Annotated in this window: 74 protein-coding genes (1 of these 74 running past the window's edge); 42 read left to right on the forward strand and 32 right to left on the reverse strand. The window is 66.0% G+C overall.

Annotated elements, in window-relative coordinates; genetic code table 11:
- Positions 1-28: 28 nt before the first annotated feature.
- The 9 genes from DYI42_RS10050 to DYI42_RS10090 form a co-directional block, all read right to left on the reverse strand.
- Complete coding sequence (locus DYI42_RS10050; RefSeq protein WP_213545804.1) at positions 29-697, reverse strand: DUF2459 domain-containing protein; 669 nt, start codon at positions 695-697, stop codon at positions 29-31.
- A 2-nt stretch (positions 698-699) separates the two neighbouring features.
- A complete protein-coding gene (locus tag DYI42_RS10055) occupies positions 700-1023 on the reverse strand; it encodes a DUF2004 domain-containing protein (protein WP_213545805.1) in 324 nt (107 codons plus the stop codon).
- 105 nt (positions 1024-1128) lie between these two features.
- Positions 1129-1803, reverse strand: a complete 675-nt coding sequence (trhA, locus tag DYI42_RS10060) for a PAQR family membrane homeostasis protein TrhA (protein ID WP_213545806.1) — start codon at positions 1801-1803, stop codon at positions 1129-1131.
- Between the two features lie 78 nt (positions 1804-1881).
- Positions 1882-2727 carry a DUF305 domain-containing protein gene (locus DYI42_RS10065; protein ID WP_213545807.1) on the reverse strand — a complete coding sequence of 282 codons (846 nt, stop codon included), beginning with the start codon at positions 2725-2727 and terminating at the stop codon, positions 1882-1884.
- A 116-nt stretch (positions 2728-2843) separates the two neighbouring features.
- On the reverse strand, positions 2844-3410 hold the full coding sequence (locus DYI42_RS10070) for a F0F1 ATP synthase subunit B (protein WP_244867806.1): 567 nt from the start codon (positions 3408-3410) through the stop codon (positions 2844-2846).
- Entirely contained in the window at positions 3410-3991 is a 582-nt protein-coding gene (locus DYI42_RS10075; protein WP_213545808.1) for a F0F1 ATP synthase subunit B', read from the reverse strand. The genes DYI42_RS10070 and DYI42_RS10075 overlap by 1 nt, the downstream gene beginning before the upstream one ends.
- Positions 3992-4071: 80 nt before the next feature.
- Entirely contained in the window at positions 4072-4308 is a 237-nt protein-coding gene (locus DYI42_RS10080) for a F0F1 ATP synthase subunit C (protein ID WP_140015448.1), read from the reverse strand.
- 55 nt (positions 4309-4363) lie between these two features.
- Positions 4364-5140: a F0F1 ATP synthase subunit A gene (locus DYI42_RS10085; protein WP_213545809.1), complete on the reverse strand. Its 777-nt coding sequence runs from the start codon at positions 5138-5140 to the stop codon at positions 4364-4366.
- Between the two features lies 1 nt (position 5141).
- Positions 5142-5468 carry an AtpZ/AtpI family protein gene (locus DYI42_RS10090; RefSeq protein ID WP_213545810.1) on the reverse strand — a complete coding sequence of 109 codons (327 nt, stop codon included), beginning with the start codon at positions 5466-5468 and terminating at the stop codon, positions 5142-5144.
- 206 nt (positions 5469-5674) lie between these two features.
- Between DYI42_RS10090 and DYI42_RS10095 the strand changes: the two genes are divergently transcribed.
- On the forward strand, positions 5675-6022 hold the full coding sequence (locus tag DYI42_RS10095) for an ArsR/SmtB family transcription factor (RefSeq protein WP_213545811.1): 348 nt from the start codon (positions 5675-5677) through the stop codon (positions 6020-6022).
- Positions 6023-6103: 81 nt separating this feature from the next.
- Here the strand turns inward: DYI42_RS10095 and DYI42_RS10100 are convergent, their stop codons facing one another.
- A complete protein-coding gene (locus DYI42_RS10100) occupies positions 6104-6988 on the reverse strand; it encodes a LysR family transcriptional regulator (protein ID WP_213545812.1) in 885 nt (294 codons plus the stop codon).
- A gap of 326 nt (positions 6989-7314) precedes the next feature.
- Between DYI42_RS10100 and DYI42_RS10105 the strand changes: the two genes are divergently transcribed.
- The 24 genes from DYI42_RS10105 (at position 7315) to rpmE (ending at position 21769) form a co-directional block, all read left to right on the forward strand.
- On the forward strand, positions 7315-8319 hold the full coding sequence (locus DYI42_RS10105) for an amidoligase family protein (protein WP_244867808.1): 1005 nt from the start codon (positions 7315-7317) through the stop codon (positions 8317-8319).
- A complete protein-coding gene (locus tag DYI42_RS10110) occupies positions 8316-9029 on the forward strand; it encodes a gamma-glutamyl-gamma-aminobutyrate hydrolase family protein (RefSeq protein WP_213545813.1) in 714 nt (237 codons plus the stop codon). Before DYI42_RS10105 ends, DYI42_RS10110 begins: the two co-directional genes overlap by 4 nt.
- Before the next feature lie 71 nt (positions 9030-9100).
- The gene (locus DYI42_RS10115; RefSeq protein ID WP_213545814.1) at positions 9101-9592 is read left to right on the forward strand and encodes a hypothetical protein; all 492 of its coding nucleotides are present in this window, start codon (positions 9101-9103) and stop codon (positions 9590-9592) included.
- Complete coding sequence (locus tag DYI42_RS10120; protein WP_213545815.1) at positions 9589-10062, forward strand: hypothetical protein; 474 nt, start codon at positions 9589-9591, stop codon at positions 10060-10062. The genes DYI42_RS10115 and DYI42_RS10120 overlap by 4 nt, the downstream gene beginning before the upstream one ends.
- A complete protein-coding gene (locus DYI42_RS10125) occupies positions 10059-10625 on the forward strand; it encodes a hypothetical protein (protein ID WP_213545816.1) in 567 nt (188 codons plus the stop codon). The genes DYI42_RS10120 and DYI42_RS10125 overlap by 4 nt, the downstream gene beginning before the upstream one ends.
- A 186-nt stretch (positions 10626-10811) precedes the next feature.
- Positions 10812-12317 carry a signal recognition particle protein gene (ffh, locus tag DYI42_RS10130; protein ID WP_213545817.1) on the forward strand — a complete coding sequence of 502 codons (1506 nt, stop codon included), beginning with the start codon at positions 10812-10814 and terminating at the stop codon, positions 12315-12317.
- A 4-nt stretch (positions 12318-12321) separates the two neighbouring features.
- The gene (locus DYI42_RS10135; RefSeq protein WP_213545818.1) at positions 12322-12843 is read left to right on the forward strand and encodes a GNAT family N-acetyltransferase; all 522 of its coding nucleotides are present in this window, start codon (positions 12322-12324) and stop codon (positions 12841-12843) included.
- A gap of 1 nt (position 12844) precedes the next feature.
- Positions 12845-13414 carry a GNAT family N-acetyltransferase gene (locus tag DYI42_RS10140; protein ID WP_213545819.1) on the forward strand — a complete coding sequence of 190 codons (570 nt, stop codon included), beginning with the start codon at positions 12845-12847 and terminating at the stop codon, positions 13412-13414.
- Entirely contained in the window at positions 13411-13947 is a 537-nt protein-coding gene (locus DYI42_RS10145; RefSeq protein ID WP_213545820.1) for a GNAT family N-acetyltransferase, read from the forward strand. Before DYI42_RS10140 ends, DYI42_RS10145 begins: the two co-directional genes overlap by 4 nt.
- Positions 13944-14477 (forward strand): GNAT family N-acetyltransferase, encoded by a 534-nt coding sequence (locus DYI42_RS10150; protein WP_244867810.1) that lies wholly within the window; start codon positions 13944-13946, stop codon positions 14475-14477. The genes DYI42_RS10145 and DYI42_RS10150 overlap by 4 nt, the downstream gene beginning before the upstream one ends.
- The gene (locus DYI42_RS10155) at positions 14474-15142 is read left to right on the forward strand and encodes a GNAT family N-acetyltransferase (RefSeq protein ID WP_213545821.1); all 669 of its coding nucleotides are present in this window, start codon (positions 14474-14476) and stop codon (positions 15140-15142) included. Before DYI42_RS10150 ends, DYI42_RS10155 begins: the two co-directional genes overlap by 4 nt.
- Positions 15135-15434: a chorismate mutase gene (locus tag DYI42_RS10160; protein WP_213545822.1), complete on the forward strand. Its 300-nt coding sequence runs from the start codon at positions 15135-15137 to the stop codon at positions 15432-15434. Before DYI42_RS10155 ends, DYI42_RS10160 begins: the two co-directional genes overlap by 8 nt.
- A 46-nt stretch (positions 15435-15480) precedes the next feature.
- A complete protein-coding gene (rpsP, locus tag DYI42_RS10165) occupies positions 15481-15891 on the forward strand; it encodes a 30S ribosomal protein S16 (protein WP_213545823.1) in 411 nt (136 codons plus the stop codon).
- A gap of 51 nt (positions 15892-15942) precedes the next feature.
- A complete protein-coding gene (locus DYI42_RS10170) occupies positions 15943-16698 on the forward strand; it encodes a hypothetical protein (RefSeq protein ID WP_213545824.1) in 756 nt (251 codons plus the stop codon).
- A 125-nt stretch (positions 16699-16823) separates the two neighbouring features.
- Positions 16824-16967 carry a hypothetical protein gene (locus tag DYI42_RS10175; RefSeq protein ID WP_213545825.1) on the forward strand — a complete coding sequence of 48 codons (144 nt, stop codon included), beginning with the start codon at positions 16824-16826 and terminating at the stop codon, positions 16965-16967.
- Positions 16964-17467, forward strand: coding sequence for a ribosome maturation factor RimM (rimM, locus tag DYI42_RS10180; protein WP_213545826.1), 504 nt, complete (start codon positions 16964-16966; stop codon positions 17465-17467). Before DYI42_RS10175 ends, rimM begins: the two co-directional genes overlap by 4 nt.
- Positions 17468-17471: 4 nt before the next feature.
- Positions 17472-17870, forward strand: coding sequence for a hypothetical protein (locus tag DYI42_RS10185; RefSeq protein ID WP_213545827.1), 399 nt, complete (start codon positions 17472-17474; stop codon positions 17868-17870).
- The gene (locus DYI42_RS10190; protein WP_213545828.1) at positions 17863-18297 is read left to right on the forward strand and encodes a VOC family protein; all 435 of its coding nucleotides are present in this window, start codon (positions 17863-17865) and stop codon (positions 18295-18297) included. The genes DYI42_RS10185 and DYI42_RS10190 overlap by 8 nt, the downstream gene beginning before the upstream one ends.
- Positions 18297-19121 (forward strand): tRNA (guanosine(37)-N1)-methyltransferase TrmD, encoded by an 825-nt coding sequence (trmD, locus tag DYI42_RS10195; RefSeq protein WP_213545829.1) that lies wholly within the window; start codon positions 18297-18299, stop codon positions 19119-19121. The genes DYI42_RS10190 and trmD overlap by 1 nt, the downstream gene beginning before the upstream one ends.
- Positions 19122-19216: 95 nt before the next feature.
- Positions 19217-19819 carry a hypothetical protein gene (locus DYI42_RS10200; RefSeq protein WP_213545830.1) on the forward strand — a complete coding sequence of 201 codons (603 nt, stop codon included), beginning with the start codon at positions 19217-19219 and terminating at the stop codon, positions 19817-19819.
- A 75-nt stretch (positions 19820-19894) separates the two neighbouring features.
- The gene (locus DYI42_RS10205) at positions 19895-20068 is read left to right on the forward strand and encodes a hypothetical protein (protein ID WP_213545831.1); all 174 of its coding nucleotides are present in this window, start codon (positions 19895-19897) and stop codon (positions 20066-20068) included.
- A gap of 247 nt (positions 20069-20315) precedes the next feature.
- A complete protein-coding gene (locus DYI42_RS10210) occupies positions 20316-20510 on the forward strand; it encodes a hypothetical protein (RefSeq protein WP_213545832.1) in 195 nt (64 codons plus the stop codon).
- Positions 20511-21143: 633 nt separating this feature from the next.
- Entirely contained in the window at positions 21144-21536 is a 393-nt protein-coding gene (rplS, locus tag DYI42_RS10215; RefSeq protein WP_213545833.1) for a 50S ribosomal protein L19, read from the forward strand.
- 11 nt (positions 21537-21547) lie between these two features.
- On the forward strand, positions 21548-21769 hold the full coding sequence (rpmE, locus tag DYI42_RS10220; RefSeq protein ID WP_213545834.1) for a 50S ribosomal protein L31: 222 nt from the start codon (positions 21548-21550) through the stop codon (positions 21767-21769).
- An 82-nt stretch (positions 21770-21851) separates the two neighbouring features.
- On the opposite strand, the gene DYI42_RS10225 is transcribed toward rpmE, so the two are convergent.
- Positions 21852-22391, reverse strand: coding sequence for a MarR family winged helix-turn-helix transcriptional regulator (locus DYI42_RS10225; protein ID WP_213545835.1), 540 nt, complete (start codon positions 22389-22391; stop codon positions 21852-21854).
- A gap of 227 nt (positions 22392-22618) precedes the next feature.
- Between DYI42_RS10225 and DYI42_RS10230 the strand changes: the two genes are divergently transcribed.
- Both DYI42_RS10230 and DYI42_RS10235 read left to right on the forward strand, forming a co-directional pair.
- Positions 22619-23983 carry a sensor histidine kinase gene (locus DYI42_RS10230; protein WP_213545836.1) on the forward strand — a complete coding sequence of 455 codons (1365 nt, stop codon included), beginning with the start codon at positions 22619-22621 and terminating at the stop codon, positions 23981-23983.
- A gap of 41 nt (positions 23984-24024) precedes the next feature.
- The gene (locus DYI42_RS10235; RefSeq protein ID WP_213545837.1) at positions 24025-24477 is read left to right on the forward strand and encodes a hypothetical protein; all 453 of its coding nucleotides are present in this window, start codon (positions 24025-24027) and stop codon (positions 24475-24477) included.
- A gap of 87 nt (positions 24478-24564) precedes the next feature.
- Here DYI42_RS10235 and DYI42_RS10240 read toward each other — a convergent pair whose 3' ends face one another.
- The 6 genes from DYI42_RS10240 to ruvC are packed head-to-tail and all read right to left on the reverse strand — an operon-like array spanning position 24565 to position 28605.
- Positions 24565-24963, reverse strand: a complete 399-nt coding sequence (locus DYI42_RS10240) for a YbgC/FadM family acyl-CoA thioesterase (RefSeq protein ID WP_213545838.1) — start codon at positions 24961-24963, stop codon at positions 24565-24567.
- Complete coding sequence (locus DYI42_RS10245) at positions 24960-25577, reverse strand: hypothetical protein (protein WP_213545839.1); 618 nt, start codon at positions 25575-25577, stop codon at positions 24960-24962. The genes DYI42_RS10240 and DYI42_RS10245 overlap by 4 nt, the downstream gene beginning before the upstream one ends.
- A 46-nt stretch (positions 25578-25623) precedes the next feature.
- A complete protein-coding gene (gene ruvB / locus DYI42_RS10250) occupies positions 25624-26646 on the reverse strand; it encodes a Holliday junction branch migration DNA helicase RuvB (protein WP_213545840.1) in 1023 nt (340 codons plus the stop codon).
- Entirely contained in the window at positions 26643-27503 is an 861-nt protein-coding gene (locus DYI42_RS24585) for a GIY-YIG nuclease family protein (protein WP_213545841.1), read from the reverse strand. Before DYI42_RS24585 ends, ruvB begins: the two co-directional genes overlap by 4 nt.
- Complete coding sequence (ruvA, locus tag DYI42_RS10260; RefSeq protein ID WP_213545842.1) at positions 27500-28099, reverse strand: Holliday junction branch migration protein RuvA; 600 nt, start codon at positions 28097-28099, stop codon at positions 27500-27502. Before ruvA ends, DYI42_RS24585 begins: the two co-directional genes overlap by 4 nt.
- On the reverse strand, positions 28096-28605 hold the full coding sequence (gene ruvC, locus DYI42_RS10265; RefSeq protein ID WP_213545843.1) for a crossover junction endodeoxyribonuclease RuvC: 510 nt from the start codon (positions 28603-28605) through the stop codon (positions 28096-28098). Before ruvC ends, ruvA begins: the two co-directional genes overlap by 4 nt.
- Before the next feature lie 334 nt (positions 28606-28939).
- On the opposite strand from ruvC, the gene DYI42_RS10270 reads away from it, so the two are divergent.
- Positions 28940-29134: a DUF1127 domain-containing protein gene (locus tag DYI42_RS10270; protein ID WP_213545844.1), complete on the forward strand. Its 195-nt coding sequence runs from the start codon at positions 28940-28942 to the stop codon at positions 29132-29134.
- 133 nt (positions 29135-29267) lie between these two features.
- On the opposite strand, the gene mscL is transcribed toward DYI42_RS10270, so the two are convergent.
- Positions 29268-29699, reverse strand: a complete 432-nt coding sequence (gene mscL, locus DYI42_RS10275; protein ID WP_213545845.1) for a large conductance mechanosensitive channel protein MscL — start codon at positions 29697-29699, stop codon at positions 29268-29270.
- 153 nt (positions 29700-29852) lie between these two features.
- On the opposite strand from mscL, the gene DYI42_RS10280 reads away from it, so the two are divergent.
- Positions 29853-30554, forward strand: a complete 702-nt coding sequence (locus DYI42_RS10280; protein WP_213545846.1) for a glutathione S-transferase family protein — start codon at positions 29853-29855, stop codon at positions 30552-30554.
- Positions 30555-30625: 71 nt separating this feature from the next.
- On the opposite strand, the gene DYI42_RS10285 is transcribed toward DYI42_RS10280, so the two are convergent.
- The 5 genes from DYI42_RS10285 to DYI42_RS10305 all read right to left on the reverse strand — a co-directional run bounded on the left by DYI42_RS10285 (position 30626) and on the right by DYI42_RS10305 (position 34714).
- A complete protein-coding gene (locus DYI42_RS10285) occupies positions 30626-31024 on the reverse strand; it encodes a hypothetical protein (RefSeq protein WP_213545847.1) in 399 nt (132 codons plus the stop codon).
- 175 nt (positions 31025-31199) lie between these two features.
- Positions 31200-31709, reverse strand: a complete 510-nt coding sequence (locus DYI42_RS10290; RefSeq protein ID WP_213545848.1) for a hypothetical protein — start codon at positions 31707-31709, stop codon at positions 31200-31202.
- Positions 31706-34099, reverse strand: coding sequence for a phenylalanine--tRNA ligase subunit beta (pheT, locus tag DYI42_RS10295; protein WP_213545849.1), 2394 nt, complete (start codon positions 34097-34099; stop codon positions 31706-31708). The genes DYI42_RS10290 and pheT overlap by 4 nt, the downstream gene beginning before the upstream one ends.
- Before the next feature lie 79 nt (positions 34100-34178).
- The gene (locus DYI42_RS10300; RefSeq protein WP_342344638.1) at positions 34179-34427 is read right to left on the reverse strand and encodes a hypothetical protein; all 249 of its coding nucleotides are present in this window, start codon (positions 34425-34427) and stop codon (positions 34179-34181) included.
- Between the two features lie 5 nt (positions 34428-34432).
- Positions 34433-34714, reverse strand: coding sequence for a YrhK family protein (locus tag DYI42_RS10305; RefSeq protein ID WP_213545850.1), 282 nt, complete (start codon positions 34712-34714; stop codon positions 34433-34435).
- Positions 34715-34969: 255 nt separating this feature from the next.
- Here DYI42_RS10305 and DYI42_RS10310 point away from each other — a divergent pair, with 255 nt between their 5' ends.
- Together DYI42_RS10310 and DYI42_RS24730 are read left to right on the forward strand one after the other, a co-directional pair.
- A complete protein-coding gene (locus DYI42_RS10310) occupies positions 34970-35122 on the forward strand; it encodes a hypothetical protein (RefSeq protein ID WP_213545851.1) in 153 nt (50 codons plus the stop codon).
- 262 nt (positions 35123-35384) lie between these two features.
- The gene (locus DYI42_RS24730) at positions 35385-35597 is read left to right on the forward strand and encodes a hypothetical protein (protein ID WP_244867812.1); all 213 of its coding nucleotides are present in this window, start codon (positions 35385-35387) and stop codon (positions 35595-35597) included.
- A 105-nt stretch (positions 35598-35702) separates the two neighbouring features.
- Here the strand turns inward: DYI42_RS24730 and pheS are convergent, their stop codons facing one another.
- A complete protein-coding gene (gene pheS, locus DYI42_RS10320; RefSeq protein ID WP_213545873.1) occupies positions 35703-36773 on the reverse strand; it encodes a phenylalanine--tRNA ligase subunit alpha in 1071 nt (356 codons plus the stop codon).
- A 170-nt stretch (positions 36774-36943) separates the two neighbouring features.
- On the opposite strand from pheS, the gene DYI42_RS10325 reads away from it, so the two are divergent.
- Positions 36944-37738 carry a MauE/DoxX family redox-associated membrane protein gene (locus tag DYI42_RS10325; RefSeq protein ID WP_213545853.1) on the forward strand — a complete coding sequence of 265 codons (795 nt, stop codon included), beginning with the start codon at positions 36944-36946 and terminating at the stop codon, positions 37736-37738.
- On the opposite strand, the gene DYI42_RS10330 is transcribed toward DYI42_RS10325, so the two are convergent.
- From DYI42_RS10330 to rpmI, 3 genes are all read right to left on the reverse strand, one after another.
- Positions 37711-38643, reverse strand: a complete 933-nt coding sequence (locus DYI42_RS10330; protein ID WP_213545854.1) for a Hint domain-containing protein — start codon at positions 38641-38643, stop codon at positions 37711-37713. The genes DYI42_RS10325 and DYI42_RS10330 overlap by 28 nt on opposite strands.
- 313 nt (positions 38644-38956) lie before the next feature.
- A complete protein-coding gene (gene rplT / locus DYI42_RS10335; RefSeq protein WP_213545855.1) occupies positions 38957-39319 on the reverse strand; it encodes a 50S ribosomal protein L20 in 363 nt (120 codons plus the stop codon).
- 12 nt (positions 39320-39331) lie between these two features.
- A complete protein-coding gene (gene rpmI / locus DYI42_RS10340; protein ID WP_213545856.1) occupies positions 39332-39532 on the reverse strand; it encodes a 50S ribosomal protein L35 in 201 nt (66 codons plus the stop codon).
- A gap of 175 nt (positions 39533-39707) precedes the next feature.
- On the opposite strand from rpmI, the gene DYI42_RS10345 reads away from it, so the two are divergent.
- On the forward strand, positions 39708-40400 hold the full coding sequence (locus DYI42_RS10345; protein ID WP_213545857.1) for a dienelactone hydrolase family protein: 693 nt from the start codon (positions 39708-39710) through the stop codon (positions 40398-40400).
- A 24-nt stretch (positions 40401-40424) separates the two neighbouring features.
- Here DYI42_RS10345 and DYI42_RS10350 read toward each other — a convergent pair whose 3' ends face one another.
- The 3 genes from DYI42_RS10350 to pyk form a co-directional block, all read right to left on the reverse strand.
- Positions 40425-40655, reverse strand: a complete 231-nt coding sequence (locus DYI42_RS10350) for a hypothetical protein (RefSeq protein WP_342344639.1) — start codon at positions 40653-40655, stop codon at positions 40425-40427.
- 147 nt (positions 40656-40802) lie between these two features.
- Positions 40803-41432 carry a LysE family translocator gene (locus tag DYI42_RS10355; protein WP_213545858.1) on the reverse strand — a complete coding sequence of 210 codons (630 nt, stop codon included), beginning with the start codon at positions 41430-41432 and terminating at the stop codon, positions 40803-40805.
- Between the two features lie 7 nt (positions 41433-41439).
- On the reverse strand, positions 41440-42885 hold the full coding sequence (gene pyk, locus DYI42_RS10360) for a pyruvate kinase (protein ID WP_213545859.1): 1446 nt from the start codon (positions 42883-42885) through the stop codon (positions 41440-41442).
- A gap of 138 nt (positions 42886-43023) precedes the next feature.
- Here pyk and DYI42_RS10365 point away from each other — a divergent pair, with 138 nt between their 5' ends.
- The 4 genes from DYI42_RS10365 (at position 43024) to DYI42_RS10380 (ending at position 45766) form a co-directional block, all read left to right on the forward strand.
- A complete protein-coding gene (locus DYI42_RS10365; RefSeq protein ID WP_213545860.1) occupies positions 43024-43767 on the forward strand; it encodes an N-formylglutamate amidohydrolase in 744 nt (247 codons plus the stop codon).
- Positions 43768-43966: 199 nt separating this feature from the next.
- On the forward strand, positions 43967-44467 hold the full coding sequence (locus DYI42_RS10370; RefSeq protein ID WP_244867814.1) for a DUF488 domain-containing protein: 501 nt from the start codon (positions 43967-43969) through the stop codon (positions 44465-44467).
- A gap of 3 nt (positions 44468-44470) precedes the next feature.
- A complete protein-coding gene (locus DYI42_RS10375; RefSeq protein ID WP_213545861.1) occupies positions 44471-45244 on the forward strand; it encodes a hypothetical protein in 774 nt (257 codons plus the stop codon).
- A 210-nt stretch (positions 45245-45454) separates the two neighbouring features.
- Positions 45455-45766: a DUF1244 domain-containing protein gene (locus DYI42_RS10380; protein ID WP_213545862.1), complete on the forward strand. Its 312-nt coding sequence runs from the start codon at positions 45455-45457 to the stop codon at positions 45764-45766.
- A 3-nt stretch (positions 45767-45769) separates the two neighbouring features.
- Here the strand turns inward: DYI42_RS10380 and DYI42_RS10385 are convergent, their stop codons facing one another.
- Positions 45770-46627, reverse strand: a complete 858-nt coding sequence (locus DYI42_RS10385; RefSeq protein WP_213545863.1) for a zinc-ribbon domain-containing protein — start codon at positions 46625-46627, stop codon at positions 45770-45772.
- Between the two features lie 171 nt (positions 46628-46798).
- Between DYI42_RS10385 and DYI42_RS10390 the strand changes: the two genes are divergently transcribed.
- The 4 genes from DYI42_RS10390 to DYI42_RS10405 are packed head-to-tail and all read left to right on the forward strand — an operon-like array spanning position 46799 to position 49761.
- Positions 46799-47476: a cell division ATP-binding protein FtsE gene (locus tag DYI42_RS10390; RefSeq protein WP_342344640.1), complete on the forward strand. Its 678-nt coding sequence runs from the start codon at positions 46799-46801 to the stop codon at positions 47474-47476.
- 26 nt (positions 47477-47502) lie between these two features.
- On the forward strand, positions 47503-48405 hold the full coding sequence (locus DYI42_RS10395) for a cell division protein FtsX (protein ID WP_244867824.1): 903 nt from the start codon (positions 47503-47505) through the stop codon (positions 48403-48405).
- On the forward strand, positions 48402-49154 hold the full coding sequence (locus tag DYI42_RS10400; RefSeq protein ID WP_213545864.1) for a lysophospholipid acyltransferase family protein: 753 nt from the start codon (positions 48402-48404) through the stop codon (positions 49152-49154). The genes DYI42_RS10395 and DYI42_RS10400 overlap by 4 nt, the downstream gene beginning before the upstream one ends.
- A 4-nt stretch (positions 49155-49158) precedes the next feature.
- Complete coding sequence (locus DYI42_RS10405; protein ID WP_213545865.1) at positions 49159-49761, forward strand: pyridoxamine 5'-phosphate oxidase family protein; 603 nt, start codon at positions 49159-49161, stop codon at positions 49759-49761.
- 91 nt (positions 49762-49852) lie between these two features.
- Here the strand turns inward: DYI42_RS10405 and DYI42_RS10410 are convergent, their stop codons facing one another.
- Positions 49853-50815 carry an acetyl-CoA carboxylase carboxyltransferase subunit alpha gene (locus DYI42_RS10410; RefSeq protein WP_213545866.1) on the reverse strand — a complete coding sequence of 321 codons (963 nt, stop codon included), beginning with the start codon at positions 50813-50815 and terminating at the stop codon, positions 49853-49855.
- 131 nt (positions 50816-50946) lie between these two features.
- Between DYI42_RS10410 and DYI42_RS10415 the strand changes: the two genes are divergently transcribed.
- Positions 50947-51182: the 5' portion of an AraC family transcriptional regulator gene (locus tag DYI42_RS10415; protein ID WP_213545867.1), read on the forward strand. It continues 613 nt past the right edge of the window; 236 of the gene's 849 nt are visible here — the first part of the coding sequence; the start codon lies at positions 50947-50949; its stop codon lies beyond the right edge, outside the window.

A 51182-nucleotide genomic window follows, 5' to 3' on the forward strand; every position in this document is an offset into this window, starting at 1 on the left:
CATCGGGGCGGTGGGCAGATTGCCTATCCTACGGGCCGTTCCACCAGAGCGAGAGGGTGACGGCGTAGGGTGTGGGTGTCCAGGCCCCCGCCGGGTGGCCCGCAGCGCGCAGGGCGTCGGTGATCCAGGTGTTGCAGGTGCGAAAGAGGTGGAAGCGGCCATGGGCGGCGAAGAATGCATCGGTCTGGCTGAAGCCTGCGCCGTGGATCGGCGGGCCGGCGCGGGTTTCGGCGATGAAGGCGAGGAGGGCGCTGTATTGGCCTGCCGTGAGGGTGAGGCGCGGGTAGTCGAACCCCTCGGGCAGTGGGCCATAAACCTCGACGCGCAGAACCGAGGCATCGCCGGTGGCGGCCTTCAGCACGGTGGAGGCGGCCACGTCGGCATAGGTTCCGGCGGTGGTGTAGAACCCGGCGGAACCCCACCCGACAACGAAGTGCCGCACGCCCGGTGCCGCCACCGGCACGCCGCCTTCTCTGGCGAAAGCGAGTGCAGCGCGAGTTTCCTCGGTGGCGGGCAGGATGAAATCGTAGTGGATCCGCCCGGCGATCAGCCCGATCTCCACCGGCGGCCCCTCCCCCGGCGCCACATTGGCCATGCGGCCCGGCACCAACCCGCCCAGCGCGGCGGCGGCGAGGTAGAGCAGCAGAGCGGCGAGCGGCCAGAGCAGGACGCGGCGCAGGAGGCGGGCGGCGCGCATCGTCAGCTCTCCATGCTGACCTCGGCAACGGTGTCGCCCTCGAAGCACACCGAGAGCAGATAATCCGTCACCTCGCCGGGGAGGCTGAAATCATATGTGTCCACCACGCCGTCTTCCTCGGCCTCCCAAGACCCAACCAGGACGAGGGCGGAGAGCACCTGCGCGGGCGTGGGCTTCTCGGCGCAACAGAACCCAAGCCAGTAAACCGGCTCCAGCGCGCCAAGGTGGTGAGAGTCGAAGAGCGTCGGGCCGTACGACCCCGCCTCGGTGCCGTGCAGCGCCGCGGTCCTGGCCCGCGTCGCCCGTTCCTTGCTGTCACCCGCCACCGCTGCCCTCGTCCCCCGCACCACGTTGGGACGCAGGCTGGCACGGTGGCCGGGAGGCGGCAAACCAAAAATGGAATGCGCCGCAGGCGCGCAATTTAACAGCAGTCACACCGCCGATTGCGCGGCGTGCATGAAAACTGCGACGAAGAAGACGATGGAGGCGACGGCGACAAAGAAGTGCCAGATCGCGTTGTGAAAGCGCATCTGCCCGAGCATCAGGAAGAGCGTGCCGGCCGAGTAGAGCCCGCCGCCCACCGCCATCAGCACGATTACCGGGGTAGAGGTGACGGCTAGCAGATCCTGTCCGCCGATAAGCACCGCCCAGCCCATGCCAAGGCAAAGGCCCACGCCCACTGCCGTGGGTCGGCGCGGCAAGGCGAAGTTGGCCACGGTGCCCACCACCGCCAGCACCCAGATGAACACCAGCAGCCCCTGCCCTGCCCCGGCCAGGAGCGCGAAGGGCGTGTAGGTGCCCGCGATCTTGAGGTAGATCGCCGACTGATCGAAGCGAAGCAGGGTGCGCCGCCACTCCGGGCGCGGCAGGTGGTTGTAGAGCAGCGAGCAGGTGAGCATGGCAATCAGCGTGCCCCCATAGATCGACACGCCGGTAATGCCCATCGCATCGCCGCGCCAGACCGCCGTGAGGGTGATGAGCACGGGCACCGCCCCCACCGCCAGCGCAAGGGCCGCGATATGCACCCAGGCATCCGTCAGCAGTTCCGCCCGGCTGTAGGGCCTAGAGGCGTGGGGCAGGATTGCAGCATCTGTCGCGTGAGTCATAGCTTTAACCTATGCCCCCGGCTCGCTCCTGCAACCATAATTGCCCCGGCCTAAGAAAACGTGACTTCCGTTGCCCGATCATTGGGCACAGGACCAGAAGCCGCGATATCCGCGCGTCGGCCCCTGCGCGATGGCAAACACCAGCGCCGCATCGGAGCGGAAGCTCGCGTCCTCGCCCAGCGGCGTCACGGTCACTGCGAGCCTGTCCGCCTCGAAGCGCCCATCGCCGCCGCCGAGCCGAAGGTAGGTGCCGTTGAGCAGCATCACCGCCATGTCGCCCTCAGCGCTTGTCCAGAGTATCGGCGTGTCGGCCTCGGTCTGGCGAAAATTGCAGCCGCCGGTCGGCCCCTCGACCAGTTCGGCGGCCTCGGCGGCGGTCAGCGGGGCGGGGTAGAGAGTGGAGAGGCGCAGAGTGCTCAGTGCTCCTTCGACGCTGCCGGGGACGGGCGCAGGATCTTGGTAGGCGCGGTCAACGGTCCGGCCCGCTTCAAGCTCGGCGATGAGCCAGCGCATCTCGGCGATCTCTCGGCGCTGCGCGGCGATGATGCCATCGGCCAGATCGCGCACCCGTGCGTCCTCGATATCCGCGCGCCCCGAGGTCATCACCGCGATCGAATGATGCGGGATCATCGCCCGCATGTAGCTGAGGCCGCCAACCGTGGCCTGGCTGCGCACCAGCCAGAGCGTGAGGGCGAAGACCACCGCCGCGCCTGCAAAGATGGCCAGCTTCAACACGCGACCCTGATACATCGCCCACATGAACCCCATCATGATCGCCGCCATCACAGCGCCCATCAGCAGCGCCATGTAAAGCCGCGTTTCCGAGAAGAAGACGTGCCCGAGCGCGTAGGTGTTGAGATACATCAGGGCAAACATCACCACGGTCGAGGTGGCGATCATGGCGGCGAAGCGGGTGTAGGTCATCGGGGGCCTCCTGCGGTGTCATCTGACACCTCAACCCCCCTCCAGTGCTGGAAGGTTCCGAAAAAGGCAAACGGCCGCCCGAGTGGGGCGGCCGCTGCGAAGGGTTCTCGGCGCGCTCAGTGCAGTTTGGCACCGGCCTCGTCGATGGCGCTGTCGATCAGCTTGTTGGCCTCGGCGTCGCCCATCTGCTTGGCGATCACGTCACCCGCCGCGGCCACGGCCACCTGCACCGCACGATCACGCACGGAGCGGACGGCGGAGGCTTCGGCAGAAGCGATCTGGTCATCGGCAGCAGCAAGGCGGCGAGCGATGGATTTCTCCAGGTCGGCCTTGGCCACCTCGGCGGCGATCTTCGCCTCCTCCTTGGCGTGGGCCACGATGCGCTCGGCCTGCTCGGCCACCTCGGCCTGCTTGCGCTCGAAGGAGGCCAGAACTGTCTGGGCTTCCTCACGCAGGGCGCGGGCCTCGTCCAGCTCGGCACGGATCGTGTCGGACCGCTTGTCGAGCATGCCTGCGATCATCGAGGGCACCTTGAAGAACAGGAGCACGCCGATGAAAAGCAGGAAGGCAACGAGCACAACGAAGTTGGAGTTGCGCAGTGAGAAGGCCGGGCCGGAGGCCGCCAGCACGGGCGAGGCTGCAAGGGTGATGGCAGCGGTGGTGAGCCAGAAGCGGATCATCATCACGAGGCTCCTTTCAGCCGGGCTTCGACGGCGGCGTTTACCGCCTTGGCATCGGCCTTGCCGCCCAGGGCCGCGACAATCTCGCCGGCCGTGTCCTTGGCGACCTCTTCGGCAGAGGCCAGTGCGCCTTCGCGGATCTCGGCGATCTTTGCCTCCGCCTCCGACGTACGGGCGGCGATCTCGGCATCGGCCTTGGCGATGGCGGCGTCGACCTCTTTCTGCACCTCGGCCTTGGCGTCGGCGGCAATGGCCTGCGCCTCGGCGCGGGCATCGGCCAGCGCCTTTTCGTAGGCTTTCTCGGCCTCGGCGGCCTTCATCTTGAATTCTTCGGCTGCCGCGATGTCATTGGTGATCGTGCCCGAGCGCTCGGCCAGAACCGCGGCGATGCGCGGCAGGGCGATGCGGCTCAGCACGAAGTAGATCGCGACGAGCGTGACGAGGAGCCAGAAGATCTGGTTGGGGAACCAGTCGAAGCACAGCTGCGGCATGCCGATGGCGCCGCCATCGGGCCCGACACAGCGGCCAGCCGCCTCGATATCGGCGGGGCTGACGTGCTCGGCTACAGAGTTTTCAGTTGCCATGGGCTCTCTCCGGAAACCTTTCAGGGACACCGGGGGACGCGGATCGCTGCCCCCCGGCCGTAAGGATCAGAAGGTTTGCCTCAGACGGCGAACATCAGCAGAAGCGCGACGAGGAACGAGAAGATCCCCAGGGCTTCCGCGAAGGCGATGCCGATGAACATGGTGGCCGTCTGGCCGCCGGCCGCAGAGGGGTTGCGCAGGGCGCCAGAGAGGAAGTTGCCCACCACGTTGCCCACACCGATGGCAGCGCCGCCCATGCCCACAGAGGCAAGGCCTGCACCGATGAAAGCACCCATTTGAACGATATCGCCTTCCATGTCGAATTCTCCTTACGTTGGAATTGGCTAGAAACTTGAGATCCTGTGCCCCGGCTCAGTGAGACGGGTGCAGCGCGTCTTTCAGGTACACGCAGGTCAGGATGGTGAAGACATAGGCCTGGATGAAGGCCACGAGCAGCTCGAGCGCGTAGATCGCGGTGATCGCCAGGATCGACAGCGGCGTGACCGCGATGCCGACGGCGGAAAACAGGATCAGCGGGGCAAAGGCTGCGAAGACTTTGATCACGGCGTGACCGGCCATCATGTTGCCCATCAGACGGATGGAGTGGCTGACGGGCCGCACGAAGTAGCTGATGACCTCGATCAGCGCCAGGATCGGGCGCAGCGCGAGCGGCGCGGAGGAGACCCAGAACAGCTCGAGGAAATGCGCGCCGTTCTTCACGAAGCCGATCACGGTGACCGAGATGAAGACGAAGAGCGCCAGAACCACCGTGACCGCGAGATGCGAGGTGGTGGTGAAGGCATAGGGCAGCAGGCCCAGCATGTTCGCCAGCAGGATGAACATGAACAGCGTCATGATGTAGGGGAAGTACTTCAGCCCATCCTTGCCGCAGACATCCTCGATCATCTTGTGCACCAGGCCATAGGCCATCTCGGCGATCGACTGGCTGCGGGTGGGGATGACCGCGCGGCGGCGGGTGCCGATGACCAGAAGCAGGATCACGCAGAGCACGGTCAGCGCCATCCAGAGCGTCACGTTAGTGGGGGTGTACCAGGCCACCGCGCCGTCCCCGAAGAGCGGCTTGACCATGAACTGGTCCATCGGGTGGAATGCGAGGCTGTCCTCTGCGCCGTGGGCTTCAGTCGCCATTTCAGTCCCTCTTCTCGTCCTCTGCCCGCGCTTTCGGGGCGTTTTGGAACTCTGCGGCCGTGCGCATCATCACGCGGACACCGGCGGCAAAGCCCAGCAATGTGAACACCACCAGGAAGAGGGGCAGCGTGCCGAACAGCACGTCGAGCCCATACCCGACAGCAACGCCGATCCCGAGGCCCGAGACCAGCTCGATCACCATGCGCCAGCCCTGCGAGGCGGCGTGGTAGTGATCGTCTTTCGGAGGGGGCGGCGCGTATTTGGCTTTATGCGCCGCGAGCTTGGCGTTCAGCTCGTGAAGTCGCTGCTCGTCGCCCGAGCCGGCCATGCATGTGCCCCCTTCGACAGTTGGGCGGAACCTAGAAAGCGGGGCGGGTAGAGTCAATTGGCTGAATTTTCGCTCAAGTCATTGATTTTAATAACGAGCGCCAGCCTGTCGCAGGGCTGCACGCGCCATCCCTGACCAATCAAGAGCCCGTTTGCATATTCAACCAAACGGTTGACGATTGCGCGGGGCCGCCCTACCGCTGCCGCATGGCCCCGCGTCCGCGCCCCTCGCTCGATACCGTCTTCGCCGCCCTCGCCGACCCCACGCGGCGGGCGATCCTGACGATGTTGCTGGAGGATGACATGGCGGTGACCGACGTGGCCGAGCCCTTCGAGATGAGCCTTGCGGCGATCTCCAAGCACCTCACCATTCTCGCTGGCGCGGGGCTGATCACGCAGGAGAAGCGCGGGCGGGTGAAATGGTGCAAGCTGGAGCCCGACGCGATGAAGGGCGCAAGCGTCTGGATGCAGGGCTTCGGCCAGTTCGAGCCGGTCAATCTCGATGCCTTCGAGCGGTTCCTGGGCACGGAGCTGGGACTCGGCAGCGAGGAGTAGCCGGGCGGGGCTGCTCTGAAGGGCCCGCTCGGTCCTCATCGCAGGTGCGACTAAGACCGCGAAGGCCGATGAGCTGCCTGCTCAGAAGCTGCCCGGGTCGAAATCCTCCTTGAGGTGGGTAAGGATCGACTGAACCTTGGCCGTGCGGTGCAGATCCACGTGCGTTACCAGCCAGACGGTCGCTGTCCACTCGGGCTTGGAGGGCATCATCTGCACCAGGTCCGGCGACCGCTCGCCCATGGCCACCGGCAGGAAGCCCACGCCAGCCCCCGCGCGGATCGCATCCACGACCGAGCGCTGCGCCGAGGCGCGGTAACTTATGCAGCGGTCGGGCACCATCTCGTGCAGCCAACGATAGAAGGGCGCGCGGCTTTCGCGGTCATCCTCCGTCACAAAGCGGTGCCGGGCCATGTCGCCTTCGTCGAGCGCGCCCATCTCTGCCACGTAATCCTGAGTGGCATAAAGCGCGTGGCTCAACTCGAAAAACTTCTGCACCACGTTGTCAGGCTGGTCGGGCCGCTTTCCGGCGCGAATGGCCACATGGGCCTCGCCATACTCTAGCCGGAAGAGCCGCTCGTCGGTCATGAAGCGCAGCACCACCTGTGGGTTGGCGCGGCTGTAGCGGGCCAGCGTGGCGGAGAGCGAGGGCGAGAGCGACGGGATCGAGGTGACGATCAGCTCGCCCGTCACCTCCTCGCCCCGGCCCTTGATCCGGCCCGCAAGCTGCGAAAACTGGTCATCGGTGGCCTTTGCCACCTGCAACAGGTCCAGTCCGGCCTCGGTGGCGGTGTAGCCCCGCGCGTGGCGCTGGAAAAGCTTGGTGCCCAGCCGCTGCTCCAGCGCGTCGATGTGGCGGATCACGGTGGCGTGGTGCACGCCCAACGCATCCGCCGCGCCCGACACTGTGCCGACCCGCGCCACGTGGTAAGCGGTGCGCACCTCGTCCCAGGCATCAAGGCTGTTCATCCGTCGCCCTCCGGCTGTAATCTGTTCACCGTCCAACATGAACCACGACCTTCCTGTTATCTGTGCGCTTTCGCAAGGGCTGGCGGCTCGGGTAACCTGAACCGTTCAGTATAGTTTATCATCTCTTCCCCCATGCGCAAGAAGGCACCGCAGAATTTTGCGGGTATCAAGTCACATCCTGCCAAAACCCCGGATCGTGAGGTGGTGTGAGCTATACGCGCGGGGGCGCGCTTTTCTTCGCGGCAAAATAAGAAAAGCGCCCATCCGATTTGCGCAGGGGCGGCAGGTTGCATGAAACCGGATGGGCTGCGGTGCGTTCTTGGGTCATGCAATCGCTCGCCCAGATGATCCCCGTAGATCGCCCGCTCCCCCTGCCCCGCACGAAAACCGCCGAGGGCGATCCGCGCCACATTGGCGTGGAGATCGAATTGGGCGGCCTCGACGAAGCGGAGGTGGCCCGGATCGTGGCGGAGACCTGCGGCGGCACGCCACACCAGACCGCAACCTTCGACTGGCTCGTGGAAGGCGGTCCGCTGGGGGACGTTGAGGTTTACCTCGATACATCGTTCCGCAAGGACGGCGGCACGCTGGTGGAGACGGCGATCGAGACGGCACGGGGCGTGCTGCCGGTGGAGATCGTGACAGCGCCGGTCGCCCCGGACGAAATTGCAACGCTCGACACGCTCTGCGCCGCCTTGCGCGACGCAGGCGCCCGTGGCAGCCGGGACGGGGTGCTGCTTGGCTTCGGGGTGCACTTCAACCCGCAGGTGGTTTCGACCGAACTTGACGACATACTTCCCACCCTGCGCGCCTTTGCCCTGCTTGAAGATACACTGCGCGCGATGGACCCGATCGACCCCTCGCGCCGTGCCCAGCCCTTCGTGGACCGCTGGCCCAAGACGTTGGTGGACGCTCTGGCTGAGGGCGACTTCGCCGATCTGGCGGCGCTGATCGACTGCTATCTGGAAAACGCGCCCTCGCGGAACTACGACCTCGACGCGCTGCCGCTGTTCATGGAGATCGACGCGGAGAAGGTGGAAGCGGCGGAGCACGGGCTGGGCGGCGTGTCAGCGCGGCCTACCTGGCACTACCGGATGCCCGACTGCCGGGTGGACGAACCGCAATGGTCGCTGGCCTACGAGTGGAACCGCTGGGTGCTGGTCGAGGAGGTGGCCCGAGACAGCGCGCTGCTAGAGAGCCTTGCCGCCGAGTGGGCCCGGCACCGCGACGAAGGGTTGCTCTCGCGCCGCAGCGACTGGGCCGAACGCGCCGGGGCCATGGTGGCCGAGGCCGGGCTGATGCCGAGCCAGACCCGCGACAACGCGGCATGACCCCCACCATCGCCGTCACCCTCTCTGCCCGCTCTGCATGGCGGATTTTTCCGCTGATGTGGCTGGGCGTCCGGCTGGCCGGAGGGCGGGCGGTGCGTTGGGTAGAAGAGTCGCAGATCGACCTCGCCGCGATTGACGGGCTGCTGATTGGCGGGGGCGATGACATCTCGCCCGATCTCTATGGCGGCAAGCTGGTGGGCCGCGCCCGGCTGGACCCGGCGCGGGACACGCTTGAGCGGCGGCTGGTGGAAGCCGCGCGGGCCGAAAACCTGCCGGTGTTGGGCATTTGCCGGGGCAGCCAGATGATCAACGTGGCTCTTGGCGGAACGCTGGAGCAGGATGCCTATGGGCGCTGGGGCTCGCGCGAATACAGCACCGTGCTGCCGCGCAAGAGCGTTGCAATCGAGCCGGGCACGCGGCTGGAGGCGCTGGCGGGGCCGGAAGAGATGAAGGTGAACGCGCTGCATAGCCAGGCGGTGGACCGTCTGGGCGCGGGCCTGCGGGTAGCCGCCCGCGACGAGGGCGGCATGGTGCAGGCGGTGGAGCGGGTGCGTGACCCCTTCATGCTGGGCGTGCAGTGGCACCCCGAACACCTGCTCTATGCCCGCCGCCAGCGCGCGCTGTTCTCCGCGCTGGTCGAGGCTGCGCGCGCCCGTGCTGAGGCAAGGATGCAGGGCCGCGCGGTGGATGCGGTGGCACAGGAAGCCTGAACCGCCGCAGCGGCCTTGACGCGCCGCCCGCCCCGGTCCTCAATGCCTGCAATGGGAGAGGACACCCTCAGATGACATCCGGGCCTGCGCATCCCACCCGGCTGATCCTGCGTAATCGCCGGGCACCGCAGGGCTGGGAAATCGGCCTTTCCGTGGCGGGCACCGGGCTGGTGCTGGCCGGGCTTCTGCTGCGCGGCGCCCCGCTTGGGCCGCTTCTGGGCATTGCGGGCGTGCTCGCCGTCCTGCCGCTGTTATGGGCCACCCGCCCCGGCCCGGTCACCGTGATCGACCGTGCGGCGGGCAGGATCACCGAGAAGAACGCGCTTGGCCGGGTCACGCGCAGCGCGGAGTTCAAGCGGATCGACGGCGTGGGCTGCGACCGGGTCAGCCTGCCCGCGCGCACCCCGGACGGGCCCGGTCTTGTGATCCATCGCACGGTGTTGCTGACCGGCGGGGCCCCGGTGCCGGTGCGCGGCTTCGGCGCGCCGGGCCCCGCGCGCGAGTTGAAGGCCCAAATCGAGCGCTGGCTGGCAGAGAGCCCGACCCCGCAGGCGGCCCTGTGAAGATCATCGAAAGCACGGCAGACCGGCTTGTGCTGCGGGCCAGCGGCATCTGGACGGGCCTCCTGCTGCTTGGGATCGCGCTCATGTGCCTTGGCTTCGCCCTTGCCGATATCTTCGGGGAGCGCGGCGAGAATGGCGGCTGGTTCGCCCTGCCGGTGGGGCTGCTGTTGCTTCCCTTGGCGATCCTCGCGCTCCTCAGCCCGGTCGAATATGTGCTGAACCGCGCCGACGGCTCCCTCCTGCACATCCGGCGCGGGCCGTGGGAGCGGGTGCTGAAGCGCCACGAGGTGCCGGGCCTCTCCCGCGCCGTGGCCGAGAAAGTGGCGCGCAGCACCGGACGAGGCGGCAAGACCTGGCGGGTGCGGGTGCTGAGCGGGGGCCAACCGGTGACGCTGACAGCCGCAGGCGGGCGCCGCCGCGCCGAGCGATTGGCGGATACGGTGAACGGCTGGTTGGGCGTGCAGGGATGAAAGTGCTGTCGGAGACGCCGGACCGGCTGGTGCTGCAACAGGGCGCGGGCCGGGCGCCGGTGGTGATCTTTGCCATCGTCGCCGTGGTCTTTCTTGCCGGGTTCATCGCGATCGCCGCCGCGCCGTCCAGCGGCATGCCCATCGTCCTGTCGGTCGGCGGCGCGCTGATGGCGCTCTTCGCGCTCGCCTGGACCTATATCCTCGCTGTCGCCACGCACACCACCGAGATCACCTTCGACCGGCGGGCCGACAGCATCGCCTTTCGCCACCGGGCCGTGCTGCGCGCCCGGCACGAAGGCATGGCACTGTCGGAGATCACCGGCGTTGCGGTGGAGCGGCTGAAGCGGGAGTTTCGCCAGAAGGACGCCAGCGGGAGGTATCAGGATGTGACCGACATCTGCTTCCGCCCGCTGCTGCTGACCGAGGCCGAGCCGGTGCCCCTCTTCACCACCTTCACCAATGAAGACACCGCCAGAGAGCCCGCCCGCGCGGTGCTTCACTGGCTTCTTGGCGAGGACAGCGCCGAGCCGCCCGTGCTTGACTCGTGGGGCGCGTCGACTTAAACGCCCACCTATCTCCGGAAGTCTTTAACGCTTCCGGTCCTGCGACCTTCAGGATCGCCCCCCGTCAGCGAGTTTCGCCCACGGGGGCATCTTTGCATTGCAGGTTGCGTTTTGAGCCGTCCGACCCATCTGGGGAGGGCATACCCTGACTGGGCCTAAGGAGGCCCGCCTTGAAGGAGCCAGAGCATGTTTGAAAATCTGAGCGAACGTCTCTCCGGCGTCTTCGACCGGCTCACCAAGCAGGGCGCGCTTTCCGAAGATGACGTGAAGACCGCGCTGCGCGAGGTGCGTGTGGCGCTGCTGGAGGCGGACGTTTCGCTGCCCGTGGCCCGCGACTTCGTGAAGGCGGTGCAGGAAAAGGCCACCGGGCAGGCGGTGACCAAATCCGTCACCCCCGGCCAGCAGGTTGTGAAAATCGTTCATGACGAGCTGGTTCATGTGCTGGAGGGCGAAGGCGAGCCCGGCGAGCTGAAGGTCGATAACGCCCCTGCCCCGATCCTGATGGTCGGCCTGCAGGGCGGCGGTAAAACCACCACCACCGCCAAGATAGCCAAGCGGCTGAAGGAGAAGCAGGGCAAGCGGGTGCTGATGGCCTCGCTCGACATCTACCGCCCCGCCGCCATGCAGCAGCTGGAGGTGCTGGGCCGCCAGATCGGGGTCGATACCCTCCCCATCGTCGAAGGCCAAAGCGCCGTGCAGATCGCCAAGCGCGCCCAGCAGCAGGCGACGATGGGCGGCTATGACGTGTACATGCTCGACACCGCCGGTCGCCTCCAGATCGACGAGAAGCTGATGGGCGAGGTCGAGGACGTGCGCAACGCCGTCACCCCGCGCGAGACGCTTCTGGTGGTCGACGGCCTCACCGGCCAGGTCGCCGTGGAGGTGGCCGAGGAGTTCGACGGCAAGATCGGCATTTCCGGCGTGGTGCTCACCCGGATGGACGGCGATGGGCGCGGCGGTGCGGCGCTGTCGATGCGCGCGGTGACCGGCAAGCCGATCAAGTTCGTCGGCCTTGGCGAGAAAATGGAGGCACTGGAAGAGTTCCGCCCCGAGCAGATCGCCGGGCGCATCCTCGGCATGGGCGACATCGTGGCCCTCGTCGAGAAGGCGCAGGAGACCATCGAGGCCGAGCAGGCCGAGCGGATGATGAAGCGCTTCCAGAAGGGTCAGTTCAACATGAACGACCTGCGCATGCAGCTTGAGCAGATGCTCAAGATGGGCGGCATGGAAGGCATGATGAAGATGATGCCCGGCATGGGCAAGATGGCCAAGCAGGTGGAGGAGAGCGGCTTTGACGACACCATCTTCCGCCGCCAGATCGCGCTAATCCAGTCGATGACCAAGAAGGAGCGGGCCAACCCCGCGCTGCTTCAGGCCAGCCGCAAGAAGCGGATCGCCAAGGGCTCGGGGCAGGAGGTGTCTGACCTCAACAAGCTGCTGAAGATGCACCGGCAGATGGCCGATATGATGAAAAAGATGGGCAAGGGCGGCATGCTGAAACAGGCCATGAAGGGCATGTTCGGCAAGGGTGGCCCGAGCGAGGCCGACATGGAAGCCGCGCGCGCCCAGATGGCGGGCGGCAAGATGCCCAAAGGCCTTGGTGGCATGGGCGGCATGCCCGGCGGCGGCCTGCCCGGCCTAGGCGGCGGCGCCCTGCCCCCCGGCCTTTCGGGCTTCGGGAAGAAGAAGTAACCCGATGTCCACCGCCCCCACTCTGACCACCGAGCGCCTGCGCCTGCGCCCCTATCGGATCGAGGATTTCGAGCCGCTGGCGGCGCTGATGGCGTCGGACTGGTCTGTGCATATGGGCGGGCCGTTCGGGCGGCAGGAAAGCTGGGCCTATTTCGCCTCCGAGGCCGCCAACTGGGCGCTCAGGGGCCATGGCGGCTGGTCGGTGGAAACCGAGGATGGCACGCTTGCCGGGCAGGTCTCCCTCAACCGGATGGCGCATTGGCCCGAGGTCGAGCTGGGCTGGACGGTCTGGCCCGCGTTCGAGGGTAAGGGCATTGCTTTCGAGGCCGCCACGGCGGCGCGCAACTGGGCCTTTGGCTCGGGAGGGCTGGAAACGCTGGTGAGCTACATCGCCCCCGGAAATGCCCGCTCGATCGCCTTGGCCGAGCGACTGGGCGCGACACATGACGCCGCCGCCCCGCTGCCCGACGGCGAAACGCCCGACGAGACCCACGTCTACCGTCACCCTCGTCCGGAGCACGCCTGAGATGCCCGAGATGAACCGCGCCCCGCATGAACGCCCGATCCCCGGCGCCGCCGCCAAGCTCGCCGCTCAGGTGAGCGCACTGCTGCCAGTGGCCGACACGGCGCGCACTCGCCTGCGCCCAGCCACGTTGGCGGATTTCGACGTGTTTGCCGAGATCGCCTGTGATCCGGTGCGCGCCAAGGGCCTCGGCGGCGTGCAGGACCGTGACGGCGCTTTCCGCGAGTTTGCCGCCATGGTTGGCTGCTGGCTGCTGCGCGGCCACGGGCTTTGGGCGGTGATGCACGAGGGCGCCTGCGCCGGGTTCGTCCAGATCGGTTTCGAGCCGGGCGACGAGGAGCCGGAGCTGGGTTGGTTTTTCACCGAAGCCTACGAAGGCAAGGGGCTGGCCCGCGAGGCCGCCGAGGCCGCGCGCGAGATCGGCTTCTGCCTGCTCGGCCTGCCCTCGATGGTGAGCTACGTCGACAGCTTCAACAGCCGCTCCAACGCGCTGGCCAAGCGGCTGAACGCCGACCGCATCCCCTCGCCCAACCCCGACCTGTTCATCTGGCGGCACAAAAGGCCGAAGCAATGATTCCGACGCTGGAAACCGAGCGCCTGATCCTGCGCGCCCCCGACATGGGCGACTTCGAGCCTTTCGCGGCCTTCTACGCCTCGGAGCGGAGCAAGTTCGTGGGCGGCCCGCTGGACCGCGAGGGCAGCTGGCGGATGCTGGCGATGGAAATCGGCCACTGGACGCTGGCGGGCTTCGGGCGTTGGATCGTCGATGTGAAGGAGGGCGCGCGCACCGTGGGCCTCGTTGGCCTCTTCGCGCCCGAGGGCTGGCCCGAGCCGGAAATCGGCTGGGACTTGTTCGCCGGCCATGAGGGCAAGGGCTATGCCACCGAGGCCGCTCTGGCCGCCCGCGCCTATGCCTATGACGTGCTGGACTGGCAAACCGCGATCAGCCTGGTGAAACCCGGCAACGAGGCCTCAGCCCGGGTGGCCGAACGGATGGGCGCGCGGCCTGACGGCGATTTTACCCACCAGCGCCACGGCCTCGTGCACATCTGGCGCCACCCCGGCCCCGAGGCCTCTACCGAAGGCGGGATGGAGGCCTACGCATGAGCCGCATGTCCGCGCTGAACATCCCGGTGATCGAAACCGAGCGCTGCATCCTGCGCGCGCCGGAAGAGCGTGATTTCGAGGCCGCCGCGGCCTTTGGCGAATCCGAGCGCTCCAAATGGGTCGGCGGCCCCTACCCGCGCCGGGCGGCCTGGGGCGTGCTGCTGGCCTGCATCGGCCATTGGGCGCTGCGCGGCTACGGCCAGTGGATGATCGAGGATCGCGCCACCGGCGAGGCCGCCGGGCGCACCGGCTTTCTGTTCAACGACGGCTGGCACGAGCCGGAAATCGGCTGGTGGCTGCACGATGGCTTCGAGGGCCGCGGGCTGGCCTTCGAGGCGACGCAAGCCGCGCTTGCCTATGGCGCAGAGCACTTCGGCCTCGACGGCCCGATCTCTTACATCCGGCAGGGCAACACCCGCTCGGCCGCCCTGGCCGAGCGCCTCGGCGCCACGCCCGAGCGCGAGGTGGAGTTCTTCGATGCGCCCTGCATGATCTGGCGCCACCCCAATCGCGCGGAGGCCGCCGCATGACCGAGGCCGCAACCTTCACCGGCAACCCGCTGGAAAACCCGCTGACCATCCCCGGGCCGCGCCCGGTAACGATCCCGACGCTGGAGACCCGGCGGCTCAGGCTGGAGCCGCCCAAGCCCGAGGATTACCCCAACTTCAAGGCCACCTTCGCCTCCTACCGGAGTCGCTTCATGGGCGGGCCGCTTAATCCTTACGAAAGCTGGATGCTCTACGCCGCCGAGATCGGGCACTGGCAGATCCGGGGCTTCGGCATGTGGATGATCCATCTCAAGGAGACGGGCGAAACCGTGGGCATGGCCGGCGGCTGGGCCCCGGCGGGCTGGCCCGAGCGCGAGATCGCCTGGATCATCTGGCCCGAGAAGGCCGGCAAGGGCTACGCGCTGGAGGCCACCGATGCCGCGCGCCGCTTTTTCTACCAGACCCAGGGTTGGGAAGGCGCGGTGAGTTACCTCGACCCCTATGACCTCAGCTCGATCAAGCTGGCCGAGCGGCTGGGCTGCAAGAAGGACAAGGAGGCGCCCACGATCGGAAACGACGAGGCCGCCGTCTATCGCCACCCCTCGCCGGCGGCGCTGCGGAATACCCAGATCGAGGACGGTATCGCGCTCGAGATCGAGCACCACATCGACCCGATCTTCAAACACAAAGGAGGGGCCGTTGACTGACGATACCACATTGCGCGCGGCAGAGCTGCTTAAGGGCCACCGCGAAAGCATCGACCGGCTCGATGCCATCCTCGTCTACACGCTGGGCGAGCGCTTCAAGCACACCCAGGCCGTGGGCGTGCTGAAGGCCGAACACGACCTTCCCCCGTCCGATCCCGCCCGCGAAGCGGTGCAGATCGCGCGGCTCGAAGACCTTGCGAAACGGGCCGACCTCGACCCGGAATTCGCCAAGAAATTCCTGAACTTCATCATTCAGGAAGTCATCCATCACCACGAGGCACACCAATCGTAGGGGCACGGCCCCTCACCACGACAGCCATTCCAAAGGAGAACTCACAATGGCCATGAAAATTCGTCTTGCACGCGGCGGCTCCAAGAAGCGCCCGTTCTACTCCATCGTCGCCGCCGACAGCCGGATGCCCCGCGACGGCCGCTTCAAGGAGAAGCTCGGCACCTACAACCCGCTGCTGCCCAAGGACAGCGAAGAGCGCGTGAAAATGAACATGGAGCGCGTGCAGTTCTGGCTCGACCAGGGCGCCCAGCCCACCGACCGGATCGCCCGGATGCTCGAAGCCGCCGGCGTGCGCGAGAAGACCGAGCGCAACAACCCCAACAAGGCGAAGCCCGGCAAGGCCGCGCAGGAACGCGCTGAAGAGAAGGCCGCCAAGGCCGCTGCTGCCGCCGAGGCCGCAAACGCCCCGGCCGAAGCGCCCGCCGAGGAAGCTGCTGCCGAAGAATCCGCCGAGTAATCGGCGGTGGCAGGGGCCGCGCGGGATCTGCCGGTGCGGGCGGTTGTCCACATGGGCTTTCACAAGACCGGGACGACCTCTGCCCAGGCCTTCCTGCGCGCCAACGCAAAGCACCTCTGGCCAGTGATGGCCCTCGGGCTCCGGCAACAGCTGGAGCCCGTTCTTTTTGCGACACGCGGGTTTTCCACCTGGCGCGACCCGCTGTCGCTGGAGAAGATCCGGCGGCGCTTTGCCGACTACCTGGCCGGGCTGGACCTGGGGCGCAAGCGGGGCCTGCTGGTGTCTTGCGAGGAGCTCGCGGGCCATATGGCCGGTCGGTCGGGGCTGCCCAGCTACGGCGCCACACCCGAGATCGCCCAGGTGCTGGAGGCCTGCGTGGTCGAGCGATTCGGGGCGGACGCGGAGCTGACCTTCGCCTTCACCACCCGTGCGCCGGGGCCATGGATGCGCAGCGCATGGGCGGAGCATGTGAAAAGCTCGCGCATGGAGTTGGATTTCGACGCATTTGCAGAGGCCAACCCGGAGGCCGCCGATTTCGAAGCGGTGCTGGCGGCAACGCGGGCGGTGGTGCAGGCCCCGGTCGAGGCGTTCCGGCTGGAGGAGATCAGCGGGGCCGCGTTTGGCCCTGCCACCCCGCTGCTCGACCTGATGCGCCTGCCTGGCTCCCGCCGCACCAGGCTCCAGCCGCCGCGCCACATGAATCGCCGCCGCGACCCCGAGACGCTTGACCAGCTCCTCACGCTCAACCGCTCCGAGCTGGACAAGGAGGCGCTGAAACGGGCGAAGGACGCGCTGCTGGGCCGCTAGGGGCTGCTCTTCAAGGCCTGCCGGCCTTTCATCGCAGCTGCGAAGAGGGCCCGAAGGGTCCGATGAGCGGCCCCGCGCCGCGAGCCGCTTGCCCCGCCCCCGGAAAATCCACTAACAACGCGCGCATGTTCTGGCTCCTGCGCAAGCTTCTCATCCCCGCCGCCGCCTTCGCCTTCGGCTATGCCGCGCATTGGCAACTCTCGGTCGATGCCTGCGAGGCCGAGGGCGGCAGCTACGCAGCGCGGCTTTGCATCGGAGACGGGCGATGAGTGATGATATGATCTGCGTCGGCGCCATCGGCGGAGCCTTCGGGGTGCAGGGCGAGGTGCGGCTGAAGAGCTTTTGCGCCGAGCCGTCCGACATTGCCGACTACGGGCCGCTCGCCACCGAGGATGGCAAGCGGCAGTTCACAGTCACTCTCACCCGTCCGCTGAAGGGCGCGCTTGGGGCCCGGCTTTCCGGCATATCCACCAAGGAAGAAGCCGACGCGCTGAAGGGCACACGGCTCTACGTGCCGCGCGACCGGCTCCCGGCCCTGCCCGACGACGAGTTCTACCATTCCGACCTCATCGGGCTGGCGGTGTTCGACAGCGGCGGTGCCGCCCTCGGCGAGGTGCTGGCGGTGCATGACCACGGCGCGGGCGACCTGCTGGAGATCCGCCGCGCAGGCGGCAGCGACAGCTTCCTCCTGCCCTTCACCCGTGAAGCGGTGCCTACGGTGGACCTCGCCGCAGGCCGCCTTGTCGCCGACCCGCCCGAGGAGCTCTGAGGCCATGCGCCTCCGGCTTTTCTGGCTTGCCATCGCCGCGCTCTATGCCGCCCCCGTGTTGGCCGGGCTCACCGGCGCGGGCTGGGGGGCATTGGTCGGGTTCGCGCTGATTTTCGTGGCCTTCAATGCGCTGATGGAGCGCATTCCGCCCGAACCCCTGCTTGCGGCGGCCTCCGTCGCCGTGGTCGCTGCGCTGGCACTGGTGCTTCTGGCCTTCGGCTGGGGCCTGCGCGCCCTGACAGGGGTCGAACGCCTCCTGCCCCTCTGGCCCTGGCTCGCACTGGAGGTTGGAGCCACCGCGCTGGCCCGCTTTGTCGTGCCGCCGCAGCTAGGCCGCGAGATGGACGCGCTGATCGACGACGCGACCCGGCAGGTCCAGGACATGGGCAACGAGGATGACTAGCCTTACCCCAGAGTTCGGCTGCACCGATGCGGTGGCTTCGGTGGCGTTCTACGCAGAGGCGCTCGGCTTCACGGTGGAGTATGCCCGCCCGGCGCAGGGGTTCTATCACCTCACGCGCGAAGGCAGCGCGCTGATGCTCGAACAGCTCGGGCCGGACAGCTGGGCGCTGGCCCCGCCCGAGCCGCCGCTGGGACGCGGCATGCATCTTCAGATCACCATTGACGACGCCCCCGCCCTCGCCGCGCATCTGACCGCGCAGAGCGTGCCGCTCTTTCGCCCGCTGGAGGAAGCGTGGTATCGCGACGGTGCCCGCTGGCACGGGCAAACCCAATTCGTGGTGGCCGACCCCGAGGGCTACCTGCTGCGCTTCGCGAGCCCGCTGGGCACCGTTACGGAGCGCCCGACCACAGGCAGGATCGTGGACTGATGAGCGACACACCCAAGCCTTCGGGCAAATCTCACGGCGCCAAGTCGCATGGTCGGCTCTCGATCTCGGCCTCGCGCACGCCGCGTGACCTGATGGGCCCGGGCCCGCGTCTTTCCACCGCCTGGACCGCCAAGATCATCACCCTCTTCCCAGAGGCCTTCCCCGGCGTGCTCGGCCAGTCGCTCACCGGCCGGGCGCTGGAAGAGGGGAAATGGGCGCTGGAGACGATCGGGCTGCGCGACTACGGCAAGGGCCGCCACCGCAACGTGGATGACACGCCCGCAGGCGGCGGCGCGGGCATGGTGCTGCGCGCCGACGTGGTGGGCGAGGCGCTGGAAGATGCCGCGCGGGGCACCCCGGAACGGGCAGAATGGCCGGTGCTCTATGCCTCGCCGCGCGGCAGGCCGTTTGACCAGGCCATGGCCCGCCGCCTGGCCGCCGGGCGCGGGTTGACGCTGCTGTGCGGGCGTTTCGAGGGCGTGGACGAGCGGGTGCTGGAAGAGTTCGAGGTGGAGGAGGTGAGCCTTGGGGATTTCGTGCTGACCGGCGGCGAAATCGCGGCGCAGGCGATGCTCGACGCCACCGTGCGGCTGTTGCCCGGTGTGCTCGGCAACGAGGCCTCGACGGAGGAGGAAAGCCACTCCAACGGGCTGCTGGAGCATCCGCAATACACCAAGCCCGCCACATGGCGCGGGCGGGCGATCCCCGAGGTGCTGCTGTCGGGGCATCACGGGCGGATTGCCGCGTGGCGGCGCGAGATGAGCGAGGCGCTCACGCGCGCCCGCAGGCCCGACCTGTGGAAGGCCCGTGACGGCGAACGCTGAGCATGCCGCCCCGCGAATGCCCGGCGCACGCCACGCATTCGCCCCGATGTTAACCGAGTGTCCCGGGCGCGAACTGTAGCTTTTGAGGCAAATCGGTGGAAAAACTGCAAGATATCCGGGGCCTGACCCTCGGGGTCGTCCTGCTTTGCGGGTTGATCTATGCCGTTCCGGACGCCGCTTTCGCCCTTGGAACAACCCTTCTGGTCATGCTGATCCTCGCGATGTTGCGCGAGTTTGTCTGGCCCGATCACATGGCCCGGCAACGGGTCGAGGCGCGGGCCGACCGGGCGGCGAGCAAACGGCGCCAGGCCGACGACGTCTCAACAACCGATGGCAAGGACGCGCGGCCCAATGGCCCCGGCGCCGCCGAACTGCACCAGCGCCGCGTGATGCGTGGCGATCCGGCGGTGGTGAAGCCGGGCCTCATCGCGGAGGGCTGGGTGCCCTTCCTCCAATCCATGTCGCCCGATATCCATCTGTGGAACGACGTGGCAACGGATTTCGACCAGTTCTACGGCGACCGGCTCGATGCCGCCTTCTGGATCCTCGAACAGCCCGCCTGCGACAAGGCCACGGCCTGGCAGTTCATCGCAGGGGCCGTGTGCCGAGACGTTCTCGTGCAGGACGGGCGGTGGGGCTACGAGAAGGCCGTAATGCGCTGGAACGCGGCCGTCACGCGCTGGAACGTTGGCTTCTAACGCCACCACGCCCTGCCGCTGACGGGCCCTGCGGCCGAAGAAATCCGGCGGCTCAAGCCGAGCCAGTTCGAGTCGATGCTGTTCGAGGTGGAGAAGGCCTGCAATCGCAAGCTGCCCCGCCCGAAGTGGCCGCTGGGGCTGAACGCCCCCACCGGCACGCTTGAGCATTCCACCCGCTCGCCCTGGGCCTTCTCCGAGGCGTTCGGGCTGCACAAGCGGTTCATCCCGCGCGCCGATACGGCGGCCTGACCTCCGCTGGCCGAGCGGCGCGCCGCGCCTTCCCTTTCGTTCGCATCCCAACGCTTTGCGCCAAACCAGCGCCGAGACAGTCCCGACGGCGCTTCACGCTCGCGTCAGGGTTGCCACGGGCCTGGTTCAACCCCCCGCAGCCAAACACACCGTTTCCCATCGCGCGGCGCGCCGCCAAGCCTATGCCACCCTCTTGCCCGGATTCACGGGCATACCAGAGCGAAACCCCCAACCCCACAAGAGCCCCGTGAAGAACAAAATCGCAAACCTGCCCCTCGCCACCAAGGCCCTGCTGGCCACCCCCGCGGCACTTCTCTTGGTGATGCTCATCATCACCACACCGATGATCGGGGTGCCGCTCGCGGCGATCCTGCTGCTGTTCTTCCGGCCGGAGTTGTTGAGCCTGCGCTGGTGGAAGAGTTTCCTTCGACAAGGGCCGTAACCTCACGCGGCCCGCCGGGCCGCGACGCGTAACCGGTTCCGTCGCCATGCCAGTCGGTGCAGACCATTTTCGCACGGGACTGACGACACGCCACCTAGTGGCCAGTGCCCCGGGGTGAGCGAACTTATGGCCTTTCCTCACACTGCGAGCATCAGCAACCTCTTCCCCTCGGCCCCCGCCGCCAGCCTCGTGCCGCCGATACCTGGGTTGGGCTGCCCCCAACGCAATCCCCGTGGACCGACGCTGCGCACACAACTGTCACCGTCTTCACCATTGGCTTGAGCCTTGGTCCGAGACTGAGACTCGGCTCCACCGAAGCCCTCTCAGACCTTGCCAGGCGCAGCCTCTGGAAGGTGCGCGATGTGCCGTTTGCGTTGCCCTTCAATTGGCCCCGTGGTGCCGAGGCCCACAAACCCCTTGATCCAAAGCCCCCATCCCCCTAAACAGCGCCAGTCTGAGGGCGGAATCGCCTCCGGACCGTTCGGGTATGGGCCATGGCTCTGCGGACGTTGACCAAGGAACAGTGGCTGAACCCTTCGGCGGGCGCAAAACGGCGGACCCGGTAACAACCCGAAGCTCTGAGGCACGCCAAACCTCCGTGGCATACCACGGGCAATGATAGGAGTGGATCAGATGGACCTGATCGCTGAACTGGAGGCCGAGCAAGTCGCCTCCCTCGGGAAGGACATTCCCGACTTCAAGGCCGGCGACACCGTGCGCGTCGGCTACAAGGTGACCGAGGGCACCCGTACCCGCGTTCAGAACTACGAAGGCGTGTGCATTTCCCGCAAGAACGGCGAGGGCATTGCCGGCTCGTTCACCGTGCGCAAGATCTCTTTCGGCGAAGGCGTCGAGCGGGTCTTCCCGCTGCATGCCACCAACATCGACAGCATCACCGTGGTGCGTCGTGGTCGCGTTCGCCGCGCCAAGCTCTACTACCTCCGCACCCGCCGCGGCAAATCGGCCCGGATCGCCGAGGATTCCAACTACAAGCCGCGCGCGGACAAGTCCGGCGCAGAAGCGTAAGGAGCAGAGGCATGAAAAAAGACCTGCATCCCGAATACCACATCATCGACGTGAAGCTGACCAACGGCGACATCGTGCAGATGAAATCGACCTGGGGCGCCGAGGGCGACACGCTGTCGCTCGACATCGACCCCTCCGTGCACCCGGCCTGGACCGGCGGCAATGCCCGCCTGATGGACACCGGCGGCCGCGTGTCGAAGTTCAAGAAGAAGTACGAAGGCCTCGGTTTCTGAGCCTGCCCCGGCCCAGTGCCGGATCGGACACAAAGAACGCCGCCCAAGGGAAAGACCCGCGGGCGGCGTTTTCGTTTCAGGATCAGATCGGGCGCCGTCCATTTTGATACTCTCCCCGCCAGTCGACCCCGCCATCCACCTTATCCACCTTCGCCTCGACCGGGCAGCCCGTTTCACCGCACCGCTCGTAGTCGCACAGTCGGCAGGTGCGCCGGCCCTCTGCACGGGACGGTATGGCAGCCTGCAACAGCTTGTCGGCCAGTGCGGCCAGCAGGCGGCGTTCTTCGGGCGCAAGCGGCGCGAGAAGACTGTTGAGCGCATCCCGGCGCGCCGCGTGAAACCGCGTCACCTCTTCGCGGCCCTCCTCCGTCAACTCGATCGGCACGACCCGCCCCACCGCAGGTCGGCGCCGCACATAGCCGCGCCGCTCCAACCCGCGCAACATCCGCGCAACCCCCGGCTGGCACAGGCCGACAAGGGGCGGCAACGCATTGGCATAGATACCAGGCCGGAAATAGAGCGCGGACAGAGCCGCCGCCTCGGCGTGAGAAACATCTCCCAGCGCCGGTTTGACCCTGTCTTCGATCAGCGTGGCAAGAGCGCCGAACCTGTTGGTATCCAATTGCGCCTCCATCGAGGGATCAAAGGGTTGTGAGAGTTGTACTACACATTCATGTTTTAAAATTAAGGTGCCGTATTTACTTATTATAGAAAATTAAAATGCGCATATCTCCTTTTGGTTGAAATTCCATTATCCTGCGGTTAGCCTTACCGAGGTTACACACGAAATAATGTGATCTGTCGCGCTCCGAAATGCTGGAAAACTGGAGCGTGTCAGCACCGGGAAGCATGACGGATACTGACGATTATCGCGCACGCATAGACGTGTTGCGCTGCGCCGAACGTGTGCGTAGTGCCGAGTTTATTGCCCGTTTGTTGCTGATGTTCCTCGGCACGGCAGTTGGCGCGCTTCTCATGGGGCTCGAATGGCTGCCGCTTTGGCTCGGAGTTTATTACGCGGCTATCTCGCTCGAAAAGCTCGTTCTCTGGCGGTGGCAGCACGTCAATACGCGCGGATACTTTTTTGTTCTCATCGCAATTTCCGCGGTGATTTCCACGGCCTATGCTGTTTTGCCAGTTTACCTGTGGCTGCATGAGAATGATGCGCTCAAGTTCGGCGCATTGGTCTTGCTGGTCGGGGGCGTGCTCAATGTGTTCCTGGTGCGGGCGCAGGTGTGGGAGATCTCGATGGCCTACCTGGTGCCACTCTGTGCAACATTCCCCGTTATCACCGGCTCGACCTTTGAAGCCCCCACCGGCGGGCCGCTGTTTTACACTTACGCCGTCCTGTCGGTCTCCGTCATCCTTTACATCTGCATCGCGGTGCAGGCGGCAAACAAGGCCCATCGCAAGTTTCTCGAAACCGAGCGGCAGTTCTTCCAGGCGCAAAAGATGGAGGCCGTGGGCACGCTGGCGGGCGGGATTGCCCATGATTTCAACAACATGCTGGGTGTCGTGCAGGGCAACCTTGAATTGTTGCAAGCTGCAGAAGACGCTGAAGCCCGCGAGACCTTCACAAGTGAAGCGCTGACGGCCTGCTGGCGTGGCGCGGCGCTCACCCGCCAGCTTCTGACCCTGAGCCGAAACGCGATGCTCCAGCCCCGGCGCCTTGATGCAACCGGCACGCTCTATCAGGTTGAGCGTCTGGTCCGAAGAGTCGTGCCGGAGAGCATTGGGCTAAGCGTGGTGGCCGAGCCCAATCTGCCGCCAGTAATCGCCGATGAAACCACGCTTCAGGCGGCGCTGCTCAACCTCGCGATCAATGCCCGCGATGCCATGCCGGATGGCGGGAACATGCGGTTCGAGGCGCGCAGGCTCAACGCGGACGCGTCCCGCCCCGGCTGGTTGCCCGCCGGCGAGTTCGTGGTTCTCTCGGTCGCCGACACAGGCGAGGGAATCCCGCAAGAGATCATCAACAAGATCTTCGACCCCTTCTTCTCGACCAAACCCAAGGGCCGCGGCACCGGGTTGGGGCTGGCGATGGTGGCGGGTTTTGCACGGCAATCGGGCGGGCATGTGCAGGCCGAGGCCCGGCGCGGCAAAGGCAGTCGTCTCAGCCTTTACCTGCCCGCCCGGCCAGCAGAACATTCGGCCATCGCCGAGCCCGCAACGGAAGCCCATTCCGCCGCCCACCAAAGCGCCGCGGCGAGCTGAGCGCCCCTTGCGCTACCCAGTATGCCCGCTAGGGTCTGCCCATGCGCCGCACCTTCGCCCTTCTCGTCTGCCTTGCCACGCCTGCCGCGAGCCAAACGCCGGAGCCATCCCTCCCGCGAGACATTTTCGCCCATCTTGCCGCCAACACCTGGGCTTTCCCGAACGTCGATCAGATGCATTGCGACGAGAACCCGCATAGCGTGACATTCGACGCGGCCCGGGAAACATCGTGGTTCGATTGGCGCGGCCCGATGATCAACTACCTCGGCGAAACCGACCAACAGGGCGTCTATGACGTGCTGGAGAGCGACGAAGGCTCGATTACCATGCTTTTGCACGGCGAGCAGCGACGGACCGATGCAGGCGAGCCCGTGGTGTGGATCCTGCGGCTGATCGACGGCGGCGAGGCCTATTGCTGGGACCGGACAGATTGGGACCCGCCGCGCTGCACCCATGTCCACGTCCGCTGCCACGGCCCTGCGCCGATCAGTTGAGCCCCGCGCAGGAAAGATCTTGTCCAAGATCTTTCGCCCCGGAAAAATCTTCCTGAAGATTTTTTTGCGCTTCGAGAGAATTCTTGATCAAGAATTCTCCGTGTCGGCGGCCCCGCGCAGGGCCTCGGGCAGCCGCACCGGCCGCCCGCCCGTGCCCATGGCCACCAGTGTCACTTGTGCCTCGAAGAGCGCCGCGCCATCGCGGATAACCCGCTGGGCCAACACCATCCGGGCCGCCGTGCGGGTGGCGACGACGGTTTCGACCGCCAGCACATCCCCGAGGCGGGCGGGGGAGAGGAAATCGGCCTCGACGCGGCGCACGGCAAAGACGAGTCCCGCCTCAAGCATCGCGTTCTGGTCCACCCCCAGCCCAGCCACCCAGGCGGAGCGGGCGCGTTCAATGAACTTCAGGTAATTGGCGTGGTACACGAAGCCCGACAGGTCGGTGTCTTCATAGAAAACTTCCGTTTCGAACAGGTGGCTCATGGCTGCACCCGCGCCGCCAGCCGCAACGCGTGGCTCGGGTCATGCGCCACCGGTGGCATCACCGGGTCGTAGGCGGCCACGATCACACCGGCAATCTCGGGCCGGAGCACCGCACGCCCCTCGGCCAGCCCCAGAGGGGACGCACCGGCAAAAGCGCCCTCGCCCCAATCGAGGATCACCTGCACCATCTGTGTCAACGCCAGCGCCTCAGCCGCCTGCGCCCGGTTGGCCGCATCCATCCGCACGAAAACGAAGGCCGCACGAATGGCACCCTCCGCTTCGAAGCGGAACGCCCGGTAGGAAGAGGCGTCGGCCCGCTCCAGTCGGCCCACCAGATCTTCCAGCCCCGGGATCATTCCGCCAAGGTCCGGCACTGCGAGCAGCTCTTCCCATTCCCGGAAGAAGAAGAAGAACAGGTTGGCCCCCTGCTCATTGTCCATCTCGGCCATCTTGTGGCCCGCCATGGCCACCACCGCCTCGCAGGCGCCCTTGACCACCGCCAACGTCTCTTCCTCGACGCCGAAGACAATCGGCACGATGGGCCGCTGCCAGCGGGCGAAGTGATAGCTTCCGTCAGCGCGGGTGAAGAGGCGGGCGATGTCTTCTGGGCTCATGGGGCGGTTGTGCAACAGCCGCGCCGTCGCGGCAAGGCGCAGGGGTCTACTCGAAAAGGTCACCCGGCCCGGACGGCGGCGCGAGGCCCAGATGGGCCCAGGCCCGCGAGGCCAGCGCCCGCCCCCGCGGTGTGCGCTGGATGAGGCCCTGTTGCAGCAGGTAGGGCTCGATGACCTCTTCGATGGCGTCCCGGCTCTCCGACAGTGCGGCAGAGAGCGTTTCCACCCCCACCGGCCCGCCCTGATAGGCCTCGGCGATGAGCGACAGGTAGCGCCGGTCGGCCCCGTCGAGCCCGAGCTTGTCGACGCCCAGCCGGGTGAGCGCGCCATCCGCAATCGCGCGGGTGATCCGCCCGTCGCCCTCGACCAGGGCGAAATCCACCACCCGCCGCAACAGCCGACCGGCAATCCGGGGCGTACCGCGCGCGCGGGCCGCGATCTCATGCGCCCCGTCCTCGTCGCAGGGGATGTTCAGCAGACGCGCGCCCCGCATCGTGATGCTGTGCAACTCCTCCACGGTGTAGAATTGCAGCCGTGTCGGAATGCCGAAACGGTCGCGCAGCGGCGTTTGCAGCAGCCCCAGCCGGGTGGTGGCCCCCACCAGCGTGAAAGGCTCCAGCTCGATCCGCACACTTCGCGCCGCCGGCCCCTCGCCGATCACCAGGTCGAGCGCAAAGTCTTCCATCGCCGGGTAGAGCACCTCTTCCACCACCGGGTTCATCCGGTGGATCTCGTCGATGAAAAGCACATCGCGCGGCTCGAGATTGGTGAGGATCGCCGCGAGGTCGCCCGCCCGCGCCAGCACCGGCCCGGAGGTCATCCGAAAGCCCACGCCCAACTCCTTGGCCATGATCTGTGCCAGCGTTGTCTTGCCAAGGCCGGGGGGGCCATGAAACAGCGTATGGTCCATCGCCTGCCCACGCCGCCTGGCGCTCTCGATGAAGACCTTCAGGTTCGCCCGCGCCTCCGCCTGCCCGGTGAAATCATCGAGCGTTTCGGGCCGGAGCGCGCCGGAGGCCGTATCCTCTTCGCGCGGCTCTGGGCGCAGGGTTGGGTCTGGCTCGCTCATGTGTTCAATCCAAACCGCTTGGTGTGCAATCTGTGCATCCACGTTTGCTCAAGCGCTGTGATCTCCTCGATAGGTGTATCGGGAGAAACGCGCTCCAATATTGAGAATCGAAAGTTCGCCGGGTTGCGTTGTCGGAGTTGGGCGGTAACGCCATGATCCCTCCTTACATGCGACCTCCAGCGGCTCAGGAGGTTTTCTGCTCCATATGCAGAACCCACGTAACGAGCACCGTCAGTCTCGTCGACGATAAGGTATATCCCTCTCCACTCCCTCAAACGTGCTTCTTGATTAGGGCTGATCACACGCAACTCGGGTCCAGTCATACACCATTTCCGCCATGCCGGCGGAAGCGGGTCAAACATTGAGATGGATGAAAGCTCAACAATCTCGGGATCGAGGTTCTCCGCCAACCGCACATAGTTTTGAGTGCGGCGAGGCGAGATCATCAGCCGACCGACGAGATCACTCATATGATCGGTAAGCGAGAAATTGAAGACCGAGTAATCCGCGCGCAATTTGTAGTCCAAGCCCAAATCGTCGGACAGCACCCGAACATGCTCCCTCGCGGTATCCCAAAAGGCACTCGGAGCCCCCTCAGTCTCGACTCGATATACCCCAGCAAGTGCAGAGCGTTCATCGAGGAGGCCCACAAAGGAGACTGCAAAGTTCCGGTTCCGAAGCGTGGCAGCGGCATTTCCCTTGTGCGTGCGCTGATAGGTTTCGAAGAGTGCACGTTGATTGCCAACGATGCCGGGCAGGAGCCTCCGGAAATTTGGTTCGCGCGGCGTATGTAGAATAACCGCGCAGTCTGAAGGGTCTATTCCGCAAGTACGCAGTATGTCGTTGAGCTTAATCACCCCTTCGGTGCCAGCAGCTTCAGAGCCGCGCGGATCAGCGCGCCCGAGTCTTCGCCCTCCGCCTGCGCCACCGCCTGCGCCGCTTCGGACTGCCCGTAGCCAAGGTTGACCAGCGCCGAAAGCGCATCGGCCTCCACCACCTCCAGCGGTTCCGGCGAGAGCGCGCCGCCCCCGAACGACCCCATCGCCATCACGCCCGCCGCCTTCTCCTTCAACTCGTTCACCACGCGCGCCGCCAGCTTTGGCCCGACGCCGGGCGCTGATCTTACCGCCGCCGCGTCGCCCAGCGTGATCGCCCGGCCCACGCCCTCCGGCCCCAACGTACCCAGGATCGCGAGCGACACCTTGGCCCCCACGCCCTGAACGGAGGTCAGCAGCCGGTGCCACTCTTTTTCAAGCAGGGTCGGAAAGCCGAAGAGTTGCAGGTTGTCCTCCCGCACCAGCAGATCGGTATAGAGCGCCACCGCCTCGCCGGGGGCAGGCAGCGCGGCCAGCGTGCGCTCGGAGACGTAAACGAGGTAGCCCACCCCGCGCACGTCGATCAGCACGTGATCCGTGGCGCGGTAATCCAGCCGCCCGGCGATGCGCCCGATCATCCTGCGGCCCTCAGCGCGGCGGCAAGCTTGGCCGCTCCCGGGCCGGAGTGGTGAGAGTGGCAGATGGCGATGGCGAGCGCGTCCGCCGCATCGGCTCCCGCGACCTTCGCCCCCGGGAAGTAATGGGCGACCATATGGGAAATCTGCCCCTTCGCGGCGTGGCCTGTGCCGACCACCGCCTTCTTCACCGCGTTGGGCGCATATTCGCCCGGGGCCAGCCCCGCCTCGGCCAGCGCCAGAAGCGCCACGCCGCGCGCCTGCCCCAGCTTCAGCGTGCCCTGTCCGTCACGGTTGACGAAGGTTTGCTCGATCGCCGCCGCCTCGGGGGCATGTTCTGCGATTACCGCACTCAGGGCATGGAAGAGAGATTGCAGCCGCAGGGCCAGCGGCGCAGCGGCGTCGCTGCTGCAAATCCCGTTGGCGATATGGGTGAGTCGGCTGCCCTCGGCCTCGATCACGCCCCAGCCCAGGTTGCGCAGGCCCGGATCGACCCCGATGATACGCATGCTCGCCCTCTCGATTGCCTGCAATTCGCAGCGCTTTTTACCGGGCTAGCACGAAACGTGAACAATCCCAAGCGCCAATGCGGCGGGCGGCGCACCCTGCGCGGCCCGAAAGCGACGGGTCCGGCACCGGAAACGTCGCTTTTCGCCCCTTGGCGTCACGTAAATTTCATACGCGTTTACAGTGCGTTACTCGCTCACCGACCCATGCATTTTTCGCATGCCGGGCATGTTTTCATCGCGCTTGTTAAATGTGCATAGCGGTTCTAGCTAAGCCTCAGATTTCGGCAGCCTGAAAACCGCCCTCCCCACTTCACACGCCCTACAGGAGCCACCGATGGCCTTCTTTGATGCAACCACCCGCGCTTCCGGCAGCACCTTTGCTGGCAAGCTTGCCCATTTCCTCACCCGTCCCGCCGGTGTCATCGCCGACTGGAATGATCGCCGCGTGACCCGCAAGGCCCTCTCCAAGCTGACAGACCGTGAGCTGGACGATATCGGGCTGACCCGCGCGGACGTCGCGGAAATCTGAACTCTCCCTGCCAGCAATGGCAAACTTGAAAGGGCGGCCCGAAAGGTGCCGCCCTCTTTTTTGCCAAGCGCGGACGAGCCGAACATGAAAAAGGGCGCCCCGCAGAGCGCCCTTTGGCTGGTTCAGAGCGGTCTCAGCCCTTCTTCAGCTCGTCGCGGATCTCGAGCAGCACATCGAGCTCGGAGGGGCCGCTTTCCACCTCGGGCTCCACGTCTTGAGGCTTTTCAGCCAAGGCCTTCACCTTGTTGACGTAGCGCACCAGCATGAAGACGACGAAGGCGATGATCAGGAAGTTGATCACGGCCATCACGAAGGACCCCCAGGCAAAGACGTTCGCACCGGCTTCGCGGGCGGCCTCAAGCGAGGTGCCCTCGGCCACATCACCCGACAGCACGGCGTAGTTGTTGGTAAAGTCCAGACCGCCGGTGAAGAGGCCGATGATCGGGTTGATCAGATCGGCAACCATCGAGCTGACGATCGCGGTGAAGGCGGCACCGATGATGATCCCCACCGCCATGTCCATCACATTGCCCTTGGCAATGAAATCCTTGAATTCTTTCATCATGTGACTGTCCCTCTCTTACTCATTTTCCGCACTGTTTTGCTTGGCCCCCTCCGAGGCTGTGCGGCTTTTAACGCTTATCCTGCATTTTTGAAGCTTTTTTTCGCAATCGTTGACGCTACCTAGCCAGAAACTGAACAATCAGGGACCCACTCGATGACAGACCTTTCCGAATTCGCCGTCACCAAACGCTGGCCGGTGGAAGACCCTTCCAAGCTGCAACTCTTTTCCTTCCCCACGCCCAACGGCCGCAAGATCGGCATCGCGCTGGAGGAGATGGGCCTGCCCTACGAGGCGCATCGCGTCACCGTGTCGGACGCCGATGTGAAAAGCCCCGAGTTTCTCAGCCTGAACCCCAACAACAAGATCCCCGCGATCATCGACCCCGATGGCCCCGGCGGCAAGCCGCTGGCGCTCTGGGAGAGCGGCGCGATCCTGATCTATCTCGCTGAAAAGACGGGCAAGTTCTACGGCGAGAGCGGCACCGGCAAGCACGTGGTCAACCAATGGCTGATGTGGCAGATGGGCGGCCTCGGCCCGATGCTGGGGCAGCTCGGCTTCTTCTACAAGTTCGCAGGCAGCAAGATGGAAGATCCGCTTCCGCGGGAGCGCTACATCGGCGAGGCCAAACGGCTGCTGGGCGTGCTTGAGAGCCAGCTGGTGGGCAAGGAGTGGATCGCCGACGACTACTCCATCGCCGACATGGCCATTGTGCCCTGGCTGATGGGGCTTGAGTTTTACGGCGCGGAAGAGATCGTGGGCCTGCCGGATCTCGAGCGCGTTTCCGCCTACATCGCGCGCTTCAAGGCCCGCCCCGCCGTGCAGGCCGGGCTCAACGTACCGCCCCGCGAGGGCTGAAGCAAAGAGACGCTGAAGGCGTGGATGGGCGGCTTCTGGGCTGGCTCATCCGCCCTTCGTGACGTCTCCGGCTACCTGCGCATCCAGGTGCGTTGGAAGGTATCGACCGATTTCATCAAGTTGCAGGCAGCAATGAGGCGCGAGGCAGCGGGCGGCGGAAACAGCCGCACATGCCGCCGCCCTTCCACCAGCAACAGCCGGTAGCGATAGCGCGTGACGGCGCCCGCCTCCTCGGTGGTAAGTGTGACCTTGCCAAACCGCGTCTCGCTCTCGGCGATTACCCTGCACGTGCGTTTGCCACGCGGGCGCGCGCAGGTTTGCGCGGTGTTGGAGGCGGTCCAGACAAAGGTTTTTCCGGCATGGGTCAGGTGCACGGTATCGAGGTAGTTTTCGTCGAGATACTCGAAGGCCCCTGCACCGCCCGGCAGGCTGGTGAGCTGATCCGTCGGGGCCTGGAGATTGGCGAACATGCCCTTCTCCAACGGCAAAGAAATGTCGCACCCGAAGGCGGGAGCAGCAAAAAACGCGGCGCAGAATGCCGCCGCTTTGATCCGGGGCATGCTAGCCCTCCTTGAAACCGGTTAGGTTTCAACGCGCCGGTCGCGCCGCCGGTTCCATGGGGTCCGAAAGTTTTTAGGGGCCACTTCACCCCGGCTGCGCCAATTGGGTCCGGGCGAAAGCAAACCAGGCCGCCAGAACGCTGCAGGCTGCATCTTCGGGGCCGTCCGCGGGCTGGCCAGACAGCGACAGCCGCCTGTCCGGCGCGTCCTGCACCACCATCGCCCCGGCCCAGCGCGCATCGGCCCGCTCGACCCAGAGAAGGGCGAAACGCTCGGGCGCCGCGACCTTGAGCGCGCAGGGCAGATCTGGCGTGCAGAGACCGCGCGCATTTTCGGCGCGCCATGGCAGCAGGCCATCGTCGGTGTCGATCCCGGAGTTTGACAGGCTGTCGGGCCCGGACAAATGCCATGTGGCATCGACCCCGGCCAGCGTGTGGACTTGCCCGGCCTTGTCCGCCACGGGAGCCAGAAGGCCCTGCGGCAGCGCCATTTCAGGCACGCAGGCGACCTTGACCTCGCGGTGGAGCAAATGGGGGATGACGAGCAGGGTGGCGGCCAGGACGGCCACCACCAGCGCCCAGCGCCAGCGGGTCACCCGCGCAGCACGCCGCCGGTGGCCTTTGTCACCTTCTCCACAACCTTCGCGGCGACGCCGGCGATCTCTTCATCGGTCAGGGTCTTTTCAGAGGGCTGCATCCGCACGGTAATGGCGAGGCTCTTCATGCCCTCACCGAGGCTGCCGCCGATGAACTGGTCGAACAGGCGCACATCCTCGATCAGCGCCTTGTCGGCCCCGCGCGCGGCGTTCATCAGGTCCATCGCGGCCACGCCTTCATCGACCACAAAGGCAAAGTCGCGCTCCACCGCCTGAAGGTCGGCCAGCACCACGGCCCCGCGCGAGGCGCCTTTGGCCTTCTTCGCCGGCACCGCCTGCGGCCAGATGGTGAAGCCCACCGCCGGGCCTTTCACATCCATCTCACGCAGGATGCGGGGGTGGATCTCGCCGAACACCGCCAGCACGATCTTGCCCAGCGCCATCACCGAAGAGCGACCGGGGTGCCACCAGTCACTGGCCTCACGGCGGAATTGCACCCGCTCGGGCGCGCCGAGGGCGGCGAGCACGGCCTCGCAATCGGCCTTGGCGTCATAGAGGTCCACGTTGCGGCGCGCGCCGAAGCTGTCACGCGGGCCGGTAGCCCCGACCAGAAGGCCGGTGGCCAGCGTGTGCTGCTCACCCGGCTCGCCGCCGTGGAAGGCCGCGCCCACTTCGAACAGCGCCATATCGGCAAAGCCGCGCGCCTGGTTGCGGGCGGCAGCTTGCAGCAGCCCGGGCAGGAGCGCGGGCCGCATGTGGCTCATCTCCGAGGAAATCGGGTTTTCAAGCTGGGTGTCCAGCTCGCCGCCCTTGAAGAGCTTCGCCGTGGCTTCGTCGATGAAACTGTAGGTCACGCATTCGTTGTAACCGAGGCTGGCGATGGTGCGCCGCGCGACGCGCTCGCGCTGCTGGCTCTCGGTCAGGATCGGCTTGGGCACACCCGGCGCCACCCGCGCCATCGGCTTTCCGACAAGCCCTTTGAGCGAGGCGATACGGGCGACCTCTTCCACCAGGTCCGCCTCGCCCTGCACGTCAGGCCGCCAAGAGGGCACCTGCGCCATGTCGCCGTCCATGACAAAGCCCAGCGCCTCAAGCGAGGCGCGCTGCGTGGCTTCGGGGATGTCCATGCCCACGAGCGACGAACAGCGCGCGGCGTCGAGCTTGTAGGCGCGGCTCACGTCGGGCACCGCGCCGGCCTCGATCAGCTCACTCGGCTCACCGCCGCAGAGTTCGAGAATCATCGCCGTGGCATCATCCACCGCCTGCCGGTTGTAGCCCGGATCAATCCCGCGCTCGTTGCGGTAACGCGCATCGGAGTTGATCTTCAGCGCGCGTCCGGTGAGCGCGATCTGAACAAAGTCCCAATAGGCCGCTTCGAGGATCACATCCGTGGTCTCTTCGGTGCAGCCCGAGTCTTCGCCCCCCATGATCCCGCCGATGCTCTCCACGCCCTTTTCGTCCGAAAACACCATCGCGCCCTCGGGCATGGCATAGGTCTTGCCATCCAGCGCCAGCAGCTCTTCGCCGCCCTTGGCGCGGTGGATCAACAGATCGCCCGTCACCTTGCCGCCGTCGAACACGTGCAGCGGGCGGTTGCGATCGTAGGTGAAGTAGTTGGTGATATCGACCAGCGCCGAGATCGGTCGCAGCCCGATGGCGCGCAGCTTCTTCTGCAGCCACTCCGGCGAGGGGCCGTTCTTCACACCCTTGATGTAGCGCCCCTGAAACACGTGGCAGCCGTCTGCCGCATCCTCGGCGATGGTCACATTCACCGGGCTGGCGAATTTGCCCTCGATCTTCTGCGCCTCAAGCGGCTTCAGCTTGCCCAACCCCCGCGCCGCGAGGTCGCGGGCGATGCCATGCACACCCAGCGCATCGGGCCGGTTGGGGGTGATGGCGATCTCGATCACCGGGTCCACCGCCTCAGGGCGGTTGGCCGCCAGCCAGTCGGTGAAACGGTCACCCACCTCGCCGCTCTCCAACTCGATGATCCCATCGTGCTCGTCGCTCAGCTCCATCTCGCGTTCCGAGGCCATCATCCCGTGGCTCTCGATCCCGCGAATCTTGCCGACCTGAATGGTGGTGTCGATCCCCGGCACATAGGTGCCGGGCTTGGCCACCACCACGGTGATGCCCTCGCGCGCGTTCGGCGCGCCGCAGATGATCTGCTTCTCGCCCTCGTCGGTGAGCACCCGGCACACCTTCAGCCGGTCGGCATCGGGGTGCTTCTCGGCGGCGAGCACCTTGCCGATGGTAAAGGCCTCAAGCCGGGAGGCCGGGTTTTCGATCCCCTCCACCTCAAGGCCGAGATCGGTCAGCGCGTCGAGGATATCGTCAAGGGGAGCCTCGGTTTCGAGGTGCTCCTTGAGCCAGCTCAGGGTGAATTTCATCGGGTCGTCCTTATCCGCCGTGTCGGGGGTTCGCGCGGGGTTTAGCGCAATGACGCAGAGGGGAAAAGGGCGCGGGTGCTCAGCGCCGCCGCCGCCCGGCACGCGCACGCCATCGCCGCCAGAGAGGGCGCAGATCAAGTGCAGCCACGGCAATGCCGAGCGGAATCATCCAGAACCCCAGCACCGGCAGGAAGCCCAGCACGCCACCGCAGATCAGAAGCACCCCGACAACCGCCCGCCAGCCGGGCCGCACGCGATGGCGCACCCAGAGCCGCAGCCGCGCCAGCCGCGCCTTCAGGTCCGTCCGGGCGTGCTGCGAGCGTGCCACCCGCCCTAGCGCTCCACGCGCTCGGCCAGCGTTTCATATTTGCCCATGCGCAGCAGTTTCACCTCCCGCGCAAGCCGGATCGCGGGCTTGGCCAGAAACAGCAGCGAGCCGATGGTGAACAGCCAGATCGCCGGTGTCTCGACCGAGGGCCAGAAAAACAGCACCGAGCCGATGAGGAAGCAGATCGCCGCGCCAAAATCCACCAGCGTGTAAGCCAGCTCGTAAAGCGCGTAGATACGGCGCGTGTCGTGGTTTCTCTCGCGGTTCTCGTGGCGAAACAGCTTCATGCCAGGCTCCTCTCGTGCGGTTAGCCACCCTGTAACTTCCCTGCAACCAGGACACAAACCTGCCGCCTTTGCCTAAATTTCGCCACAATTGCGCCCTATCTTGACCGTGAACCGGTGGGGGCCGTTTCACATGACGAATATGGGGGTGCCATGCTTTCGTCCGTTATCGACTCCCTCGGGGGATTCCTCCGACCACTTGCTGTTGCCGTTCTCGTGCTCATTGGGCTCGGGTTCATTTCCAATTCGCCAGACGGCGTGGGTGGCTCGACTTGCCGCCAGCTGACCGACAACATTGAACTCAATCGTGCGCTCTGCCGGATGAACCCGGCCCGGATCTGGAACATGCCGGTCGCCGACCTCATCCCCGGGCTTCGCTCGGAGGAGGCTCCGGCGAAAGCCACGAACTAGGCCGCCTTCCGAGTTCGGCGCGCCGCTCCGCCCTGCCCCGCAGCCATTTTCCCTCGTTTCCGGCTACGGGGCGGGGCGGTTCTTTCCGTTCTTGGAAACAGTTCTGACCGTTTCAGCACGACTGTTTCTGCAAAATCACCACGAACTTGCCTTTTTCGTGCCGCGATCCGGGGGCTAGGTGACGTTGCGACACCCGAAAACGGGGCGCGTCAAGAGATCGCGGAAGCCGGAAGACCGGCACGCGAAGTGCAAGGACGAGCAGATGCAGACCACTTTGAAAACCGCAGCAGGCGGCGCACGTTTCCCCGTGCTCGTCGTGCTCACCCTCACCGCCGCCGCCATCCTGGCCGTGCCGGTGCTTGACGCAAAGGCGGTCAGCCTTGCACGCGGAACCATCATGGATGCGATCGACCAGGGGTCGGTGGCCTTCGTGAAGGGGCTGCTCCCCGAGACAGGGGACAATCTGCCCGACTAACCGTTCGGGTGGGGGCAAAAGCGCGGGCGCGGCGGTGGACCAGGGGGCTGGATACCGCCGCGCCCTCTTTGTTTTGCGTAGGGTGGGTGAAACGCACCAAACGCCTTAGCGCGACACACCCGCATGCAAAGTCGGCACATCCAGCGCGGCGAAGCCATAGTGGCGCAGCCAGCGCAGGTCGCTTTCGAAGAAGGCGCGCAGGTCGGGGATGCCATATTTCAGCATCGCGATCCGGTCGATCCCCATGCCGAAGGCGAAGCCCTGCCATTCGTCCGGGTCGATATTGCCCGCGCGCAGCACGTTCGGGTGCACCATGCCGCTGCCCAGCACCTCCAGCCAGTCGTCACCCTCGCCCACCTTCACGGTGCCGCCCTCGAAGCTACACTGAATATCCACCTCTGCCGAAGGTTCGGTGAAGGGGAAGTGCGAGGCGCGGAAGCGGGTTTTCACGCTGGTGCCGAAGTAGGCGGTGAAGAACTCTTCCAGCACCCACTTGAGGTTGGCCATCGAGATGTCCTTGTCGATGGCGAGGCCCTCGACCTGGTGGAACATCGGCGTGTGCGTCTGGTCGTAATCCGCGCGATACACGCGACCGGGGCAAATGATCCGCGTCGGCGCGCCGCCCGCTTCCATCGACCGGATCTGCACCGGCGAGGTGTGGGTGCGCAGCACATGGGGCGGGCGGTTGTCGCCCTCTTTGCGCGCCATGTAGAAGGTATCCATCTCCGCCCGCGCCGGGTGGTGCGAGGGGATGTTCAGCGCGTCGAAGTTATACCAGTCGGTCTCGATCTGCGGGCCTTCGGCCACGGCGAAGCCCATGTCGGCGAAAATGGCCGTTACTTCCTCGGTCACCTGGCTCACCGGGTGGATCGTGCCTTGCCGACGGGGGCGGCTCGGCAGAGTCACATCGAGCCACTCGCTCTTCAGCCGCTCGTCGAGCGCGGCATCGGCCAGCGCAGCCTTGCGGGCGGTGAGCGCGGCGTTGATCTCATCCTTCAGCGCGTTCAGCGCGGGGCCGGCCACCTGGCGCTCTTCCGGGCTCATCTTGCCCAGTTCGCGCATCTTCAGGCTCACCTCACCCTTCTTGCCCACGGCGGCCAAGCGCAGTTCCTCCAGCGCCGCCTCATCGGTGGCTCCGGCAATCGCCTCGATGTATTTTCCGCGCAGCTCGTCCATCAGCGGGGCCTCCATTTGCACCGCCGCTTGCCTATAGCGGAGCGCGTGAGGGTGCAAGCCGTAGCGCGGGACTTGTCCCGTCTCACCGCGCCCGACGGAACCCGACGCGGGCTCGCCTTGTTGTCCTTGTGAAAGGACAGTCCATGCACGCCCAAGCCAGCCCGCCGGGAATGACCCCCGATAGATCCGATCGCAGCACCCCCGCACGCGACCACGCCAAGGCCAAGGCCCGGCTCTACCGCATGGCCACCCCCGATCACCTCTGCCCCTTCGGCCTGAAGTCCAAGGCCATGCTCGAGCGCTGGGGCTATGAGGTGGAAGACCACCCGCTGGAAACCCGCAAAGAAACCGATGCTTTCATGGAAAAGCACGGCGTCGAGACCACCCCGCAAACCTGGATCGACGGCGAGCGGATCGGCGGCTATGACGACCTGCGCGCCTTCTTCGGCATCCCCCTGCACGACGACGACGCCACCACATACCAGCCCGTCATCGCCACCTTCGCGCTGGCCGCACTCATGGGCCTCGCAGTCAACTGGCTGGCCACCGGCGCGATCACAGCCGCCGCGCTCGTGCCCATGGTCGCCATCGCCATGTGCATCCTCGCCTTCCAGAAGCTGCGCGACGTCGAGAGCTTTTCGACCATGTTCCTCGGCTATGATCTGCTGGCACGCCGCCGGGTGGAATATGCCTATGCCTACCCCTTCCTTGAAGCCACGGCCGGCCTCCTTATGCTCGCGGGCATCGCCACATGGCTGGCCGCGCCCATTGCCATCTTCATCGGCGGCATCGGGGCTGCGTCGGTCATCAAGGCCGTTTACATCGACAAACGAGATCTGAAATGCGCCTGCATGGGTGGCGGGTCCAATGTGCCACTGGGTTTTGTATCGCTGACGGAAAACCTGATGATGCTGGGGATGGGCCTGTTCATGGCCGCTCAAGCCGCAATCAGCGCCGCCTCGTAGCGCCGAAGCTCGGGCCGCGCGAGAGCCCCGTAACAGCGTGCGCCTGCCAGCAAGCCGGGGAAGATCGCTTCGATCTCGGCCCGCGCCTCTGGCCCGAGCACCCCTGCGCCCACTTCACCGGGATAGAAACTCTCGGTTTCCGCCCCCTCGGCATAGATCACCTCATGGGAATCAAGCAGCACGTGGACGTATTCCACCTGCGGGCACGGCGCAGAACGAATGGCCCGGCCATCCACCAGCGCCTTGGCCGCCACCAGCGCCTCCGGCTCGCCAAACAGCAGCTCCGCCCGCCAGCCGCCCACCAGCATCCGGTGATTGGGCGACACCACGAGCCGCCCATGATCGCCCAGCGCACCCGCCTCGATCACCACCGGTGCAAGGCACCCGCGCCCGTTCACGCGGCTGCGGCCGACCCAGCGGATCTCCTGCCACCCGTTGTCGCGCGTCCGCAGGCGCATGCCGGGTTGGAGTGCCTCGACTTCGCAGGGGCCGGCTTCGGTTTCCAGCCGGGTTCCGGCGGCGAAACAAGGAAACTCGGTTTCTGCATCCGGGTCGAGGTCCGACACTGTCAGGCCGGTCGAGCCATTGGGCAGGTTGGGATAATTGGGATCGTCCGGGTCTGTCAGGTCGATTGCGAAAGTGCTGCCCACATCGTACTGCCCGCCCGGCGGGGCCGAGGTGATACGAATGAAGGCGGCCGCGTTGTCAGGATCATTGCGGATGTTGCCGCTGCCCAGATACTCGTAGCTATAGACCTCGCCATTGACGACGAGCACATCGCCATCGGCCACCGTGGAAAGGGAAAACTCCCCCGATGCTTCCTCGAAGACCGCATTCGGCTCCTGCTGCGTGGTGAGGTTGATCCCCTTGCCCGACGAAGCCGGATCGCCGTTGACGATCTGCATTGTAAGCGAAATCGACGCCATCCGTCCCTTCGCACCTGCCTCATGTAACGCGCAGCTCTGACGGCCGCATCCGCCGCAGTTTCACCGCAGAAGCACCAGAATTGGAACAAAATTCAAAGCATGCAGGGCGAATTGCGCCCGGCTGTTGCCCCGCGGCACTGGCGCGGGCGGGCTCATCCACGGCGCTGCCGTCTCTTCGCCCGGGTTGGCACACCACCGCGAGGACGCCTCGAAGGGCGGACGAGCGGGCACCGCCGCATGCAAAAGGGCCGCCCCTGGGGACGGCCCTTTCAAATCACTGTGTCAGCAGGCCTCAGGCCAGCGCGGCTTTCGCCTTCTCGACGATACCGCCGAAGGCCTCGGGCTCATGCACGGCGAGATCGGCCAGCACCTTGCGGTCCACCTCGATCCCGGCCAGCGACAGGCCGTTGATGAAGCGCGAGTAGGTCAGGCTCTCGTCGTGGCTGCGCACGGCGGCGTTGATCCGCTGGATCCACAGCGCGCGGAACTGGCGCTTGCGGTTCTTGCGGTCGCGCGTGGCGTACTGGTTGGCCTTGTCGACAGCCTGCGTGGCCGTCTTGAAGTTGGTGGAGCGGCGACCGTAATAGCCTTTCGCGGCCTTGATCACCTTCTTGTGGCGGGCGTGGGCGACAGTGCCGCCTTTGGTACGGGACATCTTGGGCTCTCCTTAGCGGGCGTAGGGCATGAATTTCTTGACGATCTTCTCGTCAGCGTCGCACAGCACCGTGGTGCCGCGGGCATTGCGGATGAACTTGTTGGTCCGCTTGATCATGCCGTGACGCTTGCCCGCCTGGGCCACCTTGATGCGGCCCTTGGCCGTCACCTTGAAGCGCTTCTTGGCGCTCGATTTTGTCTTCATCTTGGGCATTTGCCATCTCCATGAGTTGGTCGTATTGGCGCGGATAGGCATGCCGCTTTCGGCCCGCCCGCGCGGATGAGAGGTGGCGTATAGGGGCGAATCCGCTGCGTGGCAAGGGGGTTTGTGCCTTGCGGCGGCATCTGCGCACCATGCGGCGAGCACCGCGATTCGAGGAGGGCAGATCATGCAGCACACCGATCAGGACTACGAGGGCTTTTCCGGCACCATCGTCACCGACCCGGCCAACCCGGGCCCCCGACCCGGAGTGCTTGTATTCCATTCCATCGCCTGGCGCGGCCCGATCGAGGTGGACGCCGCCGAGCGCCTCGCCGCCATGGGCTACGCCGCCTTCGTGGCCGACACCTATGGCCGCGCGCCCGAAGGGCCGGAGGATGCCCGAGACATGATGAACGCGATGAATGCCGACCGCACCGAACTGCGCCGCCGGATTGAAGCCGCGCTGAACTGGATGCGCGACTCCGGCGTGACGAACGGCAAGCACGGCGCCATCGGCTTCTGCTTCGGCGGCAAATGCGTGCTCGATCTGGCGCGGATGGGCGAGGCGGATGTGAAAGCCGTGGCCAGCTTCCACGGCCTCTTCGACGCACCGGGCTGGGAGGTGGCCGAGACGATCCCCACCAGCGTGCTCGCCCTCCACGGCTGGGATGACCCGCTTGCCACGCCGGATGACGTGCTGGGGCTGTCGAAAGAGCTGGATGCAGCAGAGGCCGACTGGCAGATCCTCGCGATGGGCGGGGTGGGCCACGCCTTCACCAACCCGGCAGCGAATGACAAGGTGGGCGGCAAGAATTACGACGCCCGCGCCACCGAACGGGCCTGGGCCGCGACAGCGCAGCTTTTCGGATCGGTGTTCTAGGCCTACGCCCGGACCGCCGGGCCGCTAGTTCACGATATCCCCGACCACCCGCATGAACACCTCGGGCGCGCCGCTCACCGTGTAGCCGCCGGGCTTTCGGATCACGGCGACCGAGATCAGCCCCGCCGCGATAAGCACCATGATCGCCGCCGCGCGTGGCGTCCGGCTTTCCGAGAACGCCCCGATCAGCGCCGGGATGGCCAGCACCCCCACGACCATGCCGATGACAAAAATAACATCCGGATCGATCGTCACCCTGCCACTCCTGAACTGCCCAAGTGCTTCTTGCCTTGGCGTCAACTATTCGGGCAGGTCGGGCAAAAATCAATCTTTTCGGCCAGCAGCCGCTGAATGTGCGCCGCCGCGCGGCCCCGTGGCATCAGTCGGCAATGCCTGCGCGGCCTAGCGCTGGCCGATGGTCTTCAGGCCAAGCAGCACCGCCGCCCCGATCATGAAGCCGCCGCCGACCCGCTCGATCCAGAGCCGGGCCGGCCCCTTGAACCGCGCCGCGATCCACCCCGCGCTGCCGCCATAGGCCGACAGGAAGCACCCGTCGATCACGATGTAAGTGGCTGAAAGGATCATCAGCTGCGGCCAGAAGGCCGCCTCCGCCGTGATGAACTGCGGGAAGAGCGCAGCAAAGAACACCACCGCCTTGGGGTTGGCCGCCGAGGTCAGAAAGCCCTGCAACCAGAGCGCCTTCAGCGAGGCCCTGCTGCGGGCCTGCGCCAGCCCCGGGTCCGCCGCCCGCGCCCGGCGGATCATCCTGACCCCGAGCCAGACCAGATAGGCCACGCCGGCCCATTTGATCACCGAGAGCGCCGTGGCCGAGGCCGCGATCAGCGCCGCAAGCCCAAGCCCGGCAGCCAGCATCTGAAGCGCATTTGCGGTCAGGTCGCCCGCCGCCGTGGCCAGAGCCCGGCCAAAGCCGTGGGTCGCGCTGTTGGAGAGCATCAGCAACTGGCTGGGGCCGGGGGTGCTCATCAGCGCCAGCACCGTGGCCACGTAGAGCGTCCAGACCTCCAGTGTCATCGCGGGGTTACTCCGGGTCAGAGGCGTAGATCAGCCGCTCGGCGCAGGGCGCGACGCGCAGAATGTTGGTCGAGCCGGGCACGTTGAAGGGCACACCGGCAGTCACAACGATCTGGTCGTCCTCGGTCGCCAGCCCCAGCTCGCGGGCGGCGCGGGCGCCGCTGACCACGGCTTGCTTGAAGCGCTCCAGCCGGGCGGTGACGGCACAGGTCACGCCCCAAGTCAGCGCGAGGCGGCGGGCGGTGCCGATGTGATTGGTCAGTGCGAGGATCGGCACCTCGGGCCGCTCGCGGGCTACCAGCCCGGCGGTGGTGCCGGTTTGGGTGAAGCAGGCGATGGCCTTGATGTCGGTGGCCTCGGCAATCTCGCGCGCGGCGGAGACGATACCATCGGCCACCGTGGAACGGTCGATCCGGCGGGCGGCCTCGATCACGTCGCGGTAGGTCGGGTCGCTCTCCACTTCCACGGCGACGGCGTTCATCGTCTGCACCGCCTCGATCGGGTAATCGCCTGCCGCGCTCTCGGCACTGAGCATGATGGCATCGGCGCCCTCGTAGATGGCGTTCGACACGTCCGACACCTCGGCGCGCGTGGGCATCGGGCTTTCGATCATGCTTTCCAGCATCTGGGTCGCCACGATCACCGGCTTGGCCGCCGAGCGGGTGGTGCGCACCAGCCGCTTCTGGATCGGCGGCACCGCCTGCACGGGCAGTTCCACGCCAAGGTCGCCGCGCGCCACCATGATGGCATCGGAAGCCTCCAAGATTTCGGCAAAAGCCTTCACCGCCGCCGGTTTCTCGATCTTCGACAGGATCGCCGCGCGCCCGCCGGCGAGCTCTCGGGCCTGGTGCACGTCTTCGGCGCGCTGCACGAAGCTCAGCGCCAGCCAGTCGACGCCAAGCTGGCATACGAACTCGAGATCCTTCAAATCCTTCTCCGACAGCGCGGCCAGCGGCAGCACGACGTCGGGCACGTTGACACCCTTGCGGTTGGAGATGGTGCCGCCCGCGATCACCTCGCAATCGGCATAGTCGCTGCCGCATTCGGTGACCCTGAGGCGAATCTTGCCGTCATTGACCAGAAGCGTGGAGCCCGGCTCCAGCGCATCGAAAATTTCCTTGTGCGGCAGGCAGACGCGGCTCGCATCGCCATCTGCAGGGTCGAGATCGAGCCGGAAGCTCGCGCCCTCCACCAGTTCTTCGCTGTCGCCGGCGAAGGTGCCCACCCGCAGTTTCGGCCCTTGGAGGTCAGCGAGGATGGCGATGGGGCGGCCCACGTCCTTTTCCACCTGCCGGATCATCCCGTGGCGTGCCTTGATCTCCTCATGGGAGCCGTGGCTCATGTTCAGGCGGAACACGTCGGCCCCGGCCTCGTGCAGATTGCGGATCATCTCGTAGGTGTCAGAGGCAGGGCCGAGCGTGGCCACGATCTTGACGTTGCGGTTGCGTTTCATCTCGGGGCTCTCCTCATCGCGTCCGGCTCCGTGTTAGCGCTAAACCCGCGCAACGGAAAGGGGGGAGATCGAACGGTTGCTCTGGCATCCCCCGCGCCTCCTGCGTATCAGAGCATGACCCGAAATCAAAACACCGACATGACATATCATCCCTTCAGCCTGCACGGGCGCGACCGACCGGGGCGCTGGTGCGTAACTTGTGACCACGCAACAAACTTCGTGCCCGACGCGGTGAACGGCGGCACGCTTGGGCTGCCCGCGGCCGACATGGCGCGGCACATCGCCTATGATCCCGGCGCGGCGGGCGTTGCACTGGGGCTGGCCGAGCGGCTGAACGGCCCGGCGATCTGCTCCAACTTCTCCCGTCTGGTGATCGACCCCAACCGCGGCGAGGATGACCCGACCCTGCTGATGAAGCTCTATGACGGCACGATCATCCCCGGCAACCGCAGGGCGGGGCCGGAGGAGTTGGAGCGCCGGAAGGCCCTCTGCTACCGGCCCTACCACGATGCGGTGTCCGAGCTGCTGTCGGCGCGCGCGGCGCCCGTGCTCTGCTCGATCCACAGCTTCACGCCGAAGCTCAAGGGCCGCCCGGCGCGCCCGTGGCAGGTCGGCGTTCTGCACTCCCATGTCGATCCGGCCCTCGCCCACGCCCTCATTGCCCGGCTGCGGCAAGAGAGCGATCTGGTGGTGGGCGACAACGAGCCCTACGGCGGGCACCTCCCCGGCGACGCGGTGGACCGCCACGCGCTGCAACACGGCCGCCCCAACGTCCTGATCGAGGTCCGGCAGGACCTGATCGAAGCCGACGCCCAGCAGGATGCCTGGGCCGAACGATTGGCGCCGCTGCTGGAAGAGGCGCTGGAGATGTCAGGGCAGTAGGGACGGCACGTCGGGTGGAGCGGCAGGCCCAGCTCGAAAGAGCCTGGCACAGCGTCCTCAATCCGAAGGTCGGTTAAGCGGACTGTGCTGCCGTTTGCGGAATCTGCTCCAATGTCTGCTACGTCGTCAGTAGCATTCTTACCCCATGTCAACGCTTTATTGACGCAGTTCTACCGACAAGATGGACAGGAGTCATATCTTGTCTACTATCACCGCAAAAAATGGAGGTGCCAAAATGGCTAAGAGCATGCAAACAGAAGAACAAATATTCACAATCGGTTACGAGAAGTCCACCATTGATGATTTCGTCGGCCGCTTGGCCGAAGCAGAAATCGATGTGCTGGTAGACGTGCGCGAGCTTCCGCTGTCACGCAAAAAGGGCTTCTCAAAGAACGGGTTGAACGCCGCCGTCAAAGAGGCGGGCATAGACTACCTGCATGTCAAAGCCCTAGGCGACCCCAAACCCGGTAGGGAAGCTGCACGCGCTGGCAATCATGACCTGTTTGTCGAGATATTCACGCAGCACATGGACGGGGAAGACGCACAATCGGCGCTCACAGAGCTTGCAGGCGCAGTGAAGGGCAAGCGCATCTGTCTGACGTGCTTTGAGCGCCACCATGAAGGCTGTCACCGCAAGATTGTCGCTGAGCGCCTGTCCGCGCTGGTGGGCGCGCCCATCGAACATATCGCCGTGAACTGACCCATGAGCGACTGGCAAGAGCCAGTAGAAGTCTGCGTCATCGTGAAAGCTGCCCCGGAAACAGGGCAGACCCACGGTGAAACCGTATGCGTTGCCGGTATCGACATTTACGGCAACTGGCACCGGCTTTACCCCATGCCCTTCAAACTATTGAGCAATGAACAACGCTTCAATCGCTGGGATATCATTCGCACCCGATGGCGAAGCGCAGCGCCCAAGGACATGCGCCCCGAAAGCAAGCGCGTGGATCACGAGTCCCTAGAGAAGGTCCGGCAGGTGAAGCCTTCCGAGCGCCACGAATTCGCGCGACGCGCTATCGTGGAAAGCCTTGCTGAGGAAAAAGAGAAGGGCCGTTCCTTCGCATTGATCCGCCCAGAGAACCCGGAATTCCTTATTCGCCCCTTAAGCGATGCCGCCAAGACAAAGAACCAAAGACGCCGCGACACACTTCTGAGTCAGACAGATATGTTCTCAGGTGACAGCACCGTTTTGACACCGGACGTTGCCCCTTACTCCTTCCACTATCGCTTTGAGCATGAGGGCAAAACGCTGACTCATACCTGTATCGACTGGGAAACAGAGCGCACGTTTTTCAAGTGGCGTGACCAGTACGGCGAGGAAGACACGTTGAACAAGATGCGCGAAAAGTGGGGGCAAGAAATGCCCGAACGCGGTATTGCTTTCGCCATGGGAACACACCGCGTGACCAAGTTTAACAAGTGGCTTCTGTCTGGCGTGATCCGTGTAGACCGTTCGGCGCAGGCTAGCTTGATCTGAAGCGGTTCCGAGAATTTGGTTGCCGGTCTCCTGCTTGTAAATGGCTCCACTCCAACGAGCGGACATTGGTACATGGGCAGCATCGGGCAAAACGGGCGCAAAGCTGCCATCCCTCCCAGCCCGAACCGCACCGACGCACAGCCAATCCGCCGTTCCCCCCTTGTCTCCATCCCCGCAACAGCCATTCTCTCCCCAACAAGGAGGATTCCCATGGACGACGCCACCCGCACCGAGCTTGAAGCCGCCGCCTTCCGGACGCTTCAAAAGCACCTGATGGAAAAGCGCACCGATGTGCAGAACATTGACCTGATGAACCTTGCCGGCTTCTGCCGCAACTGCCTCTCCCGCTGGATGCAGGAGGCTGCCGCCGAGCGGGGGATCGAGATGGGCAAGGAGGAGGCGCGCGAGCTGTTCTACGGCATGCCCTATGACGACTGGAAGGCGCAGCACCAGACCGACGCCAGCGACAGCCAGAAAGACGCCTTCAAGACGGCCTTCGAGGAAAATGTCACCAAGGGCTGACGGTCAGCCCCCCGCGACGCCGCGCAGGGTGGTATCCAGCCAGCGGCGGCCCGCGTTGACGCTGGCGACATAGCTGGTGAGCGGCCTTTCAAGCGCAGGCACGGCGGTGGCGATGCGCGGCGCCTGAACATAGACCAGTGCGGCGGCGAGGGCGATAAGGACCACAAGGCCAAAGCCCATGCGGAACCCGCGTTTCGCCTTCTGCTGTTCAACCTCCTCCGCCGCGCCCGCCTCTTCGGCGGTGCGGCTCGGATCGGCGCTGGCGCGCAGGGTGGAGTTAATCTGCTCGATGTCGGGCAGCATCTCCTTGCGCTGCACCGACCGGCCCGAAAGCGCGGCAACGGCCACGACCGGGTTTTCACCACGGATCTTGGCCTTGTGGGTCTCCGAAGCCACCTGCCGCTCATCGGGCTGGGGTGCCGGGGCGGGCTCTGCCAGCGGGCGAGGCGCGGGCGCTTCTTGCGGCGGCTCCGCATCGGCCTGAGGCTGCGGCGGTGGTGGCGGCGTCGCTTCGGCAGCGCGAGCGGCCTTTTCGCGCTCTGCCTCTTCTCGCAGAACGTCCATCACGGCGGTGTCGAGCGCGCGGCGGCCGGTGCGCTCGGAGACCTCGGGCGCGCTTGCCTCCGGTGTAGCCGCGGCGGGCGTCGGCTCCGGGGTGCCGGTGGCGATTTTCGTGGTTTCCTTCCGGGGGCCGGGCTGGCTGGCGATCCGCGTCGCGGCACTGGCCCGCTCGCGCCCGCCATCGGGCTCCTGAAACCATCCGTGGCCACAGCTCGAGCACTGCACATCACGCCCGGCCTCGGGAATGGCGCTGTCATCCACGTTATATTGCGCACCGCAATTCGGGCATACCAGCCGCATAGACGCCCCCTCGATTTCAACCTTGACCGGTTGTGTGCCTCTTTTATTTGTCCTGCAAGCTATCACTCAAGTTGCGGGAAGCAAAGAAATAGCGCGAGCGGCCCCGTGGGTGCAATTGCATGTGAGGCCGCGCTGCGGCACAAGGAGCCGCGAGACAGGCAGGGGATGCGCGTGATCGAGCTGGAGAATGTGGCCTACAGCTACGGTGGGGGCGAGTTGCTGAGTGACATTTCGCTCCGCCTTGCGCCCGGATCCTTCCATTTTCTCACCGGCCCGTCGGGCGCAGGCAAGAGCACCCTGCTGAAGCTGTGCTACCTTGAGCTGGCCCCAACGGCGGGCCGGGTGCAGCTGTTCGAGCGGCCCTCCGAGGGCTACAGCCGTGACGAGGTGGCGCGCGCGCGCCAGAGGATCGGGGTGGTGCATCAGGATTGCCAGTTTCTCGATCACCTGCCGCTGGCCGAAAACATCGCGCTACCGCTCACCGTAGCGGGCCGTGACGTGGAGGCCGAGCGCGGCAATATCGCCGAGCTGCTGCGCTGGGTGGGTCTGGAAGCCCATGCCGATGCCCTTCCGCCCTCGCTGTCGGGCGGCGAGCGGCAGCGGGCGGCGTTGGCCCGGGCTGTGGTGATGTCACCCGATATCGTGCTGGCCGACGAACCCACCGGCAACGTCGATTGGGAGATGGGGCAGCGGCTGCTCCAGTTGCTGGTGGAGCTGAACAAGATGGGCAAGACCATCCTCGTCGCCACCCATGACCTGACCCTGATCCGAACCGCCAAGAGCAAGGTCGCCGCACGGGTGCTGCGCATTTCCAAGCGCCGCCTGCAACTGGCCGGGGCCGACTTGTGAGCCGCGCCGGGGCCATCGCCGCCGCGCTGCGCCAGAAGGTGGGCAAGGCGCTTGCGCTGTTGCAGGGCGATGGGCAGGCCGACCGCGTGGTGCCGCCCACCGGCTTCACCGCCAGGCTCACCCTCTTCACCGCAGGCGCGATGGCCTTTTTGGCCGTCTTCGCCCTTGCCCTGTCGCTGGCGACGGGCCGGGTGGCCAACCGCTGGAGCCAGGAGCTGGCCCGCTCGGCCACGCTGCGCATCTCCGCCCCCGCCGACCAGCGCGCGGCGCAGACGGCCAAGGCGCTGGAGGTGCTGGAGAGCACCCCCGGCATCGCCTCGGCCCGGGCGCTGAGTGACGAGGAGCAGAAGGCGCTGCTGGCCCCCTGGCTCGGCGTTGACTTGCCGCTGGAGAACCTGCCGGTGCCGGTGCTGATCGAGGTGGTCGAGAGCGGCGGGCTGGATGTGGAAGGGCTGAAGCAGCGGCTTGCGGGCGAGGTGCCCGGTGCTGTGTACGACGACCACTCGCGCTGGCGCGCGCCCCTGGTCCGCGCCGCCTCGCGGCTGCGGCTGATGGGGCTGGTGGCGCTGGGTCTCATCGCCCTGTCGATGGCCGCGATGATTACGCTGGCCGCAGGTTCGGCGCTGGCCGCCAACGCCCGCGTCATCGCCACGCTGCGGCTGGTCGGGGCGCGGGATGTCTACATTGCCCGCGCTTTCGTGCGGCGCTTCACCCAGCGCGCGCTTCTGGGTGCGGCGGTGGGCACCGCACTGGCAATGCTGGCCATCGCCCTGATGCCGCGGGCCGAAACCACCGGCGGTTTTCTCACCGGGCTGGGCTTTACCGGTGCGGGGTGGCTCCTTCCGCTTCTGGTGCCTATCCTTGCCGCCATCACGGCGTTCTGGGCCACCCGCGCCGCCGCCTTCCGCAGCCTGAGGCAAGTCACATGACCGCAATCCAATGGCTCCGAAGCCTTGTCTTCGTCGGGCAGATGTATCTGGCGATGGCCGTGCTGGCGCTGTTCTTTACCCCATGGATGCTGTTTGACCGGCGCGGCGCCTATGCAGGCGTGCACACCTATTGCCGCTGGGTCCGGTGGACGGCGGGCTGGATGGTGGGCCTGAAGACGGACGTGCGCGGCCCGGTGCCCCAGGGCGAGGTTCTGGTGGCCTCCAAGCACCAGAGCTTCCTCGATATCATCATGCTGGTCTCGGTGCTGCCGCGCCCGAAGTTCATCATGAAGCGCGAGTTGATGTGGGCGCCGATCCTGGGGCAATACGCGCTGCGCATCGGCTGTGTGCCGGTGAACCGGGGCAAACGGGCGCAGGCGATCCAGAAGATGGTGGCAGATGTGGCCTCGGGCGCCGCGCTGCCCGGGCAGCTGGTGATCTACCCGCAGGGCACCCGCGTCGCGCCCGGCGTCGATATGCCCTACAAGGTGGGCTCCTCGGTGCTCTACCGTGAACTGAAGCAACCCTGCGTCCCGGCAGCAACCAACGTGGGCGTGTTCTGGCCACGCCACGGCATCTATCGCAAACCGGGCGTTGCCGTGCTGGAGTTTCTGCCGGAGATCCCGCCGGGGCTGGAGCCCAAGGCCTTCATGGCCCGGCTCGAGGAAGTGGTTGAAGCCCGCTCGAACCAGTTGATGGCCGAAGCCGGGTTTCCGCTGGCCACCAAAGACATTCCGCTCGGGGAGTAGCGCTATGCAGGTGATCGAGAGCATCGAGGCGCTGGAAGAGATATACGGCGACGCGGTGAAGGCCTCGCTCACCAAAGTCGCGCGGCAGATCACCCCGCTCTATCGCCAGTGGATCGGCGCCTCGCGCTTCTGCGTGCTCTCCACCGTCGGCCCCGAAGGCACCGACGGCACACCGCGCGGAGATGACGGGCCGGTGGTGCTGGAGCTGGATGCCCAGACGCTGGCCCTGCCCGACTGGCGCGGCAACAACCGGATCGACAGCTTGCGCAACATCGTCCGCGACGGGCGGGTGAGCCTGATGTTCATGGTACCCGGCGCGGCCAATGTGGTGCGGGTGAACGGGCGGGCGGTGGTGGCGGTGGAGCCGGGCCTGCTGGCGCGCTTCGAGAAGGCGGGCAAGCAGCCGCGCTCGGTGGTGGTGGTTACCGTCGAAGAAGTTTACTTCCAATGCGCCAAGGCGATCATGCGCTCGGAGCTGTGGCGCGGCGAGGACGAGAGCGGCAAGGTGCCCAGCGCGGGCCAGATGATCCGCGAGGCCGATGCCGCGTTTGACGCCGAGAGCTATGACGACGGCTATGCGGAGTATGCCAAGCCGCGGATGTGGTGAGCGGGGCAGCTCTTCAGTGCCGGCCGGCCGCTCATCGCATCGGCGAAGAGGGCCACACGGGCCGATGAGCCACCCTGGGGCGATCCGTGTATCAGGCCGCCAGCCCTTTTGAGCCCATCTTCAGGAACTTCTCGCGCCGGTCGGCGCGCAGCTGCTTGCGGCCTTTGCCTTCAAGATCCTTCAAAAGCGATTGGACGGCGTTGCCGACGCTCTTGATCACCTCGGCGCGGTGGCGTTGCGCGCCGCCCAGCGGTTCCCTGATGATATGGTCGCAGATGCCCAGCTGCTTGAGATCCTGCGCGGTGAGCCGCAGCGCCTCGGCGGCTTCGCGCATCTTCTCGGCGTCCTTCCAAAGGATCGAGGCGCAGCCCTCCGGCGAGATCACCGAGTAGATCGAGTGCTCCAGCATCGCCAGCCGGTTTGAGGAAGCAAAGGCCACTGCCCCGCCAGAGCCACCTTCGCCGATCACCACAGACACCATCGGCACGCCGAGGCTCAGGCATTTCTCTGTGGAGCGGGCAATGGCCTCGGACTGGCCGCGCTCTTCCGCGCCCTTGCCGGGATAGGCGCCCGGCGTGTCCACCAGCGTGACCACAGGCAGGTTGAAGCGGTCGGCGAGATCCATCAGGCGGATCGCCTTGCGGTAGCCCTCGGGGCGGGCCATGCCGAAGTTGCGCTCGATCCGGGTTTTCGTGTCATGGCCCTTCTCATGGCCGATCACCACCACCGGGCGGCCCTCCAGGCGGGCCATGCCGCCCATCACCGCGTGGTCGTCGGCAAAGTTCCGGTCACCCGCCAGCGGCGTGTACTCGGAAAAGAGTGCCTCGATGTAATCCTTGCAATGCGGCCTGTCAGGGTGGCGCGCGACCTGGCATTTGCGCCAGGCGGAGAGGTCGCCGTAGAGGTCGGCCAGCAGCGCAGCGGCCTTGGCATCCAGCCCGCGCGCCTCGTCTTCCACCTTCATCTCCGGGTTGGCGCGCGCCATCGCGCGAAGCTCCTCGGCCTTGCCTTCGATCTCGGCAAGCGGTTTCTCGAATTCCAGGTAGTTGGTCATCTATCCTCGCAGGCTGGCCTCGCAGAGTGGCTGCCCCCCTCATATGGCGCAGCGGGGCGGGGCTTGCAACAAAGCAAGATTTGTCAGACGGCCGGATGCTATGCAGGTGAGGCAAAACGTGAGGCGTGGCAATGGATTACCGAAAGCGGATGGAACGGGTGGAACGCCATATCCTCGCCCATCTCGATGAGGATCTGAGCCTCGACGCCCTGGCCGATGTGGCCGCCTTCTCGCGGTTCCACTTTCATCGCGTCTACACAAGGATGATGGGCGAGACGGTGGCCGAAACGGTGCGGCGCACGCGGCTGAACCGGGCCGCCGTGCTGCTGGCCACCACAGGCCAGCCGCTGGAGAACGTGGCCACGAT

Source organism: Vannielia litorea (genome assembly GCF_018424695.1).
Classification (GTDB): domain Bacteria; phylum Pseudomonadota; class Alphaproteobacteria; order Rhodobacterales; family Rhodobacteraceae; genus Vannielia; species Vannielia litorea_A.

Excerpts from the sequence above, each read along its gene's own strand:
- DYI42_RS10050 (WP_213545804.1), bottom strand. The coding sequence starts at position 697 with ATGCGCGCCGCCCGCCTCCTGCGCCGCGTCCTGCTCTGGCCGCTCGCC.
- trhA (WP_213545806.1), bottom strand. The coding sequence starts at position 1,803 with ATGACTCACGCGACAGATGCTGCAATCCTGCCCCACGCCTCTAGGCCC.
- DYI42_RS10065 (WP_213545807.1), bottom strand. The coding sequence starts at position 2,727 with ATGACCTACACCCGCTTCGCCGCCATGATCGCCACCTCGACCGTGGTG.
- DYI42_RS10070 (WP_244867806.1), bottom strand. The coding sequence starts at position 3,410 with ATGATGATCCGCTTCTGGCTCACCACCGCTGCCATCACCCTTGCAGCC.
- DYI42_RS10075 (WP_213545808.1), bottom strand. The coding sequence starts at position 3,991 with ATGGCAACTGAAAACTCTGTAGCCGAGCACGTCAGCCCCGCCGATATC.
- DYI42_RS10080 (WP_140015448.1), bottom strand. The coding sequence starts at position 4,308 with ATGGAAGGCGATATCGTTCAAATGGGTGCTTTCATCGGTGCAGGCCTT.
- DYI42_RS10085 (WP_213545809.1), bottom strand. The coding sequence starts at position 5,140 with ATGGCGACTGAAGCCCACGGCGCAGAGGACAGCCTCGCATTCCACCCG.
- DYI42_RS10090 (WP_213545810.1), bottom strand. The coding sequence starts at position 5,468 with ATGGCCGGCTCGGGCGACGAGCAGCGACTTCACGAGCTGAACGCCAAG.
- DYI42_RS10095 (WP_213545811.1), top strand. The coding sequence starts at position 5,675 with ATGGCCCCGCGTCCGCGCCCCTCGCTCGATACCGTCTTCGCCGCCCTC.
- DYI42_RS10100 (WP_213545812.1), bottom strand. The coding sequence starts at position 6,988 with ATGAACAGCCTTGATGCCTGGGACGAGGTGCGCACCGCTTACCACGTG.
- DYI42_RS10105 (WP_244867808.1), top strand. The coding sequence starts at position 7,315 with ATGCAATCGCTCGCCCAGATGATCCCCGTAGATCGCCCGCTCCCCCTG.
- DYI42_RS10110 (WP_213545813.1), top strand. The coding sequence starts at position 8,316 with ATGACCCCCACCATCGCCGTCACCCTCTCTGCCCGCTCTGCATGGCGG.
- DYI42_RS10115 (WP_213545814.1), top strand. The coding sequence starts at position 9,101 with ATGACATCCGGGCCTGCGCATCCCACCCGGCTGATCCTGCGTAATCGC.
- DYI42_RS10125 (WP_213545816.1), top strand. The coding sequence starts at position 10,059 with ATGAAAGTGCTGTCGGAGACGCCGGACCGGCTGGTGCTGCAACAGGGC.
- ffh (WP_213545817.1), top strand. The coding sequence starts at position 10,812 with ATGTTTGAAAATCTGAGCGAACGTCTCTCCGGCGTCTTCGACCGGCTC.
- DYI42_RS10135 (WP_213545818.1), top strand. The coding sequence starts at position 12,322 with ATGTCCACCGCCCCCACTCTGACCACCGAGCGCCTGCGCCTGCGCCCC.
- DYI42_RS10140 (WP_213545819.1), top strand. The coding sequence starts at position 12,845 with ATGCCCGAGATGAACCGCGCCCCGCATGAACGCCCGATCCCCGGCGCC.
- DYI42_RS10145 (WP_213545820.1), top strand. The coding sequence starts at position 13,411 with ATGATTCCGACGCTGGAAACCGAGCGCCTGATCCTGCGCGCCCCCGAC.
- DYI42_RS10150 (WP_244867810.1), top strand. The coding sequence starts at position 13,944 with ATGAGCCGCATGTCCGCGCTGAACATCCCGGTGATCGAAACCGAGCGC.
- DYI42_RS10155 (WP_213545821.1), top strand. The coding sequence starts at position 14,474 with ATGACCGAGGCCGCAACCTTCACCGGCAACCCGCTGGAAAACCCGCTG.
- rpsP (WP_213545823.1), top strand. The coding sequence starts at position 15,481 with ATGGCCATGAAAATTCGTCTTGCACGCGGCGGCTCCAAGAAGCGCCCG.
- DYI42_RS10170 (WP_213545824.1), top strand. The coding sequence starts at position 15,943 with ATGGGCTTTCACAAGACCGGGACGACCTCTGCCCAGGCCTTCCTGCGC.
- DYI42_RS10175 (WP_213545825.1), top strand. The coding sequence starts at position 16,824 with ATGTTCTGGCTCCTGCGCAAGCTTCTCATCCCCGCCGCCGCCTTCGCC.
- rimM (WP_213545826.1), top strand. The coding sequence starts at position 16,964 with ATGAGTGATGATATGATCTGCGTCGGCGCCATCGGCGGAGCCTTCGGG.
- DYI42_RS10185 (WP_213545827.1), top strand. The coding sequence starts at position 17,472 with ATGCGCCTCCGGCTTTTCTGGCTTGCCATCGCCGCGCTCTATGCCGCC.
- DYI42_RS10190 (WP_213545828.1), top strand. The coding sequence starts at position 17,863 with ATGACTAGCCTTACCCCAGAGTTCGGCTGCACCGATGCGGTGGCTTCG.
- trmD (WP_213545829.1), top strand. The coding sequence starts at position 18,297 with ATGAGCGACACACCCAAGCCTTCGGGCAAATCTCACGGCGCCAAGTCG.
- DYI42_RS10205 (WP_213545831.1), top strand. The coding sequence starts at position 19,895 with ATGCTGTTCGAGGTGGAGAAGGCCTGCAATCGCAAGCTGCCCCGCCCG.
- rplS (WP_213545833.1), top strand. The coding sequence starts at position 21,144 with ATGGACCTGATCGCTGAACTGGAGGCCGAGCAAGTCGCCTCCCTCGGG.
- rpmE (WP_213545834.1), top strand. The coding sequence starts at position 21,548 with ATGAAAAAAGACCTGCATCCCGAATACCACATCATCGACGTGAAGCTG.
- DYI42_RS10230 (WP_213545836.1), top strand. The coding sequence starts at position 22,619 with ATGACGGATACTGACGATTATCGCGCACGCATAGACGTGTTGCGCTGC.
- DYI42_RS10235 (WP_213545837.1), top strand. The coding sequence starts at position 24,025 with ATGCGCCGCACCTTCGCCCTTCTCGTCTGCCTTGCCACGCCTGCCGCG.
- DYI42_RS10240 (WP_213545838.1), bottom strand. The coding sequence starts at position 24,963 with ATGAGCCACCTGTTCGAAACGGAAGTTTTCTATGAAGACACCGACCTG.
- DYI42_RS10245 (WP_213545839.1), bottom strand. The coding sequence starts at position 25,577 with ATGAGCCCAGAAGACATCGCCCGCCTCTTCACCCGCGCTGACGGAAGC.
- ruvB (WP_213545840.1), bottom strand. The coding sequence starts at position 26,646 with ATGAGCGAGCCAGACCCAACCCTGCGCCCAGAGCCGCGCGAAGAGGAT.
- ruvA (WP_213545842.1), bottom strand. The coding sequence starts at position 28,099 with ATGATCGGGCGCATCGCCGGGCGGCTGGATTACCGCGCCACGGATCAC.
- ruvC (WP_213545843.1), bottom strand. The coding sequence starts at position 28,605 with ATGCGTATCATCGGGGTCGATCCGGGCCTGCGCAACCTGGGCTGGGGC.
- DYI42_RS10270 (WP_213545844.1), top strand. The coding sequence starts at position 28,940 with ATGGCCTTCTTTGATGCAACCACCCGCGCTTCCGGCAGCACCTTTGCT.
- mscL (WP_213545845.1), bottom strand. The coding sequence starts at position 29,699 with ATGATGAAAGAATTCAAGGATTTCATTGCCAAGGGCAATGTGATGGAC.
- DYI42_RS10280 (WP_213545846.1), top strand. The coding sequence starts at position 29,853 with ATGACAGACCTTTCCGAATTCGCCGTCACCAAACGCTGGCCGGTGGAA.
- DYI42_RS10285 (WP_213545847.1), bottom strand. The coding sequence starts at position 31,024 with ATGTTCGCCAATCTCCAGGCCCCGACGGATCAGCTCACCAGCCTGCCG.
- pheT (WP_213545849.1), bottom strand. The coding sequence starts at position 34,099 with ATGAAATTCACCCTGAGCTGGCTCAAGGAGCACCTCGAAACCGAGGCT.
- DYI42_RS10305 (WP_213545850.1), bottom strand. The coding sequence starts at position 34,714 with ATGAAGCTGTTTCGCCACGAGAACCGCGAGAGAAACCACGACACGCGC.
- DYI42_RS24730 (WP_244867812.1), top strand. The coding sequence starts at position 35,385 with ATGCAGACCACTTTGAAAACCGCAGCAGGCGGCGCACGTTTCCCCGTG.
- pheS (WP_213545873.1), bottom strand. The coding sequence starts at position 36,773 with ATGGACGAGCTGCGCGGAAAATACATCGAGGCGATTGCCGGAGCCACC.
- DYI42_RS10325 (WP_213545853.1), top strand. The coding sequence starts at position 36,944 with ATGACCCCCGATAGATCCGATCGCAGCACCCCCGCACGCGACCACGCC.
- DYI42_RS10330 (WP_213545854.1), bottom strand. The coding sequence starts at position 38,643 with ATGCAGATCGTCAACGGCGATCCGGCTTCGTCGGGCAAGGGGATCAAC.
- rplT (WP_213545855.1), bottom strand. The coding sequence starts at position 39,319 with ATGTCCCGTACCAAAGGCGGCACTGTCGCCCACGCCCGCCACAAGAAG.
- rpmI (WP_213545856.1), bottom strand. The coding sequence starts at position 39,532 with ATGCCCAAGATGAAGACAAAATCGAGCGCCAAGAAGCGCTTCAAGGTG.
- DYI42_RS10345 (WP_213545857.1), top strand. The coding sequence starts at position 39,708 with ATGCAGCACACCGATCAGGACTACGAGGGCTTTTCCGGCACCATCGTC.
- DYI42_RS10355 (WP_213545858.1), bottom strand. The coding sequence starts at position 41,432 with ATGACACTGGAGGTCTGGACGCTCTACGTGGCCACGGTGCTGGCGCTG.
- pyk (WP_213545859.1), bottom strand. The coding sequence starts at position 42,885 with ATGAAACGCAACCGCAACGTCAAGATCGTGGCCACGCTCGGCCCTGCC.
- DYI42_RS10365 (WP_213545860.1), top strand. The coding sequence starts at position 43,024 with ATGACATATCATCCCTTCAGCCTGCACGGGCGCGACCGACCGGGGCGC.
- DYI42_RS10375 (WP_213545861.1), top strand. The coding sequence starts at position 44,471 with ATGAGCGACTGGCAAGAGCCAGTAGAAGTCTGCGTCATCGTGAAAGCT.
- DYI42_RS10380 (WP_213545862.1), top strand. The coding sequence starts at position 45,455 with ATGGACGACGCCACCCGCACCGAGCTTGAAGCCGCCGCCTTCCGGACG.
- DYI42_RS10385 (WP_213545863.1), bottom strand. The coding sequence starts at position 46,627 with ATGCGGCTGGTATGCCCGAATTGCGGTGCGCAATATAACGTGGATGAC.
- DYI42_RS10400 (WP_213545864.1), top strand. The coding sequence starts at position 48,402 with ATGACCGCAATCCAATGGCTCCGAAGCCTTGTCTTCGTCGGGCAGATG.
- DYI42_RS10405 (WP_213545865.1), top strand. The coding sequence starts at position 49,159 with ATGCAGGTGATCGAGAGCATCGAGGCGCTGGAAGAGATATACGGCGAC.
- DYI42_RS10410 (WP_213545866.1), bottom strand. The coding sequence starts at position 50,815 with ATGACCAACTACCTGGAATTCGAGAAACCGCTTGCCGAGATCGAAGGC.